This is a genomic window from Anabaena sp. CA = ATCC 33047 (genome assembly GCF_963870205.1).
In the GTDB taxonomy this organism is placed as follows: domain Bacteria; phylum Cyanobacteriota; class Cyanobacteriia; order Cyanobacteriales; family Nostocaceae; genus Trichormus.
This window is the reverse complement of the sequence record NZ_CAWMSA010000046.1, coordinates 1-57,671: the sequence shown is the minus strand read 5'-3', so window position 1 is coordinate 57,671 and position 57,671 is coordinate 1. Positions and strand designations below refer to the sequence as shown.

45 protein-coding genes and 1 tRNA gene are annotated in these 57,671 nt (G+C 40.2%); 12 read left to right on the top strand and 34 right to left on the bottom strand.

All coding sequences use genetic code 11. The features are described 5' to 3' along the window. Positions 1–325: 325 nt before the first annotated feature. Positions 326–1,006, bottom strand: coding sequence for an HAD family hydrolase (locus tag AACS98_RS15205; RefSeq protein WP_066381292.1), 681 nt, complete (start codon positions 1,004–1,006; stop codon positions 326–328). A gap of 141 nt (positions 1,007–1,147) precedes the next feature. On the opposite strand from AACS98_RS15205, the gene AACS98_RS15200 reads away from it, so the two are divergent. Then, positions 1,148–1,918, top strand: a complete 771-nt coding sequence (locus AACS98_RS15200) for a glucosamine-6-phosphate deaminase (protein ID WP_066381291.1) — start codon at positions 1,148–1,150, stop codon at positions 1,916–1,918. Positions 1,919–2,677: 759 nt separating this feature from the next. Then, positions 2,678–3,661: an alpha/beta hydrolase family protein gene (locus tag AACS98_RS15195; RefSeq protein ID WP_066381286.1), complete on the top strand. Its 984-nt coding sequence runs from the start codon at positions 2,678–2,680 to the stop codon at positions 3,659–3,661. A gap of 231 nt (positions 3,662–3,892) precedes the next feature. Here AACS98_RS15195 and AACS98_RS15190 read toward each other — a convergent pair whose 3' ends face one another. The 9 genes from AACS98_RS15190 to AACS98_RS15150 form a co-directional block, all read right to left on the bottom strand. Beyond that, positions 3,893–4,216 carry a hypothetical protein gene (locus AACS98_RS15190; protein ID WP_066381284.1) on the bottom strand — a complete coding sequence of 108 codons (324 nt, stop codon included), beginning with the start codon at positions 4,214–4,216 and terminating at the stop codon, positions 3,893–3,895. 686 nt (positions 4,217–4,902) lie between these two features. After that, on the bottom strand, positions 4,903–6,561 hold the full coding sequence (locus AACS98_RS15185) for a serine/threonine-protein kinase (RefSeq protein ID WP_066381281.1): 1,659 nt from the start codon (positions 6,559–6,561) through the stop codon (positions 4,903–4,905). Positions 6,562–6,813: 252 nt separating this feature from the next. Further along, positions 6,814–7,311, bottom strand: coding sequence for a putative signal transducing protein (locus AACS98_RS15180; RefSeq protein ID WP_066381280.1), 498 nt, complete (start codon positions 7,309–7,311; stop codon positions 6,814–6,816). A 117-nt stretch (positions 7,312–7,428) separates the two neighbouring features. After that, positions 7,429–8,604, bottom strand: coding sequence for a formate-dependent phosphoribosylglycinamide formyltransferase (gene purT, locus AACS98_RS15175; protein ID WP_066381278.1), 1,176 nt, complete (start codon positions 8,602–8,604; stop codon positions 7,429–7,431). Positions 8,605–8,652: 48 nt separating this feature from the next. Further along, complete coding sequence (locus AACS98_RS15170; RefSeq protein WP_197480075.1) at positions 8,653–9,150, bottom strand: pentapeptide repeat-containing protein; 498 nt, start codon at positions 9,148–9,150, stop codon at positions 8,653–8,655. Between the two features lie 124 nt (positions 9,151–9,274). Next, positions 9,275–9,661, bottom strand: coding sequence for a hypothetical protein (locus AACS98_RS15165; RefSeq protein ID WP_156481548.1), 387 nt, complete (start codon positions 9,659–9,661; stop codon positions 9,275–9,277). Between the two features lie 7 nt (positions 9,662–9,668). Further along, positions 9,669–11,609, bottom strand: a complete 1,941-nt coding sequence (locus AACS98_RS15160) for an ABC-F family ATP-binding cassette domain-containing protein (RefSeq protein ID WP_066381274.1) — start codon at positions 11,607–11,609, stop codon at positions 9,669–9,671. Positions 11,610–11,861: 252 nt separating this feature from the next. Next, entirely contained in the window at positions 11,862–12,284 is a 423-nt protein-coding gene (locus AACS98_RS15155) for a DUF1824 family protein (RefSeq protein WP_066381272.1), read from the bottom strand. Between the two features lie 75 nt (positions 12,285–12,359). Continuing rightward, positions 12,360–13,202, bottom strand: coding sequence for a prohibitin family protein (locus AACS98_RS15150; RefSeq protein ID WP_066381270.1), 843 nt, complete (start codon positions 13,200–13,202; stop codon positions 12,360–12,362). A gap of 142 nt (positions 13,203–13,344) precedes the next feature. On the opposite strand from AACS98_RS15150, the gene AACS98_RS15145 reads away from it, so the two are divergent. Both AACS98_RS15145 and ccmS read left to right on the top strand, forming a co-directional pair. Then, on the top strand, positions 13,345–15,153 hold the full coding sequence (locus tag AACS98_RS15145) for an ABC transporter ATP-binding protein (protein ID WP_066381269.1): 1,809 nt from the start codon (positions 13,345–13,347) through the stop codon (positions 15,151–15,153). A 125-nt stretch (positions 15,154–15,278) separates the two neighbouring features. Further along, complete coding sequence (gene ccmS / locus AACS98_RS15140; RefSeq protein ID WP_066381267.1) at positions 15,279–15,710, top strand: beta-carboxysome assembly chaperone CcmS; 432 nt, start codon at positions 15,279–15,281, stop codon at positions 15,708–15,710. Between the two features lie 358 nt (positions 15,711–16,068). Here ccmS and AACS98_RS15135 read toward each other — a convergent pair whose 3' ends face one another. The 5 genes from AACS98_RS15135 to AACS98_RS15115 form a co-directional block, all read right to left on the bottom strand. After that, positions 16,069–16,257, bottom strand: a complete 189-nt coding sequence (locus tag AACS98_RS15135) for a hypothetical protein (protein WP_066381262.1) — start codon at positions 16,255–16,257, stop codon at positions 16,069–16,071. 745 nt (positions 16,258–17,002) lie between these two features. After that, positions 17,003–17,467, bottom strand: coding sequence for a type II toxin-antitoxin system VapC family toxin (locus AACS98_RS15130; protein WP_066381260.1), 465 nt, complete (start codon positions 17,465–17,467; stop codon positions 17,003–17,005). Next, positions 17,454–17,690 (bottom strand): hypothetical protein, encoded by a 237-nt coding sequence (locus AACS98_RS15125; protein WP_066381258.1) that lies wholly within the window; start codon positions 17,688–17,690, stop codon positions 17,454–17,456. Before AACS98_RS15125 ends, AACS98_RS15130 begins: the two co-directional genes overlap by 14 nt. Before the next feature lie 15 nt (positions 17,691–17,705). Further along, positions 17,706–18,920 (bottom strand): DUF790 family protein, encoded by a 1,215-nt coding sequence (locus AACS98_RS15120; protein ID WP_066381256.1) that lies wholly within the window; start codon positions 18,918–18,920, stop codon positions 17,706–17,708. Then, positions 18,850–20,406: a DEAD/DEAH box helicase family protein gene (locus AACS98_RS15115; protein WP_066381254.1), complete on the bottom strand. Its 1,557-nt coding sequence runs from the start codon at positions 20,404–20,406 to the stop codon at positions 18,850–18,852. The genes AACS98_RS15120 and AACS98_RS15115 overlap by 71 nt, the downstream gene beginning before the upstream one ends. Positions 20,407–20,499: 93 nt before the next feature. On the opposite strand from AACS98_RS15115, the gene AACS98_RS15110 reads away from it, so the two are divergent. Together AACS98_RS15110 and AACS98_RS15105 are read left to right on the top strand one after the other, a co-directional pair. Then, positions 20,500–21,210: a YqiA/YcfP family alpha/beta fold hydrolase gene (locus AACS98_RS15110; protein ID WP_066381246.1), complete on the top strand. Its 711-nt coding sequence runs from the start codon at positions 20,500–20,502 to the stop codon at positions 21,208–21,210. A gap of 25 nt (positions 21,211–21,235) precedes the next feature. After that, positions 21,236–22,381 (top strand): histidinol-phosphate transaminase, encoded by a 1,146-nt coding sequence (locus AACS98_RS15105; protein WP_198161142.1) that lies wholly within the window; start codon positions 21,236–21,238, stop codon positions 22,379–22,381. A 43-nt stretch (positions 22,382–22,424) separates the two neighbouring features. On the opposite strand, the gene AACS98_RS15100 is transcribed toward AACS98_RS15105, so the two are convergent. After that, complete coding sequence (locus AACS98_RS15100) at positions 22,425–22,973, bottom strand: hypothetical protein (protein WP_066381242.1); 549 nt, start codon at positions 22,971–22,973, stop codon at positions 22,425–22,427. A 1,050-nt stretch (positions 22,974–24,023) separates the two neighbouring features. Continuing rightward, positions 24,024–24,641: a GNAT family N-acetyltransferase gene (locus tag AACS98_RS15095; RefSeq protein WP_066381392.1), complete on the bottom strand. Its 618-nt coding sequence runs from the start codon at positions 24,639–24,641 to the stop codon at positions 24,024–24,026. A 914-nt stretch (positions 24,642–25,555) separates the two neighbouring features. On the opposite strand from AACS98_RS15095, the gene AACS98_RS15090 reads away from it, so the two are divergent. The 4 genes from AACS98_RS15090 (at position 25,556) to AACS98_RS15075 (ending at position 31,085) form a co-directional block, all read left to right on the top strand. After that, entirely contained in the window at positions 25,556–29,053 is a 3,498-nt protein-coding gene (locus tag AACS98_RS15090; RefSeq protein ID WP_066381241.1) for a response regulator, read from the top strand. 66 nt (positions 29,054–29,119) lie between these two features. Further along, positions 29,120–30,418, top strand: a complete 1,299-nt coding sequence (locus AACS98_RS15085; protein WP_156481549.1) for a hypothetical protein — start codon at positions 29,120–29,122, stop codon at positions 30,416–30,418. 50 nt (positions 30,419–30,468) lie between these two features. Continuing rightward, positions 30,469–30,539, top strand: a tRNA-Gly gene (locus AACS98_RS15080). Positions 30,540–30,713: 174 nt separating this feature from the next. After that, a complete protein-coding gene (locus AACS98_RS15075; RefSeq protein ID WP_066381238.1) occupies positions 30,714–31,085 on the top strand; it encodes a hypothetical protein in 372 nt (123 codons plus the stop codon). A 137-nt stretch (positions 31,086–31,222) separates the two neighbouring features. Here AACS98_RS15075 and AACS98_RS15070 read toward each other — a convergent pair whose 3' ends face one another. The 17 genes from AACS98_RS15070 to AACS98_RS14990 form a co-directional block, all read right to left on the bottom strand. Next, positions 31,223–33,313, bottom strand: a complete 2,091-nt coding sequence (locus AACS98_RS15070) for a serine/threonine-protein kinase (RefSeq protein WP_066381237.1) — start codon at positions 33,311–33,313, stop codon at positions 31,223–31,225. A 191-nt stretch (positions 33,314–33,504) separates the two neighbouring features. Then, on the bottom strand, positions 33,505–35,268 hold the full coding sequence (locus AACS98_RS15065) for a PP2C family protein-serine/threonine phosphatase (protein WP_066381235.1): 1,764 nt from the start codon (positions 35,266–35,268) through the stop codon (positions 33,505–33,507). A 4-nt stretch (positions 35,269–35,272) separates the two neighbouring features. Then, entirely contained in the window at positions 35,273–35,779 is a 507-nt protein-coding gene (locus AACS98_RS15060; RefSeq protein WP_066381233.1) for an FHA domain-containing protein, read from the bottom strand. Positions 35,780–36,129: 350 nt separating this feature from the next. Then, a complete protein-coding gene (locus AACS98_RS15055) occupies positions 36,130–37,524 on the bottom strand; it encodes a vWA domain-containing protein (RefSeq protein WP_066381231.1) in 1,395 nt (464 codons plus the stop codon). A gap of 137 nt (positions 37,525–37,661) precedes the next feature. Then, complete coding sequence (locus AACS98_RS15050; protein ID WP_066381230.1) at positions 37,662–38,042, bottom strand: hypothetical protein; 381 nt, start codon at positions 38,040–38,042, stop codon at positions 37,662–37,664. A 47-nt stretch (positions 38,043–38,089) separates the two neighbouring features. Continuing rightward, positions 38,090–38,905: a hypothetical protein gene (locus AACS98_RS15045; protein WP_157087523.1), complete on the bottom strand. Its 816-nt coding sequence runs from the start codon at positions 38,903–38,905 to the stop codon at positions 38,090–38,092. Between the two features lie 50 nt (positions 38,906–38,955). Beyond that, a complete protein-coding gene (locus AACS98_RS15040) occupies positions 38,956–39,918 on the bottom strand; it encodes an ARC6/PARC6 family protein (RefSeq protein WP_066381228.1) in 963 nt (320 codons plus the stop codon). 13 nt (positions 39,919–39,931) lie between these two features. Beyond that, positions 39,932–40,834 carry a hypothetical protein gene (locus tag AACS98_RS15035; protein WP_066381226.1) on the bottom strand — a complete coding sequence of 301 codons (903 nt, stop codon included), beginning with the start codon at positions 40,832–40,834 and terminating at the stop codon, positions 39,932–39,934. 20 nt (positions 40,835–40,854) lie between these two features. Continuing rightward, a complete protein-coding gene (locus AACS98_RS15030; RefSeq protein ID WP_232317159.1) occupies positions 40,855–42,120 on the bottom strand; it encodes a vWA domain-containing protein in 1,266 nt (421 codons plus the stop codon). Beyond that, the gene (locus tag AACS98_RS15025; RefSeq protein ID WP_066381222.1) at positions 42,083–43,168 is read right to left on the bottom strand and encodes a hypothetical protein; all 1,086 of its coding nucleotides are present in this window, start codon (positions 43,166–43,168) and stop codon (positions 42,083–42,085) included. The genes AACS98_RS15030 and AACS98_RS15025 overlap by 38 nt, the downstream gene beginning before the upstream one ends. A 17-nt stretch (positions 43,169–43,185) precedes the next feature. Then, positions 43,186–45,252 (bottom strand): hypothetical protein, encoded by a 2,067-nt coding sequence (locus AACS98_RS15020; protein WP_066381220.1) that lies wholly within the window; start codon positions 45,250–45,252, stop codon positions 43,186–43,188. Between the two features lie 4 nt (positions 45,253–45,256). Continuing rightward, the gene (locus AACS98_RS15015; RefSeq protein ID WP_066381219.1) at positions 45,257–46,138 is read right to left on the bottom strand and encodes a TRAFAC clade GTPase domain-containing protein; all 882 of its coding nucleotides are present in this window, start codon (positions 46,136–46,138) and stop codon (positions 45,257–45,259) included. Continuing rightward, the gene (locus AACS98_RS15010; protein WP_066381218.1) at positions 46,131–46,952 is read right to left on the bottom strand and encodes a TRAFAC clade GTPase domain-containing protein; all 822 of its coding nucleotides are present in this window, start codon (positions 46,950–46,952) and stop codon (positions 46,131–46,133) included. Before AACS98_RS15010 ends, AACS98_RS15015 begins: the two co-directional genes overlap by 8 nt. A gap of 16 nt (positions 46,953–46,968) precedes the next feature. Continuing rightward, positions 46,969–47,712 (bottom strand): hypothetical protein, encoded by a 744-nt coding sequence (locus tag AACS98_RS15005; protein ID WP_066381217.1) that lies wholly within the window; start codon positions 47,710–47,712, stop codon positions 46,969–46,971. Between the two features lie 404 nt (positions 47,713–48,116). Continuing rightward, a complete protein-coding gene (locus tag AACS98_RS15000; RefSeq protein ID WP_066381216.1) occupies positions 48,117–48,989 on the bottom strand; it encodes a hypothetical protein in 873 nt (290 codons plus the stop codon). 906 nt (positions 48,990–49,895) lie between these two features. Then, positions 49,896–50,753: a hypothetical protein gene (locus AACS98_RS14995; RefSeq protein ID WP_066381210.1), complete on the bottom strand. Its 858-nt coding sequence runs from the start codon at positions 50,751–50,753 to the stop codon at positions 49,896–49,898. Positions 50,754–50,821: 68 nt separating this feature from the next. Continuing rightward, the gene (locus AACS98_RS14990) at positions 50,822–51,400 is read right to left on the bottom strand and encodes a DUF1517 domain-containing protein (RefSeq protein ID WP_066381208.1); all 579 of its coding nucleotides are present in this window, start codon (positions 51,398–51,400) and stop codon (positions 50,822–50,824) included. 516 nt (positions 51,401–51,916) lie between these two features. Between AACS98_RS14990 and AACS98_RS14985 the strand changes: the two genes are divergently transcribed. Both AACS98_RS14985 and AACS98_RS14980 read left to right on the top strand, forming a co-directional pair. Then, entirely contained in the window at positions 51,917–56,452 is a 4,536-nt protein-coding gene (locus tag AACS98_RS14985) for a PAS domain S-box protein (RefSeq protein ID WP_066381206.1), read from the top strand. 12 nt (positions 56,453–56,464) lie between these two features. After that, entirely contained in the window at positions 56,465–57,550 is a 1,086-nt protein-coding gene (locus AACS98_RS14980; RefSeq protein WP_066381204.1) for a hybrid sensor histidine kinase/response regulator, read from the top strand. Positions 57,551–57,671 lie beyond the last annotated feature (121 nt).

Below are 57,671 nucleotides of genomic sequence, written 5' to 3'. Positions count from 1 at the left end.
TGCATCGCCTGACTTTAATTGCAATCAAGCAACTGGTGCAAGATGTAAGTTATGCAGATATATTTAAGTTAAAGTTAAATATATTTCTATGAATATTTATTAAGATACACATTCAGTCTCGACTTTATTTTATGGTGTGTTTTCCTAGACGTATAAAATCCAAAAATTAAATATTTTGTTGTTCTATCAATAATTTATTAATTGTTTTGCTACTAATTGGCATTTTTTAACCCTAGATTGAGTTTCCCCGCCCTTAATCAGGACAGGGATTCTGGGTAAAAATCAGCAAATTTGTTCAAATTTATCACTAAATCTGGTGCGAGGATTATGAACTAATCACACTCACATCTGCCTCTATCAATGAATTCAAGAATGTCCATAACTGCAAATCAGTAAAATCTGGGATAACCATAAATGCCCCAATATCTCGCAAAACCTGGGGATTATGTGTAGAAGCAATGCCAATGGTACGAATACCAGCAGCTACAGCCGCACGAATTCCAGAAGGAGAATCTTCTAAAGCTATTGCTTGTGCTGCTGAAATTCCTAATTTACTTAAGGCTACTTGATAGGGTTCTGGGTCAGGTTTACCTGCTGTACAGTCATCTGCTAATATAACTTGTTCAAAATTTTCTGTGATTTGCAAAACCTCCAGCATAAACTCTGCATTTAATCTGGGGGCATTAGTTACTAAAGCACGTTTTAACTGATGTGTTTCTGTCCAGGCTATGAGTTCAGAAAAGCCGCTTAATGGTTGCAGATGGGAAGCTAGTTGGCGAAACATTGCCTCTTTTTCGTCTGCGAATTCTTGTCCTGCTGCTGCTGATAACTCTGGTAGGATATCTTTAATAATTTCTGGGTTTAATCGTCCACTTATTCGAGATTTGTAGAATGTTTCATCTATGTCTATGCTGTATCTCCACAGCATTTTTTGCCAAGCTTGGTAGTGGATCGGGTCAGTATTGACAATAGTTCCGTCTAAATCAAACAGAATTGCAGCTAGCATGACTTTTGGTTAAATGTAAATAATTGTTAACTTAATTTACATACTTTACATCGTTTTTGGTTATTAGTCATCGTTGCTAGCATGAAAAAGGGGGTAGGAAATGGGGAAACAGTTCTTTATGACCACTTTCTGTGAAAGCAAATGGTAGCCGCTACAAGATTTTTTCACGTCGATCATCTGCGGGTTCAGATTTATCAATCTGAGGCTGATATGGCTGAGGATGTTGCAGCTATTGCCCGTCAGTATTTACATTCTGTTTTGCAACAACAAGATACAGCTGCTGTTTTATTGGCAACAGGTAATTCCCAACTCAAATTTTTGGATGCTTTGATTGCTTTGGGTGGTTTAGATTGGTCACGAATTACTTTGTTCCATTTAGATGAATATTTGGGAATTAGTGCTGATCATCCTGCTAGTTTTCGGCGATATATGCGCGAACGTGTAGAACAACGAGTCTATCCACGGAGATTTCACTATATCGCTGGTGATACATTGGAACCGTTAACAGAATGCGATCGCTATACTCAACTATTGCAAGCACAACCCCTAGACTTATGCTGTCTAGGTGTAGGCGAAAATGGTCACTTGGCTTTTAATGATCCAGCAGTAGCCAATTTTCAAGATTCTTACAGCGTCAAATTGGTGAAACTAGATACAGCCAATCGCCAACAACAAGTCAATACAGGTCAATTCCCAAACCTTGATAGTGTTCCGCAGTACGCTTTTACTGTGACTTTGCCGTTGATTTGTTCAGCCAAAAAAATCCTTTGTCTAGCACCAGAATCACGCAAGGCACAGGTAGTTAAAACTATGTTACAAGGGACAATTAATACAGATTGTCCGGCTTCAATTCTGCGTCAACAACCACAAGCAAATTTGTTTTTAGACCAGAATTCTGCTAGCTTGCTGTAAAACAAATTCAAAACTCAGAATTCTGGGAGCAATTTTTACTAATCCCCAATTTCCAATCCCCCATCCCTACTTTTTTAAAACTAGACAAGCAAGCTTCAAGATGTTCACAGTCTTCACATTGTAATTCTTTGCCCGGATTTGGACATCCACAAGGAGGATTCACAAAGCATTCAGCCGGATTTTTCGGGGGTAAATGTTTTTTAAATATCAATTGTAAAGTTGCTTCTTGTAGACAAAAAATACAATCTCGCACCATAATCATGCTCCTTCTTAGGTGGAAATACTATGCTACTGACCACCTAATCCATGCTGACACTTTATCTTCTACTATAAAGACTCGCTTTTGCGAATTTGCACTTTCAGCTACAAGGACTTTCAATGTTATTGTCTGTACATTATTGATCAAGTAGTTGCCATAACCAACAACTTTTCCTAAATGCCCAGTTTGTTGATTAAGGACATAATCTCCTATGGAGAACATAGCAGCACTGTAATAATTTTAAGATATAAAATCCCTATCAATTAAATTTTCTCCGAGCAAATAAATAAATACTTCATACTGGGAGAGCGATTTATTTTTAACTTGAGAAATATATTTGTATCCAGCAAAATCTTACCTAGGATATAAGCGTAGTTTTATATTTTGTAGTAAACGATTTATGGAGGTTAAAAATTCAGCTAAAACGGCGGTAATTACTGTTTATAGATGTAATATGGGGTTATTTACTTAATTCTTACAGTTATAGTCGGAAGCAGTATATGACAGTTCGTGCATTCTTTGAGGCTGCCAGTGTTGAAAGTGACCAATCTCCTTATGATGTAATTCACCTGAAGATTTTTTATCCGGCAAAAATGTCGGGAAATCACCTAGAAAAAGCTGAAGGAATTGTACCTGTGAATCCCGAACAGGCTCCCTTTCCTGTAGTGATTTTCTTTAATGGCGTTAACTGTGATGCACAACTATATCAATGGTTAGCCGTTAAATTGGCTGAACGCGGTTTGGTGGTAGTTCTATTTAACTGGATTGCACAAAATATACCTGGGGTAACTTCTCTGACTCCAGGTGTAGATATTGCTAAGTGGCAACCCAAAACCTACGGAACTGCACCCACAGCTTCGGCTTTACCAACATTGCTAGCTAAACTAGAAGCCTTACAGCAACAGGGTATTTTGGCTGGGATGCTGGATTTGCAACGGATAATTTTAGGTGGACATTCGGCGGGTGGTAGAGTAGCTATTGAAAATGCTCACCCGAATTTTTTCCCGCAAGTGATCGCGTCTTTTGCCTACGGCGCACATACGGCTGGTGCAGTCATGTCGGGATATGAACCGGGTACTATTTTAGCCTTACCAGACTCTTTACCGATGTTACTGATGGGCGGAACTTGTGATGGGGTGATTACCAATAGCAGCGATCGCTATGGTATCACTGCCGGAGATGCTACTACCCCCGTGATTCGGACATTCCGAGAAGCGATCGCAGGAGGACGCAATGATAGCTATCTGCTACTACTCGAAGGAGCTAATCACTTCTCAATGGTTGATAATTTCGATTCTACTACCGCTAGACCTTTTCTTGATTTTCCCCCTACCCAATCACCAGAAAACATTCGTTTACTGATGGCAAACATCATCGGTTTGTTTATTGATACTTATGTTCGCCAAAAATCAGAGGCATCACACGAGTTACAACAATTGCTCAATACTACCAATCCTTTGATCCATTCCTGGGAACGTAAGTAATTTTTCATTGTTTGTATTATTTGATAAAAAACAGGACTTACGCAACTGGCATATTAGTAGGGTGCGTCAGAGTAGATGATTCTGTAATAATTAACAGATTTTTGACATCTGACGCACCCTACAAGAAAGTTTCATGCTCACACTTGTGTAAGTCCTAAAAAAATACCTGCTCTGATTTAAGATGCAGGTAGATTAGGTATGCTCTGAACTGGAAAAATATTACCTAGGTTCTTATTGTTTGACTGCTAGTTCTTGTTTCTTTTTCATAATTTCCAAATATTCGCTACGGGTGCCATCAATGCGGTAGTGGTCGCAGATTTGACAAAGTTTCAGGAGATCCAAGCGGCTGAATAGTTTTTGGTGTTTAATGCCGTTATCATTTCTCCAACGCCAGAAAGTTGTGCGATCAATGCGGCGATCGCTTTCCGGCCATCTTCGTCGTGAGAGAAAATCTACTACTTCTTCTTCATAAAATGAGTAGCCTTTTGGTAACTTAATCAGTTCTTCTTTTAAATGACTGAGCGGTATGAGTGGATCTAGTTCACATAGTCTCATGCCAGAAAGCCCTTATAGTTTTTTGCAAGTTAAATTACACAGAAGGCTTCATACAAAACGGTATCATCAACTTGCAGTTATATCAAAATACTGTGTCGTTGATAACGAATTAAGTTATGAGGTAACAGATGAATTTATCTAGAAAAACTCCTGACCTCAATACCTACCATTACTAGCGACAAACAGTATATATTGATATGTTTTAATTAAATCCCATGAATATAATTATACTCAAATATATCTTAAATGCAACCATTGTCTAGTTGAATTCTGCCATATTGGCACAAGAAAAAATTACATAATAATTAGCAATATTTCTACTAAAATATTCATCCTAAAATTAGGTGATTAATTTATCATTAATCCCAAAAAATAATTCTGTCCGACCAAAATTATCCGTCTATAGGTATAGTCAGTAGTTACTAAATTTACCTAATTTTGCCAATTTGATTGTTAATACAGCAGTTTTCTTGAGCATGAGGTACAAACAGAACTGACGCAACTGGCACATTAGTAGGGTGCGTCAGATGTCAAAAATCTGTTAATTGTTACAGAATAATCTGCTCTGACGCACCCTACGAGAAAGTTTGATGATCTCACTGGCGTAAGTCCTCACAAATTCACAGGTTTTCAGCCGATAGGGTGAGTTGTCATTAAATTGTCAACTAGACATAACTCCCTACTTCCTACTCTCCATTCCCCACTCCGGCTTCTGTTTTTGGTAATGGTTCTTTTGCGGGCTGGCTATTAGCAGAGGAATTTTGCTTTCCTTCCAAGGTTGGCACGACTATAGAAGAAGAATCAGTATTTTTTGGCTCTGTAGGTGGTAAGACGGGAATAACTACAGAATTGGCAGGTTTCTCAACTGGGCGTGAAGTAGAATTTTGATTGGCAGAGGGTGGAGAGACTGGAGTGGTGTCTGGGGAATTTGCCGGGTTCGCCTTGCGAGTTGAGCGAATATCTCGCAGCTTGTCTACTAGCGATGGCGTGGTAGAAGTGCTAGGGGTGGCTTGGGGTGGTTGAGAATTGGAACGTGATGATTCTGTAGAAGTTGGGGGTGGTGATTGTTCTGGGGAACTGCTGTTAGTAGTGGTAGGCTCAGGTTGTGGTTCAGTGCGGCGTTTGCGTCGTCTAAATGTGGAGACGGGTGTAGTATCCCTGGAACTGGCAGAGGAAGACCTTTGTGTGTTATTTTCTGGCTCTTGGGGAGATGAGATAGTAGTATTATTAGTGGGATTCGTCTCGATTGGACGCTCTTCAAACAAAGGCTTTGAGGGTGACTCTGGTTGTTGACTACCACCAGAAAATATGTTAGTGATGCTAAAACCTGCTGTAGCAGCAACAAGAGCTACACCAATACCTAAAACTACCTTAGAAGCAGCCAACTTCTGAACCATCAATGTGGGGTTTTTCAATGGTGATGGTTTTTGAATGGGAGTAGGCTTCTTGACAGGAGGTAAATTTTCTTGCTGGTAAACAGATAAATCGATGGTGGGGACTGCTTGAGTGGGGATGATTTGCGGGGGAACGTTCATCCCACTACCTGGTAGCAATTGTAGCCATTCAGCCACGGTAGCGGGACGAAAGCGAGGCTCTACAGCCATACCGCGCATAACTGCTTGATTGACTGCGGCGGTGAGATGGGGTTGCAGTTCACGGGGGGCTGGCATTTGTTCGCGATCGCGCAATAATGCTGGTATGGGAACTTGTCCCGTTAACAGCGCGTACAAGGTGGCTGCTAAACCATAAACATCTGTGGCGGGTGTACGCAGTGCTTGCTTTAAATACTGTTCAATGGGGGCATAACCCTCAGAGACTAAGCCTGTGTGAGTTTGTCTTTCACCGCTATTAAATTCACGGGCAATACCAAAATCTATCAGTACGACTTCTTGAGTACCTTGACGGAGAATAATATTATCTGGTTTCACATCTCGGTGCAGCAAACCATTGCTGTGAATGACTTGCAATGCTGCCCCAATTTGCCGAATGTAATGAATAGCGGTTTCTTCTGGTAAAGGTATCCCTGGTAAAACAAACGCTTCGCCCAAGGTTTCCCCCGGAATATATTCCATTACCATATAAGGAAGCCCATCTTCCACAAAAAAGTCACTGACTCGGACAATATTAGGATGAACACAAGTAGCTAACCTTCTGGCTTCATCTTGAAATTGACGCTCGAATTTCTCAAAATCAGGATGTTGTTGCAATTTTTCGTTAATGGTTTTCATCACTACTTCCTGTTGTAAATAGTGATGAATCGCTTTAAAGGTAATGCCAAAGCCACCGCGTCCAATTTCTTGGATGAGGGTGTATTTTCCCTCCTGCAAAATTTTGCCTGCTACCATAAAGAGTTTTAAGTCCTGAGTCCTGATTTCTGGGTGAAAATATAGGTAATGGTGTGATTGTCGGGTGAATGCGAAAGCAGGAAATCTTCCCTGATAGATTGTATCCGTTAGGCAGCCACAGCAGCGCATGGCTAGGCTATTGTGTACTTGGGCAAGATTAAAGTTTTGCAGATCCCGTCTAAGTCAATGCCTCCTGTGGTTGACAGTAGATTTTTCTTTTTCATCATACAGTAGAGGCCAAATAATGCCTATCTAAAATAAGATATGCCAAAGTATATAAAGATTTAGTAAATCGAGTAGCAAAGCAATCATAACTTTGATTCGTCTATTTGGACTGATGGGGCGGCGAGAAACAAATAAACGAAGCAAAAGCCATAAAGAATAAAATTGGATGGGCAGCAAGAGTAAAATTAACCCAATTACACCTGTGATGAATGCTCTATCGGCTGTTGCGTCTGCCCAAGATATTTTTTCAAAATCATCATCAGCTGCTTCATCATCAAGCAAGTCGTCTGCTGTTGCTGCTGCTGCCATTTGAGATGAGACTAAAACCTCTTTGGCTTGTTCTAAATCTGCTTGATTAACTTGTAATTGCAGCCAGCCAACAGCTACCGTGAGATGCCATGCTGTGTTGAGAGTAGATTCATTCGCTAAGTAGCATTTAATGCCTGCTGATTCTAATAGCTGTTTTGCTAAGTTGGCATCAACATAGTTGCTATAAGTAGCTACCGTGACAAAATTATTAACCATGCCATGATTAAAATTCAAAATTTAAAGTCATTAGTCATTAGTCATTAGTGATTAGTCATTGGTCATTGGTCATTAGTTTTTCTCCCCCTACTCCCCTGCTCCCCTGCTCCCTATTCCCTACTCCCTGACAATTTGCACTTTCTTAGCTGCGCTTGTCGCCTTTTCTCTGGCTTGCTGCACATTATCAGCTTTGGCTAAGGCTACTCCCATGCGGCGATAGGGATGGGCGGTTGGTTTCCCAAACAATCTAATATCTACGTCTTTCTCGGATAAGGCTTCAGCTACACCTGTAAAGCTCATCGAGTCTGATTTTTCTGAGGCTAAAATGACTGCACTGGCTGAAGCTCCTAACTGTTCTATATGGGGGATGGGTAAGCCTAAAATTGCTCGCAAATGTAACTCAAATTCGTTGAGGTTTTGGGAGATTAATGTCACCATTCCTGTGTCGTGGGGACGGGGAGATAATTCGGAGAAAATTACCTCATCTTTGGTAATGAAAAACTCTACTCCAAAAATCCCGGCTCCCCCTAACGCATCGGTGACTTTTTTGGCGATTTCTTGGGCTTGTATTATTTTATTGTCGGAAATTTCTGCGGGTTGCCAAGATTCTTGATAATCGCCTCTTTCTTGGCGGTGTCCAATCGGAGGACAGAAAATTGTCGGGGCGTTCCATTGTTTAATTGTCAAAAGAGTAATTTCGATTTCAAAGTTAATAAATTCTTCAATTATTACCTTTTGACTGTCGCCTCTAGAATTAGCGATCGCATAATTCCAAGCCTTTTCTACTTCCTCTCTCGATAGCACTACAGATTGCCCTTTCCCAGAGGAAGACATCACGGGTTTCACCACATTTGGAAACCCAATCTTATCCGCCACTGCAATTAATTCTTCTAGCGTCACTGCATAGCCATATTTAGCAGTTCTAATCCCCAATTCTTGATGTGCTAGTTCCCTAATTCTGTCCCGATTCATCGTGTAATTAGTCGCTGCTGCTGTGGGAATTACTGTTATTCCTCTTTGTTCAAATTCCAGCAGTTTTTCGGTTCTAATTGCCTCTATTTCGGGTATGATAAAATCAGGTTTATGCTTCGTGACTACCGCTTCTAAATCTTCCGCACTCAGCATTGATATCACTTCACAACAATCGGCAACTTGCATAGCTGGAGCATTCGCGTAACGGTCTACAGCTATGACAAAGTTACCCAGGCGTTGTGCAGCAATAACGAATTCTTTGCCGAGTTCTCCCGAACCCAGCAACATCAGTTTTTGGGGCAATTTAATTGCATTATTCATCACTTGTCCCAGCAGATTTTAATTCAGCAGTCTGATAATTTTGAGGTTTTAATTATCATCTGCCAAATAGTTAAGCCTTGCGCCCCGTAGTTGTAAATCTTTACGTTGCTGCTTAGTTAAGCCATTACCTAAACCAAGCTGACAATCTTCTACTAAGGCATCTAACCAAATAGTCTCATTGAGAGTTGCGCCTCTTAAATCGGCTTTTCTCAAGTCAGCATTTGTGAAGTTAACAAAAATCAAGTCAGCATTTAATAAACTACTGCCTTGCAAGTTAGCTCCTGATAAATTACCCCGAATAAGTTTCACGTCATCTAACACTAAGTTAGACAAATCTGCTCCCGACAAATTGGGAAATTTCATTTGACTGGGATCATCTAGGAATCGCATCACACAGTTAATATTAGCGTCATTGAGACGGATTTTGCTTAAGAACTGATAACGAGCTATCCCTAATTCTTGGAGAATTTTTAGACGCTGTGATGGATTCTGTTCTAAAAAATGAATGGCATGAGAGCGGATGTCTTGAGTATGAGGATTGATCATGATCATTTGTTGGCACTCTATCTAACTATCGGATGCACGGCTAAAGTTATCAATAGCCCGATGAACAGCAATAACCTGAAAACCCAGTCAAATCTTCCACTCAGTCAAAGAGTAACATCTGACTTTAGTGACTAAAGCAAACTTTTGGTAAATTAAGTCGCAGAATTTTTAAAGAATCGGCTTGTTGTGATAACTCCCAGAAATAATTAAGACATAAATGGGGCAGTTTCCGGCTTGGTGTTGGAGTTGAATTATCCCAAGCTTTACATCCTAACTCAGAAGCATCGCCAGAAGATGCTACAACATGATTATTTTGTCTGCTTCCACCTAGTAGTTGACGGGTAAATTTTCGGTATTGATGACTGATTTCGCCACCTATTGGCGGTATGATGCTCGATTTCCCCTCATCTGTACGCTCGATACTCCCATCCCGATAGACTGGGCAAGTTGTATCAGACTGGGCATCACTCCATGCCGAGATTAGTCCTAAATTTTGCATTAGAGCGATCATACTACTCTCACCCATTCCCTGAAGAATCTATTTCAGCTAATTCTAACCATCGCTCAGTCGCCGCATCAATTGCTTGTGTGAGCGTTTGCACTTGGTCGTAGAGTTGCTGCACTTGGGTATAATTACCGGGAGCGACGTTAGCTAGTGCTGTTTCGGCGGCGGCTTTTTCGGCTTCTAGTTGCGCGATTTTGCCTTCTAGCTGCTCAAATTCCCGCGTTTCCCAGTTAGACAACCTACGGCGTTTTTTAGGTTCTACATTTTTAGTTTGCGCTGTAACTTTTAATTCTTGAGAATTTTTTGTCTTTTCTTTAGTGTTGCTCCCTGATGCTTGTGCTTCTTCCGCTTTCTTGTAGTCGAGATACACTGAGTAATTACCTGGGTATTGTCGCAGGTTGCCACCAGCTTCTAAAGCAAATATTGTATCTACTGTGCGGTCTAAGAAGTAGCGATCGTGAGACACTACAATCACACAACCACTAAAATCTTCTAGGTAGTCTTCTAATACTGCCAACGTCTGCACATCCAAATCATTGGTTGGTTCGTCTAAAATTAACACATTCGGCGCACTCATGAGGATTCGCAGCAGAAATAACCGCCGTTTCTCACCACCAGAGAGTTTATGTATGGGGGCGTACTGTTGATTTCCGGGAAAGAGAAATCTTTCTAACATTTGGGAGGCGGTAATTTGATTACCATCGGCGATTTTGACAAATTCCCCTTCTTCTTTAATGTAGTCAATCACGCGCTGATTTTCATTTAAGGCGGTGAGTAATTCTTCGGAATGTTGATCAAAATAGCCGATGTGAATGGTAGAACCGATTTCTACACTACCTGCATCTGGCTCTACTCTGCCAGTGATCATATTCATTAATGTGGATTTACCAGCACCATTACCGCCGATGATTCCTACTCGGTCTTCGGGACTAAATTCATAGCTAAAATCATGAATTAGGGTACGTCCATTATAGGATTTACCAATATTATTTAACTCAATAACTTTTTTGCCTATGCGACGACTCACGGTAGAAATATCTACTTTACCTTGAGTTTGTTTAAATTCTGTTTCCCGCATGGCTTGAATGCGTTGAATCCGGGCTTTTTGTTTGGTACTTCTGGCTTTTGGCCCCCGTTTCAACCATTCTAATTCTCTACGTAATACACCCTGATGTTTGCGTTGGCTGCTAATTGCTGATTCTTCGGCTAAGGCTTTCTTTTCTAGATAGTAGGAATAATTGCCTGAGTAGGTGTAAATATCGCCCCGATCAATTTCAATGATGCGATTGGTGACTTGATCTAAAAAGTAGCGATCGTGAGTGATTAATAATAATGCACCACGATAGCGATTGAGGTAACTTTGCAACCATTCTACAGATAAAGCATCGAGATGGTTGGTTGGCTCATCCATGAGTAAGACATCAGGTTCGGTGAGTAAAGCGGTTGCTAAGGCAATGCGTTTACGATAACCTCCTGATAATGTGCCTATGGGCGCATCAAAATCAGCAATTCCTAATTGGCTGAGGATAATTTTGGCGTTAGTTTCTAATTCCCATGCGCCAATTGCGTCCATGCGCTGCATCACCACAGCCAAGCGTGACATCAACTGGTTATCTTCGGGATAATGTGCTAGTTTATCAGAAATTTCTTCATACTCCCGCACCAGAGCCATTTTTTCGCCACTGTCAGCAAAAATTTGCTCTAATACTGTGCGGTTTTCGTCTAAGTCTGGTTGTTGGGGTAAGTAAATGATTTTAGCACCAGAGTTGCTGATAATTTGACCGCTATCAACTGGTTCTAGTCCAGCAATCATTTTTAATAAGGTTGATTTACCAGAGCCATTTGTACCAATTAAGCCCACTTTGTCAGTCGCATCTAAACTAAAGCTAGCATCTTTTAAAATTTCTTTGATTCCAAAGTCTTTTTTAACTGATTGTAAGGTGATGATGCTCATATAATTTTAAAAGAGTCAGTTTAATTTACTGCTGATTGACTTAGTGTTTTTTCTCAAAAGATGGCGGCGTGAACAGAGATTAAGCAGCAGTTCACGCAACAGAAAAGTTGCGGTGCGGAGGTTTTAGCAAATTTCGGTAGGCACTCCAGGCGCAAAGCAGAGGTTTATGTTCAGTGTTGGGGATTTACCCAGCATTTTGTATGAGTTAAGATGAGGTGCATTTATCTATTTTAACGCACCTCATTGTTTTTCTTAATTCTCCACAAATAAATCCAGGGGTAGATGCCCATACATTTCGTTTATCCCTCCTTCGTCATAAGACTGAAAAGATACTAATACGCCCCGATGATGTCCTGCATAAGAGTCGAGATAACATAAGCCATTTTTGCCATTTAATTTGATGTAAACTGGCCCTTCGACTACGGGTAAGTCTGTTGGTACTTCATAACCAAAAGCATGGGTGTAGGTTCTCATGGCTAGTAATGCTTCTTCGGCTGTATCGGCGCAAATGCCGAGGATTTGATAATGAGATAGTTTGGTGAGTAAAATCAATGACTGACGCACTAATTCTATTTCTGATGGTTTGAGAATTGGGGCGATATCTAAGCAGTTGAATTTATTGAGAATTTTTCTGGCTTCTGTAGTGGTAATGTTAGGGTGGTTGGGCATGGGCATACTTTTTTTCATTGTGTTTTTAGGTGTGTTTGTGTGTACGAGGTAGAGAGTTGTGTGTGATTAGGGAAATTATAGTCAGTTTTGGGTATTTCCGAGATTGAAGATGAAGGGAACATTATTGGAAGATTCGCTACCCATGACTAATACTCGTGGCATTTGTGCGCCGCCTGTTTTCCAAGCTTCTATGGCTTCTTTTTGGAGAACTAATTGTCCACCTTGGGCTTTGAGGGTTTCGGCGAGGAGTCTTTGCGCTTCGGCTTTACCTTTGGCGCGATTAATTTCTGCTTGGGCTTCTTGTTCTGCTTCTCGTGCTACATAGACGGCTCTTTGGGCGCGTTGTTCGGCAATTTGTTTTTCTTCGACGGCTCTAGCAAATTCAGGGGAAAAGGTCAAATCAATTACGCTGGTATCTAAGACAATTATTCCATATTTATCCAGGCGATCGCCTAAGGCATTGTCAAAGTCTTCTTTAAGTTCACTGCGTTTAGTTATTGCTTCTTCTACTGTGCGTTTGGCGGCAGCAATTTTGAATGCTTCCTGGGTTTGGGGAGCAATGATTTTAGAGACAATATTTTCTAAAGTTCCCTGCTTTCTTCTCACTTCAACTACCTGGCTGGGATCAAGTCTAAAGTTAATCGCAAACCTAGCGGTTAAATTCTGCAAGTCTTTCGTGGAACTCTCGGCAGGGACTTCAAATTTCTGCACCGTTAAATCATACACATCTATTACAGAAATAAACGGCGGCTTCAAGTGAATCCCCTCGATTAAAGCTCCATCTCTGGCTTTTCCTAAAATGCTAATGACTCCTGCTTGTCCTGGGTTGATAATGATAAAAGAATTGAGCAAAATTATCACAATTATAGCTAACAAAATGCCGATAATTGTGGTTGGTAAATTGCCTAGTTGTTGATTTTTCAATTTTTTGTCTCCTTTGGCATGGTGAGGCAGTCCCTGTATGATGGTAACTGGTTGTCTGATAACTGATGCACAATCAAAATTAGAAAAGTGAGATGCTCCTCCCTCTCGTGGTAATATCAGATTCTCGCAACGGTCAACGGCTGTGGCTATAGCATCTAAATCTCATCGGGTATTAAAAAGGCGTAGACGTTCCGCACATCCTCTGCTGCGCCTGTTTGATTATGGATATCAGTATCGTCAACAAATTTGGTTGGCGACTGGTTGCTCAATTTTGAATAAAATTTTTGACTTGGCTCCGCCAGCTTTAATTGGCATTGCTGTAGATGTGGTAGTTAAGCAGCAGGATTCTATCATTGCTCAGTTAGGAGTGAAAGATATATTTGGGCAATTTTTAATTGTTTCCCTGCTCACAGTCATCACTTGGATACTTGAGTCATTTTTTGAGTATCGTTATAAGTTATTCTGGCGTAACTTGGCACAGAATATACAGCATAACCTACGTTTGGACGCATACAAACACCTACAGGAGTTGGAGTTAGCTTATTTTGAAGAACGTAGCACAGGGGGTTTAATGTCGATCCTCAGTGATGATGTTAATCAACTTGAGCGTTTTTTGGATGTGGGAGCTAATGATATTATCCAAGTGATCACAACTATTGTAGTCATTGGCGGTGCATTCTTGGTTTTGGCTCCTAGTGTAGCTTGGATGGCTATCTTGCCGATGCCATTTATTCTTTTGGGTTCGGTGGCTTTTCAAAAGTTGTTAGCACCGCGTTACGCCGATGTGCGGGAAAAGGTGGGTTTACTCAATGGACGGTTATCTAATAATCTCAGTGGAATTACCACGATTAAAAGTTTCACCGCCGAAGAGTACGAAGTCAAGCGGTTAGAGCAAGACAGTTTAGCTTATCGTCAAAGTAACACGAATGCGATCGCTCTGTCTGCGGCTTTTATTCCCCTGATTCGGATGCTTATTCTAGCAGGGTTTACGTCATTATTGGTCTTTGGTGGCTTGGAAACTGTCGCCGGGAGAATGGCTGTTGGTGCTTATAGTTCTTTGGTATTTTTGGTACAGTTACTACTCTGGCCTTTAACTAGATTAGGCGAAACTTTTGACCTGTATCAACGGGCAATGGCTTCTACTCATCGAGTGATGGACTTGTTAGATACTCCGATTACAACTCACTCAGGAAATATCTCTCTGCCGATAGATGCGGTAAGGGGGGAAGTAGAGTTTAAAAATGTGACTTTTGCCTACAGAGATAGATTACCCGTGATGAAACATCTATCTTTAAAAATTCCTGCCGGGAATACTATCGCTATCGTCGGTTCTACTGGTTCGGGTAAAAGCACTTTAGTCAAGCTATTACTGCGCTTGTATGAAGTCCATGCTGGTAAAATTATTCTGGATGGCATTGATTTACAAGATTTAAAGTTACAAGATTTACGCCGCAGTATTGGTTTAGTCAGCCAAGATGTGTTTTTATTTCATGGCACGGTGGCGGAAAATATCGCCTATGGTAGTTTTGACGCTACGGAGGAGGAGATTATTAACGCCGCCAAGATAGCAGAAGCGCACGAATTTATTAGCCGCTTACCCCAAGGTTATGAAACTATTGTGGGGGAAAGAGGACAAAAGTTGTCTGGGGGGCAAAGACAAAGAATTGCTATTGCACGGGCGGTGTTGAAAAATCCGCCGATTTTGATTTTAGATGAAGCGACCTCGGCGGTGGATAATGAAACTGAGGCAGCTATTCAGCGATCGCTCGAACGGATTACAGTAGATAGGACGACAATTGCGATCGCTCATCGGTTGTCTACAATTCGCAATGCCGATTGTATTTATGTCATGGAACATGGACAATTAATTGAGTCAGGAACTCATGAGGAGTTGTTAGAGCAAGGTGGGGTTTATGCTAGTCTCTGGCGGGTGCAGAGTGGGTTAAGATGAGTTTCGCGCACGAGGCAACAGAGGCGCACAGAGATGAGGGAACAGGGGGAGAAAAACTAATGACTAATGACTAATGACTAATAACTAATGACTAATGACTAATGACTAATAACTAATAACTATTTATGATTTTTAGTAATACTCAACCGGAATCAGGGGATAATAAGTGGCGTGGTCAGTTGGATAGATTTGTTAAGGAAAATCACCAAGAATTGGCTGCGCTGGCTTGGGGGTTGTGGTTAGCAAATGGAGATAGTCAAGGCACTATCGGCATTGATTTACAGCCTACACCACATTTTGTTTATTGTCCTCAAGAGGCGATAGAAAAATTAAATAATAATGTGGAAAATCGGTTGCAAGAAATTTTAGGAATTATTAAACATCATCAGCCGGAAGTAGAAGTTTTAATAATTGGTATTGGTAAGGGCGAAATTAAGTTAATTCAGTTTGCACCAGAACCGCCGCCATCAGTTTGTTTTGAGCAAATTGGGAAAGATGTTGATGGGTTGTTGGATTTGTTAGAACAGCGCATGAGTGAACAGATAACTCTTGTTTAATGGTAAAACACTCACCTTCTGCCTCCTGTCTCCATAATTAAAAACCCCGGCTTTTCCCAAACCGAGGCTTCACTATATGCTAACTAGCTGTTTTTATCACCGTTTTTACCTGATATATAGGATTTACGCAACTGTCACATTACAGATGTCTTGTAGGGTACGTCAGACTGTTTAAATACTGTCAATAAACGTATTGTTTATATCTGACGCACCCTAATAATATGCTAGTTGCGTAAGTCCTGATATATTTGTAGTTGACATCTACGCTTTTGCTCTCTATCGGTAGAAGTAGATTGTTGAGAAAAAGCGTTATCAAACCTCTAGCTATGGGCATATAGATATTTTCCCTAACTTGATATTAATCTTGTTTGGGCTTGTCAGCCTCGATAATTGCCTGTTCTAAAAAAAATTTGGCATCCTCAATCTGTCCACCTTCCAGGCAACCATAAACTATTCTGCACCATTCTAGTAAGATATCAAATTGACTTTGCTGATTATGGGGAATGAAGGATTTTGAAACTCTTGGGTAAAGGCGTAAATTGTTCATTTCACTATCTCATCTGGAGATTTACTGCTATTTTTCCATCTTTCACAAACCCTATATTCCATTTACACAGCCCTGAGATAGATAAAGGAATTACTTAAGGTTTTCTTAAATTTTAAGATAAATCCAGATAAATTTAAATATCGCTAAAATTTTTTTAAGTATATACTTACTGTGTAAGAGGGACAAACAGATAGTTGAGCGATCGCACCCCTACAGTTAGACAGGCGACGCTGATTATTCTAGAATATAAGTGAAGCTATCTCTTCTTTATGAGACGCTACGCGATGGAATGATTGCCACCTTCTCTTAACAAATAAAATTCATTGCCTTCTCATATCAAGTCTGGTTAATTACTTTTAGCTATCCTCATTTGGGAGTTGCTGGAAGTGGAAGAAACAGAAAGCGAGTAAACTAAGCCTAAGAGAATGTTTGTCAAGTCATATCTTGCACCATTCTCAACAAGCGTAAGGCGATGCACTGCCAACAACCTAAAACTAAGGGTTTGAGCAAGTTGCAAGCAATGCCCACCCTACAAAAATTATCATCAAGGAACAGGTGCAAGATGTGTGTCAAGCTTCACAGTATACGTGAAACCCCTCTCCAAACCTCTCCCCTGGAAATGTAGAGACGTTGCATGCAACGTCTCTACAAATTCCCCCATTCCCTTGTAGGGAAGGGGGGCTAGGGGGGTTAGGTTTTTTAAATTTTAATGTTAGCAATAATACTTGCCTAACATCCTCTAAGGTCAAATCAAATCGTTAGATGCTTGCAACGGCAAAACAGTAATTAACTCAGAAAATCTGGCAAAATCACCTGTATTGTGAGTGAGTAACTGAGGAATACCATAAACTAACATCGTGGCGACAATATTAGCATCATGAACTTGCTTACCACCAATGGAAATTTCCTCCATGAGTGTCAGTAACCTTTCTGTCACCACTAAGCTATCTTCAACTAAGCGAAAATAATTAGCAAAATACCTGACATCTGCCACTAAGGACTCAATAGGAATTCTCCCGGTTAAGTCGCTTTGTCTTGTCATCGCCGCTAAATATTCTCTCAAAGTTTGGCGACTAATACATAATTCAATACCTTGTTCTGCAAGTGATTGAAGTCGTTCTGTTGCTTGTAGATGAAATGGCGATAAGGCTAAATTTGCATAAACCAAAATATTCGTATCAATGAAAACAGTGTTATTAATCGTTTCCATAAAGGTCTTCTCTACGGAAAGTCAGGTTTTCTGAGACTAATCCTACAGGATAAGCGGAAAATTTGAGAGGTGGACGCTTTGGTTTATTCTCTGCTGTCTCAGTTAAAGACTGTTCATCAATGACAATTACTACCTGATGTTCACCCTCAGCAATATCTATTGGTAATTGCGCCGTCATCTTACCATCTTTTGACACTGTGGCGATTGTTTCTATACTTTTCATGTCATTTATCCTAGTTCAATCTATCACTGCTAACACAGACTTTGGTAATAATTTATCTTTAAACCAAACGATTCTCGCGGGGACATTATCTAACTTAACTCCGGCTTTTTCTAAATTCAATCTTTCCGAAATCGCCAAAATTAAATTATCACAACCAGAACGTCGCACCTGAGAAAATTTCTTTTGTAAATATTCTGGTCGCCAATAACCGACTATTTCTAATAAAAATTCGCGTCCATCAGGATGCACTAACCGAAAATCGGGTATCATCACACTCCCTGGAATGGGAATTAAATCTACTTCTCTCTCTAAAATCCATTCTGTTTTTAAGGCATCCCATTTATCAGCGAAGGATGCTTCTAACATACTATCGTAAGGTTTTCCTTTGGAATAGTGCGATACTAAACCACATTCAGAATTCAGGGTAAATCTGCCAGTTTTCCAAGTATTTGTATAGACATCACGAGTTTGTAATGTGGCGGCAAGACTCCATTTGGTAACATGAAGTAAGGCGGGTATGAGTTTGGCGATCGCCAGCCCATAACGTGTGCTAGGATTAAACAAACTCGTCGGCCCATCGACGGTAATTGTAAAGCCGTGATCAGCGTCACCTTCAATATAAGCCATTAATTGAAATAACTTTAAATAGCGAAATAACAGCTTATATTCCCCCGGAACATTGCGATGAGCATTTAAAACTAATTGACTGGCTTTATAAAATATTCCCTGCACTTGCGACAAGTTATATCTATTAATTATATCTACCCCTGTAGGCGTGTCAAAATTAGTTAATATTTTATTTTCAGCTAAGTCAGCATAAAGTCCATCACGCACTTGTTCAGGTAAAACTTCTCTTTCTAATTCCTGCGTTAATTCATCCGCAAGTTTTACCAATGTGATTTGAGTAGATTCCCGACTAGGTGCAGATTTTGCAGCTAGCGCAAACACTCTTTCTCTTAACATTGGCGGTTCTAGGGGACTAACAACTTCAAATGTACAGAAATTACTTTTAATAATGTAAGCTAAACCCCGTTTGACTCGATAATCTGTCGCATCACCTTCTAAATCTAAAAGTTGACGCTCAAGTTCACCCTGAGTTTTCCCTAGTGTTGACTGAAAACAATTAATTAACTCATTGACTAACTCTAAATTCTTATCATCAATCTTCAGTCTTTTGGGAATTATTTCTTCTCCGTTTTGGCGATGACTTAGTAGTTCTGTAGGTAACATTTCCCTGATTATTTTTATCTGATGACTTATCGACTTGATAATTAATTTCTAATTGTTCGGCAGCTTTGGCAACTTTTCCTTGTCCGCTACCATAAACCACTTTTAAATTCGGTTTTTTATCTTCTCCCCGTCGTCGTGCAGAAGTGTTTTCTTCGCTGGTGTCTTCTGCTATCACTTCGTAAAGAATCGCTTGTTTATCTTGAATATTTCCCTTCCTTAAAACTCTCCCCAAACGTTGAATATATTCTCTTGTAGAACCAGTCCCAGATAAAATGATAGCGATAGAAGCCGCAGGAACATCTACACCTTCATTCAAGACGTGGGAAGCAACTAAAGTATTATATTCACCTGCCCGAAATTTAGTTAATATTTCGTGGCGTTCTTTGACTGGTGTTTGATGGGTGATTGCGGGGATTAATAAGTCTTGAGAAATTTTATAAACTGTGGTATTATCGGCAGTAAATATTAATATGCGTTCTGGGTAATGTTTGGCGAGTAAACTAGCTAAAATTCGCAATTTACCATCAGTACCAAGAGCAATTTCCTTGGCTTGACGGTGTGCTAACATGGCTCTGCGTCCAAATTGCGATCGCGCACTCATTTGTACAAACATCTGCCAACCTTGGATACTTCCCAAAGAAATCTTTGATTGGCGTAAAAAATCATTGCGAATTTGAATTAACTCGTTGTATTTTTCGCGTTCATGAGGTGACAACTTCACCTTGATTTGCACGATTTCATGTTCAGCTAAAGCCTTACCCGCCAAATCTTCAGCACGTTTACGATAAACTTCTGCACCGATAAGAATATTTAAATCTGCGTGTTTGCCATCTGTGCGTTCTGGAGTCGCTGATAATCCTAAACGATAGGGTGCGATCGCATATTCCGCAATCACCCGGTTAAAATCCGTCGGCAAATGATGACACTCATCAAAAATAATTAAAGCATACTTATTCCCCAAAGTCTCAGCGTGAATCGCCGCACTATCATAAGTTGCCACCAAAATCGGCGACTTATCCCGCGAACCACCCCCCAGCAAACCCACCTCCGCATCAGGAAACGCCGAGACTAAATGAGCGTACCACTGGTGCATTAAATCCAACGTCGGCACCACAATTAAAGTCGTGCGTGGTGTTGCTTGCATCGCCATCTGCGCCAAATAAGTCTTACCCGCCGCCGTTGGTAACACTACCACCCCTTGTCTTCCCGCCAGCTTCCAAGCGGCTAACGCCTCAGTTTGATGCGCGTAGGGTTGCATTTCCAAACTCGCCACCAAATCAACCGGGAAAAATTCCTTCGCCTCATCAACAAAATCCACATCTTCCGCTTGTAAAGCTTCCACTACAGCCCGGTATCTCATCGCCGGAATCCGGAATTTTTCTACTCGATCATCCCATGTAGCGTAATCCATCCAAGCCTTACCGCGTGGTGGTGGATGTAAAATTAATGTGCCGCGATCAAAAGTTAATCTAGGAGTACGAACCATTACAAGGATTGGGGATTGGGGATTGGGGACTGGGAAAAAGAGTTATATTTCTAGCCTAGCCGTAATATTTTTATCTATATAAATCATCACACAATGCCTATACATTACATTTACCTGCATGGCTTTGCTTCTAGTCCTAAGTCTGCTAAAGCCCAAGACATAAGCGATCGCTTTACTAAAATTAACATCCCAATCACCATTCCCGATCTCAATGCTGGCGACTTTTCCCAGTTGACAATTACTCGTCAAATTCAGCAGGTAGCAGCAGCATTCCCTGACGATTCTACACCAGTCACCCTGATTGGTTCTAGCTTGGGTGGGTTGACTGCGGCACATTTAGGACAGCAATATCAACAAGTAGAACGCTTAATCTTATTAGCTCCAGCCTTTGGTTTTTTGTCTCATTGGTTGCCTAAGTTGGGAAAGGAAGCTGTACAACGTTGGCAACAACAACAGTATTACATGGTTTACCACTATGGAGTCGGGCGATCGCTACCTTTAAGTTACAATTTCGTCACCGATGCAACTAAATACTCAGAAGACTTATTACAACGTCCCATACCCACCTTAATCTTGCATGGTAAACAAGATGAAGTCATCCCCATGATCGCCAGTCGGGATTTTCAGCGATCGCGTCCTTGGGTAAATTTAATTGAACTTGACAGTGATCACGCCCTAAGTAATGTTACCCAAGAAATTTGGCAAGCAATTCACCATTTCTGTCAGTTACCCGAAAGCGGTACAATAATAAACCCTCACCTTTTCCCAGGAAACAAGCCAGAAAAGCTAATGACTAATGACTAATGACTAATAACTAATAACTAAACCTATGCTTCCTTATATACGTTCAGATTTAGCCCAAATCAACGCTTACAAACCCCACCCTAGCAGCGATACAGCCGCAGCAGTTCCAGCACAGTTAGATCGCCTAGACACTAATGAAAGTCCCTATGATTTACCATCAGAGTTAAAACAAAAGCTAGCTTGGACTTATCAACAAGTCATCGAAACCAATCGTTACCCCGATGGTGGACATGAGTCATTAAAAAATGCGATCGCCGAATATGTCAATGAGTCGGCTGGTGTTTCATCCCTAGTGAGTGCTGACAATATCTCTGTCGGTAACGGTTCTGATGAACTGATTCGTTCTATATTAATAGCTACCTGTTTACAAGGGGAAGGCTCAATTTTGGTAGCTAATCCCACTTTTTCCATGTATGGGATTTTGGCGCAAACTTTAGGCATTCCGGTAGTTACAGTTTCCAGAAATCCCGATAATTTTGAAATTAACTTAACCGAGGCTCAGTCTGCCATAGCACAAACTCAAAATCCTCCGATTCGGGTGGTGTTCGTTGTGCATCCTAATTCCCCCACAGCTAACCCTTTAACTTCTGATGAGTTGACTTGGTTAAGCAGTCTCAGTCAAGAGATTTTGGTAGTCATTGACGAAGCTTACTTTGAATTTAGTCAAAACACCTTAGTTAGTGAATTAGCACAACGTCCCAATTGGGTGATTCTACGCACCTTTTCTAAAGCGTTTCGGTTAGCCGCTATGCGGGTTGGGTATTGTGTAGCTCATCCTCAAGCGATCGCTATTTTAGAAAAAGTCCGCCTACCCTATAATCTACCTAGTTTCTCCATCGCCTCCGCATTAGTAGCTTTACAAAATCGTCAACTGTTGCTCAATTCCATTCCCGAAACCTTAAAGGAACGCAGCAAACTGATTACAGCGTTATCCCAGCACCCAGGATTACAAGTTGCTGAAAGTTCGGCTAACTTTATTTTCCTGCGTCTCAAAGCTAATGATTCTGACTCACCAGACAATACTTTAACAAATCTGCATCAACAACTCAAAAGCCAAGGCACTCTTGTACGAAAAATTAGCGGCGGATTAAGAATTACTATTGGTACACCTGAAGAAAATCTACGCACGCTCAACCGCATACAAGCAGAGTTAACAACACTTACCAGTTAGACTCAAAACCCTATTCCCTATTGCCTGTTTTCACGCCTGAATTTCACCATCTACTATCTACATTGCTACCCCAACGGCGCACTATCCCCACCGTTTGGGGTAGCACCCCCACCAACAAAGCAAAGGCAACATCCGGTATATTAGCCAGCATTTCTGGGGGAAAATATTGATCAAATTGATCCAAAATCTTCTGTACCCGTTGCTGAGGAATGGGATTTTCTGTAATTTGTTTAATTAATCTAATCCATTGCCGCCTGATTAAGTAAGCTTTTTGGCGTTCTTCATAAGTTTCAGGTGTGAGTAAAGACAGATTTCCTATAGGAATTACCCATTCACAATCACAATCATAGTCTCCACCAACTGATGCTCCAGGCCCAGCAAATTCTGCATGATAGCGTTTGAAAAGTATTAAACCATTCCGCCTACGACTATTAACCGTAAAAACTCTTCCACTATGCAATAGTGCCAAAAAGTCCGAGCCATAAGATTGCTCAGTCCCATCTGGTACGACAAATCTGTTAACGCAATTTGTGTCAGAAAAATAAGTAGATACCATAGTTAATTGATAGCGGCGGAGTTTTTCGCTATCCATGTTTGCTCAAATTTGGAAATAATTTTAGTAGATTTGCTAATCTCAGGTTCACAATTGCTATGACACCCACGGCAGTTTTTGACTTTTCTTAGTAACAATAATTTTTAGGAAAGTTTAACTAAGAGACAAATCAGCAACCGTGAGTGCAGCATCGAATAATCACATTCTATGTGATTTAACTGGATTTGTCTGCAAATTAGGTTCAAATTTTATTAAAGTTTCTATAAAGATGAATCTCGTTAATGCTAACTAACTATGAGTTAATTTCTTTTAAAAGTAAATTTACTGATGTCAGCTTTCCAGGTTAGCTGTTATGGTTTGAAACTATTCAGCAAAATAATATTATAGCTTTTTTACATATCAAGGCTAAATGAATCTAATATCTTTCCATAAACTTTTTTAAGTCGCATCAAAATTATTTGCCAAGAATTGAGGATCAAACCCTCAACAATAGGAAAATTTCCCCAACTCTAAAGCCTATTCAGGTGAGGTGACAGTGCTAGCTGTTGTTGTCAGTTCATCAAGTAGAAGAAAACTATATGCAGCAATTTGCTGTAGGATTAAGCAGATTCTTCACAGGGTTTGAGGCATTAGACAGGAGGGAGAAGAATATTTTGGATTATGAATTCTCTATGTTCTTATTAAGCTACTAGCTGCTGTACATATTGCATACTGTCAGCATTACCCATCTGATTTAGCTAAATTATTAAAATAATATGTAGATTTTTCTAGAAAAACTGTTTAAGTAATTTCTCGGATGAGGATAAACAGGACTTACGCCACTGGCAGATTAGTAGGGTATGTCAGCCATCAAGAATCAGTTTATTGACAGCATTTAACCAGTCTGACGCACCCTATGAGACATAATATTTAATTTGACTTAAAAACTGCATAAGTAATTTCTCGGATGAGGATAAAGGGGCATATTTTTATGTAGCTTTGATAGTTTCCATAAATAATCTCTATCTTGCCAATTTTCCTTGACAAGACCCAGTTAGCTGGTTGAGTATAGCGATCGCTCAAACTGAATTTACAGTTTGTTAAAAAACTTTAAAAAATTCCATCTTGAGTTAGATGTTTATGTAATAAAATCTGCCGAGACTGTTTCAGCCAAAACAGATTCCAATTAGATTCGACTTGGTGTACCTGATAACCCAGCTTGAAATATAGCTGCCGTGCTTGATAATTATTTTCTAAAACGTGAAGATATAAGTCATGGAACCCCCAATTTTGCGAGACTTGTTCACAGCTAACAAGTAATCTTGAGGCTATGCCATGCCGACGGTATTGGGGGTGAACTGCTAAATTCGAGAGATAGATAAAATTTTTGCCAATTTGTTTCCAGGAATCATGGAAACGCACACCTATTTCTACAGTACCCACTAATTGTGGAGTACCATTGGCAGTGGTGTTGATAGCAACCAAACACAGGTGATGAGGTGCTGAAGACGATAAACGATATTTTATATCTTCGTAAATACCCAAACGTAGCAGAGGAAAAGCCCACCCCCACAAACCATGATGGGAATGAAAGCTTTCGGTAATAATTTCCGCAATAGCAGTTAAATCAGCAGCTGTAGCAGTACGAACTTGGAGTTGGTAGCCACTCGACTCAGAAGCAGCTGTGACTTGTTGATGGTGGGATGGGTCAGAAAACCAGTTTGTCAAGGTTAGTTTAAGATTAAAATTTTTCAAGGAAAATCTGCTCAATTATCCTAAAATAAATCTAAAAACTATGGGAGAATCACAATTAGATTCAATAATTTAACTCATGAAGACCGTAGTAACTGAGGCAATTGCTGACTTAGGATAGCTAAGATTGAGAACTGCACAGGTTACAAGCCTCAGCCTCAAAGCTGGAAGATGATGTTCATTTTTTCATTATAAGATCGCCTGATGACCACAATAAAACACAATCAGACCACAGAACTAAATATCTGGCTCTAATATCTAAAAAAATGCCTGTTTTCAGAAAAGCAGACTATACACGCCGAATCTCGTCAGTAATTATACGGATTAAAATAAAAAAAAACATCTATCCTTAATATCCCTAGTGTTGGCTTTGATTCAGCCGGATGCTAACATTATTGGTCTGAATAATATTTTTGAGCGTTAACCAGGCAAAAGATATTGGTCTAACAATATACCAAGCTTGAAAATTAATGTTGATGAAACGGCCGAGTATACCATGACTTGTATAAAGAAAATTTACGGAAAAGTGTTAGTACAACAGCAACAACGGGAAAACTTAGTATGCAGCCTCATCTAGTATTGAGAACTAGGGGCGATCGCTGCATGATGGGATTAAACAATTATGGGCGGAGGTGAAACTAGATTTGGTAAGTATCAAATCAATCAGAGAAAGACGAAAAATCAAACCAATTGCACTGCACTCAGGCAAATAGCAGTCCTGACAAGCCAGGGTTTTATAAATTACTGTCAATAAATGCTCCTCCACTCAGCCGTTTTGTAGCCATATAGCCTTATGGGTGGCAACAAATCTGTTTCCCAATCACACAGCAACATTCCTATCTGATCAGATTAACCTTTATCCCACTGCCGTTACAGCAGGAAAGCGGTGCATGAAATCCCAAGTAAACAGTAAGCCGAAAATTTTGGTTGTTGATGATGAACCCGACAACCTTGACTTGCTTTACCGCACCTTCTATCGCGACTATAAAGTGCTGAGGGCAACATCAGGCCCTGCGGCTTTAGACTTGCTGGCGCAAGAGGGAGAGGTTGCAGTCATTATCTCTGATCAGCGAATGCCGATCATGAGTGGTACGGAATTTTTAAGCCTGACAGCGACGCAATACCCAGATATAATTCGGATTATCTTAACAGGCTACACTGATGTCGAAGACTTAGTAGATGCCATCAATGCGGGTAAGGTATTCAAATATGTTACCAAACCTTGGGAAGCGGAAGAACTGAAAGCCGTAGTTCGTCAAGCCCTGGATACTCACAACGTCCTGAAAGCGCGGACTCGTGAACTCACCCGTACACTGCGTCAAGAGTCGCTGCTGAACACAGTCACAAATAAAATTCGCAGTGCTTTAGACTATCGGCAAATTTTACAAGCCATTGTAGATACAGTTGGTCACATGTTGGAGGTGGATGTTTGTTTATTACGTCCCTTCCAAGATGAGCAATTGGTAGACGAAGAATTTATTTACCAGAAACCTGCTCAAGCACAAACACAGGAGTATATCTCCCACCAGGAAGCAGACAAGCAATTAAATGATTTCTCAGGGCAAACACTTCTGGGTGATACAGTCTGGGAAACCCGCGAGGTGCAAATCATTTATGATGTAGTCGGTGATCAGCGCATTCATGGGGATACTGCCGAACTCCAAAAACGAGCCTCTGCTTTTGCCTCGGCTGACATCTGCTCTAGTTTAGTAGTACCTCTGATTTGGCAACAAAAATTGATGGCTGTGTTAGCACTGCATCAATGTCACCAAACGCGAGTTTGGGAACAAGATGAGGTGCAATTAGTGTTGATGGTAGCAGATCAAGCTGCCCTAGCCCTGTCACAAGCCTACGCCTACGAGCAAGTCCGGGCGTTAGCCAAACGAGAAGCTTTAATTAATACAATTACCACAGCGATTCGTTCCAGTCTCAATCCCCAAGATATCTTTGCAGCCATTACTCAACAACTCGGACAAGCTTTACAAGTTGATGGCTGTGTTTTGTCTTTATGGACAGAGGAAGATGAGTATGTCCAATGTGTGGGCTTGTATGATAGTTCTCAAAATTTAGATAATTCTCACGCGGTAATCACAGATCAAGACTTAACAGCATTACCGGCATCTCAAGTACCGATTCAGGAAAATCCGATTCTGCAAGAAATATTACAGACATGCAAGCCTGTGGTAATTGCTGATGTCAGCCATTCAGGCTTAGACATCCAAGGATTTGATTTACCCTGGCAAACCCCAGCGCGATCGCTCATGGTTGTTCCCTTAGTCGCCGATGGCAAATGTATCGGCAGTATCACCTTATGGGAAGGTAGTAAAACGAGAAAGTGGCTAGCATCTGAGATTGAGTTAACAACAGCCGTAGCCGCACAAGCCGCGATCGCAGTACAGCAGTCACGTTTATACCACAAAACCCGCGAGCAAGCCGAGCGACTATTACAACTAGATCAACAAAAAACCGAATTCTTTCAAAATATTTCCCATGAATTCCGCACCCCCATCACCTTAATTCAAGGGCCATTAGAATCAGCCGTGAGTACAGGGGAAGGATTATCTTATCAGCAAAGTGCGATCGCCCTGCGTAACTCTCGCCGTCTCCTCAGACTCGTCAACCAACTACTGGATCTGCAACGCCTCGACGCTGGTAGAATGCAACCCTGTTTCCGTCCCTGTGATCTAGTCGAATTTGTCAGTCAAATAGTTGAGTCATTTCGTCCCTACTGTGAGAAAAAAGCACTTAACCTGGTGACAGAATTCAGTGAATGCCCCAAAGTTTATTTAGACATGGAAAAATTTGACAAAGTGGTTTACAACCTATTGTCAAACGCCATGAAATTTACACCTGAAAGTGGTACAATCCGCGTCAAACTGCACCCAGAAAAAAACCATTGCATCTTACAAGTACAAGATACAGGCATTGGCATTGCTCAAGAGCAGATTCCTTACTTATTCGATAGATTCCGTCAAGCCGAAGGCTCAGAAAATCGCTCCTACGAAGGCAGTGGTTTAGGTTTAGCTTTAGTCAAAGAATTAGTAGAACTACACGGTGGTAAAGTCACCGTCGAATCCGTCTACCGTCAAGGCACCACTTTTAAGTTATCGCTGGCTGTTGGTACGACACATTTACCCCCACAGCAAGTATCAGAAACTTTGGTAGAACTCCATACCAACCGCGCTCATGTCGAATTGGCAGATTTAGAACTCGTAGAATCAACCATAGAACATACAGACAGGATTAATTTAATACCTACTGTAACTCAGGCAGAAGCAACAGAAAACTCTACAAACCACTGTAGCCAGTACACAATTTTGGTTGTAGATGACAACCCAGATTTGCGAAACTATGTATCTGATATTCTGCGTCGCCATGGCTATCAAGTGCAGACAGCGCGGAACGGTTATGAAGGGTTTGGGAAAGCACAAGCAATTACCCCTAACTTGATTGTCACTGACTTGATGATGCCGATGGTGACAGGATTAGAGATGATGCAGATGATCCGCAATGAGGAACATCTCAAAGGTACACCAATCATCTTACTCACAGCTAAAGTCGATGAAGAAACCCGCATCGAAGGTACAGAAAACGGAGCAGATGCTTATTTAGCTAAACCATTTAATGATCGGGAACTTCTAGCAGAGGTTCGCAATCTTCTAGCCTTGAAGGAAAACGAAAGGCGAGTATTGGAACTCAACACTTACTTAACAGAATCAGTTCTCAAGCGATTTTTGCCGCCAGCATTGGTGACAAAAGCGGCTGAGGGTGCTTTAACCTTGGATTTGCGCCCAGAACCACGCTTAATTACAGTTTTATTTAGTGACATTGTGGGTTTTACACAATTAGCTAATACCCTCAGATCCCGACGAGTCGCCGAATTGCTGAATGAATATTTAGAATCTATGACAAAAGCCGTATTTGACAATGGCGGCACCGTAGATAAATTTATGGGAGACGCTATTTTAGCTTTATACGGCGCACCAGAAGAACTCACACCCAATGAACAGGTGCGTCGAGCCGTGAATACAGCTAGAGCCATGCAGCGTTCTTTAGCTCAGTTAAACCAGCGATGGCAAGAGCAAGGTATATTTAATGCGGATAACAGTAATGGGGTGCAATTCCGGTGCGGTATCCACCAAGGTACGGCTGTGGTAGGAATGTTTGGCAGTGCTGAACGAGCCGATTATACTGCGATCGGCCCTAGTGTGAATATTGCAGCCAGATTACAAGCTGCTGCTGTTCCCGGTACTATTTTGGTTTCTGCGGCTGTCGCTGATTATTTACAGGATGAAGAAATCACTAAAGGTAGTCCACTCCAACTTAAGGGAATTGATGAAACAGTTTTGACCTTTGCAGTGTCATCAGAAGTGATAATAAAACGATAATACGAAAAGCCAGGATGCTGGTATGAGTAATTATTTTGAGTTGAAATTTTAAATTTTGAATTACTTATGACAACATCGGTGGCGGATAAAACTCCCATGTTATCTGATGTTCGACGGCAACATCATGATCCTCCTGGTTTGTGGATTGCTGTAGCTATAGGTTCAGTTTCTCTACATTTGCTGGTATTTTGGTTCATGCGATCGTCTAATGTGTTTACGCCTTGGTTTCCACAACAAAGCCAAGCCACTGTTCCCATTGAGTTAATAGACATTTCGCCTCAAGCATCAACCACCAAACCCCCAGCACCAGCAACTACACCAGCAGCACCACCACCCACATCTACAACTGAAGATGAGCAAAGTTTAAATATTGGTGATACTGTTGAGCCAGACAACAGTAGCGATACGTCTCAACCGAATACACAAATATTTGCTCAAGAAACATCTCCCCCAGCAGAAATCATCGCCACACCCACCCCAGAACCTACACCAACACCAACACCAGAACCAGAAACCACCGCCACACCCACCCCAGAACCTACACCAACACCAGAACCAGAAACCACCGCTACACCTACCCCAGAACCTACACCAACACCAACACCGACAAATCCATCAAGTGAACTTCCTTGGAATCGTCGTCAAGATATCGAACTGGGTAAGGGAACGCTATTACCATCAGAGATTCCATCTGTTACACCAGAACAAATCACCGAGTCAGAAGCAGTAGAAGAGAAAACACCACGCACTTTCAACGAAGAAACCGCAAATAGTTCTAATCCAGATACTTCAGCTAGTAATTCCACTGATGATTCTGATGCTGCTGGAGAGACTGACAATAGTTCTAGTGTAGATACTCCATCTACTCCCAATGAAGAAACGGCTAGTAATTCAACGGATAACAGTTCATTTAATCCTGAAACTCCGAATACTTCTGTGGCGGAAAATTCACCTACTTCCACAGTCGGCGCATCTATAGCAACCGTAGCTCCGATCGCGGAAACTGAAATACGCCAACTTATACAGCAGGGAAAAATCGGAGACAAAGACCTTCCTGATGTTTTTGCTGTATACCAGGGTAGCCGTACTAAAACTATAGACCCTAGTTATCTCCCTAGCAATGCTACACTTGAGCCAGCAAGGTTATTAGCTAGTTTAGTAGTTGATCAAAATGGTAACTTGCAACAAGCCGTAGTTTTAGAAATTCCAGCCAACTTACAAACTCAAACCGGCTTATACGAACAACTGATCAGCGAACTGTTTAAAAACGAAACCTGTAGCCCAGCACAAAATCGGGATGGTAGACCCATAGATTTGAGCAATTGTTATGTCTGGATCGAAATACAATCAGCAAATGCTAATTAGATACTTGAATTTCTGATAAAACTGTGCTACAGTAACATAGTTATGAATTTGCGGGCGTAGTTTAGTGGTAAAACTATAGCCTTCCAAGCTATTAATGCGGGTTCGATTCCCGCCGCCCGCTTAGTTAGTAAAAGCCTTGTGAGTTAAGGCTTACAAGTTTTGATAGGTAGAAAGCAATAAACTCTCTGAAACTTTCTGTTGTGCTTAACTGAACCCAAGAATAAAATTAAATTTTTCCTGATATGGTATTCACCGAAATACCTGCAAGTGCGATTCGTTCTGGAGAAAGAGGAAAATGAAGAAGTTCACTTGTTTCATCATTGTCGGGGCGGTATTGTCGATTAGTGCGCCGGCTTTTGCTGAAAGTCGTGCGGTTAATATCAGTATTGGTAGTATTGGTGGTTCTTTAGATAATGCGGCTTTGCGAACGATTCGCCAGGTTATCGGGTTTGCGATCGCCACTAGCACCGTCGATACATTTATTGTATATAGTCCTAGGGTTGGTTCTCCTATTCCCATCGAAGGAGGTTTATCTGCTTGTGCTGAAGCTGGTTACGGTATAAATAATACAAAATTTAATGCTTTTATCCAGCAGTTGCGTTCAATTAAACCCAAGCCAGGAACTTTCTATAATGTAGAACTTACCGCAAGCTGCAAACAGAGATGAGAATGTCATAGGCTGTTGGGTGTAAAGTGGCTGTGTCGAACAAATCTACTAAAGACAGTTCAAGATGTACACAATTAAGAACATAGGGATGAGCGATCGCGCTGTACAAGTTGCGTAATTCCTGATATTCTGGGAATCTAAATATTCAGCCCTATCAATTGGAAAGCTTGTAATATTTCTCCTGCTAATAAAGATTTTTGCTGCTGTTGGTAGAGTTCTACCGCTTTGCGATAAGTTGATACTAATTCCCGGCAATTTTCTACTTGATTGTCTTTATCTCTAATGTTAAGTAATACCCAACCTAAGTTATGATATGCCTCTGCATAACTGGGATTTTGCTGAATTGCTCTTTCTAAATAAAAACGTGCTTTTGTCCATTCCCCTAATTTTCCATATAAAGTCCCTAACCGGAATAACACAACTGGATGGTTAGTAAATCTTTGAGTATAGTATTCATAAACTTGAATAGCCTCTTGAATATTCTGTAAATGTTCTTGAGTAATTCCTAAATTAATTAACACCCATTCAGATAATTGTGATTTACAACTAGCTTGCTCAAAATAGGTAAGAGCATCATGCCATAATCCTTGTATAGCTTTTTTCCATCCTTGGAAACCCCAACCAAAAGCATGATCAGGTAATTGAGTAATCAACTCTTGTACACGGATTTCTACATCGCTAGCTTGTTTGGTAACAACTGCTTTATCTAACGCCACAATCAGATATGGATATATCCATTGTTGTAATCTTTTAGATTCTTGAGATGGCGTTGATTTTAACTTAAAAACTGCTTGTGTAGCTGCACGTATGGCTGGTTTCCATTGCTGTTTATTTACAGCTATCCATGCTTGTAAACCTAAAGCAAATGGGCAATTATTATCTAATGCAAGTGCTTTATTTACAACTTTCTCAGCCTGTTCCCAATTACCAGACTTGCCCAGCGACCATGCTAAATTAGCCTGTATCCAGACTTCTTCGGGAGCTAGGTTAACTGCTTTTTGCAAATTACTAACGGCTTCTGACCAATTTGATTTTCGACAATTGACTATTCCTAAAACTCCATACCCTCTACCATCATTTGGTTGTAGTTGTATTGCTTTCTTTGCAGCAATTTCTGCTTTGGTTGCATCAAGATGTATCTGCACTAATGCCAATTCAACGGCAGCTTCACCATGATTTGGTTCACTCTGTAAATACGTTTCTAATGCTGTAACTGCTTCTGCTAATTTACCATTTTTGACTAATTCCCTGGCTCTTTTATGTTGGGGAGAAATAAATTTACCATTTAAAGCCTCAATTAATTCGTCGGCTGTTTGAAAACGGTTTTCTACCCTAAATTGCATTCCTGTGAGAATCACTTTTTCCATTAACGGACTCAAGTTAGGGCAGTATTTTCGAGGTGGTGTGAGTGTAGTTGAACTGGCTCTGTCTGTTGCGGATACTGGTAATTGCCCAGTTAAGATTTCATACATTGATGCACATAAAGCATAGAAATCTGTTGCAGGCCAACGCTGACTGCTATAGCTATATTGTTCTAGCGGCGCATAACCGGGTGTGAGGATAACAGTCATGTCACGGGTTTGTCCGGCAATAAATTCTTTTGTAGTCCCAAAATCAATTAATACTGCTCTATCTTGGTGATCAATGAGAATGTTATCTGGTTTAATATCTCTGTGTAATAAATTATTGGCATGAACTACTTGTAATGCTTCTGCTATTTGGATGAAGTACCTTTTAACTCTGTCTTCTGGTAATTTTCCTTCATCTTTTAATATTTGATATAATGAGTTGCCGGGAATAAACTCCATCACCATATAGGCTGTATTATTTTCTGCAAACCAGTCATAAACTTTGACGATGTTTCTGTGAACACACTTTGATAAATAATCAGCTTCTATTTGAAATTTCTGTATTTGTTTTTGTCTCTCAGTTGGTGTGATGGAATGAGGCCAATATACTGTATTGCCTTGTCTTGCTGCTTTTTCTGGCCATAGTTCTTTGATGGCAACTTTAGCGGAATTCTGTAATTCAACTCCTTGATAGGTGATGCCAAATCCACCTTCACCTAAGAGTTTTTCTATGCAATATTTTCCTTGTTTGAGTAAAGTTCCACTAGGTAAATGATAGGTAGATACGCTGGAATTAGCCCCTAGAGGAGAACCACAGGCAATACAATTAGTTGCATTGTCATCATTTTCTGTGAGGCAAGTGGGACATTGAATAGTCATGTAATATCAATTCAAAATTCAAAATTCAAAATTCAAAATTCAAAATTCATTGATTTTTACGAAAATATTTAGATAATTAGGGTGTGTTAGCCGAAAGTACAGCACCATGATTCAGGATTTAATGCCATACTCTCAGCTAAAGCATCCTACAAATATCTGTGAATAATTCAATTTAAATTGTAGGAAAATATTTAGTTATATTGAGATATGCGACATTTCAACGCTACAAGGGTAGCGTTATCAGATGCACCCCGTTTAATTACCTGTTCAATGATTTGGTCTACAGCTAATTGTAAATCTGGCTGATGTTGAAAAATCTCCGCGAGTTCAGCTTTAGGAACTAAATCCCAAACTCCGTCAGAACACAGTAGTAATATATCTTCGTTGTTGAGATTAATTGATAATTCTGGCTGTGTGCGTCTTAAATCTTGAATATAGCCATCACTTAATCTAGATTTTGAACCGAGAAATTTTGTTAGTACGTTTCTGTCTGGATGTTCTGCGCTTTCTGCTTCTGTAATTTGACCACTAGCGACTAACATGGCTATGAGTGAATGGTCTTCGCTTAATTGGTTTATTTCGCCTTGGCGTAGGAGATATATCCGGCTATCGCCTACGTGAGCTATCATTAATTGTTGAGCGATCGCTAAAATTAAACTGAGTGTAGTTCCCCCATCTTTAACATGATTCGCTACCGACTCATTCGCTTTCTGAAATAATCCAATTAACCATTCATGGCGTTGATTAATGGTTTTGAAATCTGCGGGAATCGGCTCTTCTAACGCTATCTTCACAGCTAATTTACTCGCTAACTCTCCCTGAGACATTCCACCCATCCCATCAGCTACAACCGCTAATAGCATGGTTTCTAAATCACTTAACTGCTGCTGTCTAATTCCATAATTATCTTCATTATGCAGACGATTGGTTGAGAGTCCTACTGTTGAACGGTTGGCTATGTTCCACTGAATTTTAGGCGTACTAATTTCTTGACGAGTTTCCACTAATATGCTCAAGAGTTGAGATAAGGGAAATCTGGCTTCTGGAATTACAGACAGACAAATTTTTAGCAGTTGATAAACTTTAGGAATGGGACTAATTTTTACCTCCACAATTTGTTCTGATGACGGAGGTTGTTGGTGAATGCAGTGATAGAGTAGTGCGCCTACTGTATAACTACTCATTGATTCATGAATAGGATTCTTACCATAAGCTAGTTCGGGGGCGCAATAATCACCCAATAAACCAGAAGTTAGTATTTCGCCGCTAGGGTATGCACTAGACAAGTCAAAAAACTGGATAGGTGTCCCCAATTGAATTAACTGGGGAATAATGGCAACAAAACACCAGTTTCTTTGATAGACATACCGCAAAAATTGACAAACTTGACCAGTGATAAATAAAGATTCTTCTAGAGATTGACCTGTTTTTAACCAAGTGTCTAATGTTTTTGCTTCATCTGGAAGGTAGCTGAGTAAGATGAGTTTGCTAGTAGTGGCTGATGAGATGATTTCCTGTTCTGGATAATATTCTTCTTCTAAATAATTGGCATTATCTGTTGGCAGATTTTCAGTATTCACATCTAAAACTGCATCTTCTTCTGTCTCGTGGTTTTGCTGTTCTTCTGGCTGTAAGTTTGGTGAGTGAGGATTGATAATTACTGCCTCTGATGTGGTGTAAGCTAGGAGTTCGGCCATCATTTTATAATCGCCTAGTGTTTCTCTTAGCTGTAATTCTCGGCTGAGTCTACCTGTAATTGCGCCTACACGCAATAAACCTAAATGGTTGGATTCTGTATCAGCACTAATTGGGGAAATATTAACTTTAAAGTAGTAGATATCGGCTGTATATTGACCGAGGTAGGAGAGAACTTTTACTTGATAGTTTGCTATAGGAAAGCTGCTATTTTCCTGAATTACTAAAGTATTGGTGGTTTCGGTGGGTTGAAAAGTCATAATTTTAAGCACTTTGGAAGAGAAAGCGAACTTTGCCAAAAGCAATTTCATCACCATGATTTAAGGTTTCTGGGATGGTGATTCTAGCTCCAAAGCGAGTTTGACCTAAAGGTTTGATGAAAACGCCATTTGTTGAACCTAAATCTTTAACTTTCCACATTCCTTGTTCTTGATAAATTTCTGCGTGGTTGCGTGATACTGTTTCACCTCCAAAAAATGCTTCTAAGTCAACATCAACTGGCCCCATATCTGGGTCGAATACCCCCACAATGGCATTACTTTCTATGATAAATTCTGGTACTGGTGAACCGGATTGTTTGGCAGTTAGTCTAGCGGTTGTGCTGGTTGGAATTGGGGCGGGAGTTGGTGGTATTTCTGGTTGGATAATGGTAGGTGCGGGTGTTATGGGAGTGGTTGGTGCTGTTAATGTTTGTAGTTCTGAACCACAAGCACCGCAGAATTCTGCATTGTCTGGGTTTTGGTCGTAGCCGCAGGTTGAACAGGTATTCATTTTTTAAGTCCTGAGTTTGGAGGTGAGATTTTGACGTTGCTAGTTAGTCTCTTGTAGGGTGCGTCAGTAGAGATAATCTGGTAAATATGACCGAATTTCCCACATCTGACTCACCCTAATCATCTGCTAGTGCTTTAATGCTGGGAAAATAAGGACTAAAGTCCTTACTACGAACTTGTTCTGACTTGATTGGGTTTTAAGTCTCTTGTAGGGTGCGTCAGTAGAGATAATCTGGTAAATATGACCGAATTTCCCACATCTGACTCACCCTAATCATCTGCTAGTGCTTTAATGCTGGGAAAATAAGGACTAAAGTCCTTACTACGAACTTGTTCTGACTTCATTGGGTTTTAAGTTCCTGTGAGTTTACGCATTTCTGTTTCTGAGAGTTGATCATTGATATCGTTGGACATTTTGACGGTTTTTCCTTTGGCTCCCATTTTGACGGTTTTACGGGTTCCGGCGGAAATTTTGCGGGTTTTGCGTAGTTCTTCCTGTGCGCCGTTTAAGGAGTCTGTCATGGCTTGGTTGCCGATTCTGATTGTCATGCGTCGCGCTGTTTCTAATATTTCTTCTGCGCGTTGGGGATCACTGTCTGCTATTTTTGTGGCTTGGTTGACAAGATTGGCAATGTTGCACTGTTGCACGTAGTTCATTACTTCTTGATCAACTTGTGCTGTACTACTTTGTCCGGCGACAAATTGCACTATGACGTTTTGTGGGGGTAATTCACCTCGTTGTTTTTGTCCTGGGATGTCGTAGGTTAAACCGAGTTGGGCAATGCGAACACGGGAGGCTGGTCTGCTGTCCATGCTGAATTCTAAGATGAAGATGGTTTCATCGTTAGCGATCGCATTTCCGATGGGATAAGGATCTTGTCCAAGGGGAAATTCTGCTTGGGTGGGATAAGCGCGAACTATGCGGGTAAGTTCTACGCCTTTTACTGTTTTGACTGTTAAGGCGAGGTTGGTAATCACTTCTTGCTGTGCTTGGCTGTATTCATCGATGATTTTGTTGGGTAAATCTAGTATGGAAACTTGAGTACCGACGGCGTTACCGGGAACTATGTAAAATAAGCTGCCCCCGGTGGAGTCACTTAAATGAGTTAGTAAGTCTTCGTTAAAGTCTTCGCCTACGCCTAAAGCGGTGATGGGGATGTTATTGGTGGCGAAGTTTGAGGCGATCGCCCGACATTGATCTTCGTCAAAGGTTTGTCCATCTGTAAATAGGAGTGTGCGCCGGACTGTCATTTGTTGATTACTCAGCATATCTAATGCACGGCGCAAGCCTAAACCCATGCGCGTACCACCGGAAAAACTGCGGAGTCGGGCGATCGCATCTTCTAATTGACTGGCTTGGGTGGCACTGGTTAAACCGATAATTTGCGAGGCTGAGTCATCGAACTGGACAATAGAGATGCGATCGCTTGTACTGAGTCTACCGGAATGCACCAGTGCTAATAATGACTCAATCACTATATCGATTTTGGATTTACCGCCTGTTACCTGTGTATATTCTTTCCCGTCTTGGTTGTAGGTAATACCAGTAGGTTTAGTATCGCCAGCCACGACTTCATACATTGAACCACTGGTATCAATCACAAATGCAAAGGTAGTTGGCGGACGAGTTACAGCTACATCTTTTATAGGCCGCAGTTTCAACATTAGAAATAGTTTCTGTCCTGCTGTCTCTGCTGGCATAAATTCCCGATGGGGACTGATGGCTACATTTAATACATTTTCCATTGTGATTTTCTGTTTTTATAGTGCTTTTAACTCAGGGAGAAGAAAAGAACGCAGATGAACGCAGATGAACGCAGATAAAAGCGGATGATTTTGTATTCTATTCGGTTGCAATTGGCTAGAGGATTGACTGTTTTTGTTTAAAAGTTTAATGGTGGTAGCATTCCTAATATGGGTTCTATATTGAATAAGTCTGGACTGATAACCGCAGGGAGTTCTTGAAAGCCTGGCTCATTTAATTTGTCTATATTTGACTCGATTAATAAAGGTAAATTCAGGGTGAGTGAACTATCTCGATAACCTTCTTTAATGTCTTCTATCCAAGTTTGGATGATTTGATAAAGATGATTATCTTTAATGGCGCAGAGGCTTTTATTTTGTAGAGATATTCGCAAATTTTCACGGATTTCTGAAGTAAAAACCTGTTCCGGCATATTTTCCTGAGTAGGGTTTAAATCTAAGCTGTACATATATTGTTCATCTAAGCCTTTTACCCGTAATGAAAAAGTATATTTAACCATAATTTTTTGCTCTGCGTTTTCATAGTCTAAATAGATTGAGCATAGATTTACGGCTTATCTATTTGCGCCCATATTCTCGTGTGCTTAGAATCTGACTTATTATCTACAAAAGCTTCTACTCTACGAATGACTATCTGTTGACCTGATTTAAGAGGTTTATCCAGTTTATCGGCTAACTTAAAATTAGGTGGTTGTGGTAGATTTGTCCGCACATTTGTTTTAGTTTTAATAGTGACTACTGAACCAGGAGAAGGTACGACAGAAGGAGTGATAGTCACTGGTTGACGTTTTGAAGGAATTAGTGGCTCTCCATAAGTAAAAATCTCTGATGTATTATTAATAGAACCAAGCCAAATCCAACCTATTGATTTAGAATCAGTTGATGTATTATTATTAATTGATGGAGATGGGTTTGATTGATTAGGTGTAAATTTTGTAATATAGTTTTGTTGGTTTATAGATGTTTTTGGCGATTGTAAACTCATCTCTAAGCTAAAGCTAGTAGAACCTTTTGGTGCAGAAACTTGTAAAGTGTATTTACCCGAAGTAGGAAGAGTGACACTATTTAAAATCTGATTATCTGGTGTATAGAGCCAAGTACAAATATCTTCAGCAGTTTTGTAATAAAACTCTTGTCCAGCATTAGCTTTAAAAGTATATCCAATAGATTTATTGGCACTGGCTTGAGCAGATTCTTTGAGTATCTGATCATTGAGTGAAATCTCTTTAACATTGTTAGCATTTAGAACAACTGTAGGTTTTTCTGGACAGCCTGTTAATGTCTGCGGGACAGTCTTTGATACTTGAGATTCTGCGGCACACCCATAAGTAATAAGAAAACAGAAAGAGACAATTTTTTTCATAACACTACAAATATACATTTTAATAGTTTTAATTATTTTGGAATAAACACCTAACTAATTTTTCTGTATCCTGAAATTTTCCAATTACTATTTTCTTTTTCAAAAAAATATACAAAAACACCTTGATAAGAACCAGAACTGTCTTGATCAACTCCTTTACTTGTATGAAGATATAATTCCTCATCAACTTTAACTTTTATATAAGGTTTATCATCATTGTTGGAAAAATCTATAATATTTGTAACCTTAGATTTATTATAAGTATAATATGAATCATATTTTATTAACCAAGCTATTGGCCCGTCAGAACTAATTAAGTTTGCATAAAGTGGCCCTGTTGTTAAATCACTGACTAAATTAGTATCATAAGGTGGGCCAAAAATCCGAGGTTTAGCTGCATACCATTGCTGAACTAACTCTAGTGCTTCTTCTTGAGTAATATCATGTGTAGGTTTAGTATTGTTGTTGCTGGGTTGTTCATTATCGGCTTGTGATTGATTCCTATTGATTACTGATGGATTAATCTTCCTTCTAGACTCCTCTTGAGGTTTGACAGTTGAGCGAGGCTGGATAGAATTAGTAGATGATAATGAAACATTAGAATTTGCAGCAACTTGGGGAATATCTAAAGACATTTGCAAGTCAAAACTTTTTGTACCTTGTGGTGCTGATACTTGGATGATATACTTTCCAGTTTTTTCTAAGTTTCTGCTAGTAAGAATTTCATTATCTGGTGCGAATACCCAAATACAAACATCCGCATCGGTGGCATAACTCAGTTTTTGTCCTGATTCAGCTTGGAATTGATAACCAATAGCTTTGTTAGCCTTAGCCTGTCCTGATTTAGTGACTATTTGCTCATTTAATGAAACTTCCTCAACTTCATTCTCACGCAGGGAAATACTAGGTTTTTCTGGACAACCATTAGCTTCCGCAACAGGAGAAGATGACTTCTCTAAATTTTGGCATCCCAACAGGGTTAATAATGTAGAGTATATAATTAGTTTTTTCATTATTGTTTGGATGTTAAATATTAAGTTTGTTGTGTTTAATTTTAATTACCTTCCAATCTTGATTAAGATTATCCCATATCATGTAAAATTTGAGAGATACAGGAATTTTACGCCCATTTTTCATCCTATATTTACTTGACATACTAACTATCGCTGATTCATCATTATATTTTTCTACGTCAATTTGATTAATATCTACAAAATCTACTTTTTGCCACCAATCAATATAAGAGTTATATCCGTCTGGATGAAGTTGTTTATTTTCTTTAACAGCAGGAGGGTAAATATTCCAAGCATCTTGATACTGATGATTGTTAATTTGGGCATAATAATTTTCTATGGCTTTCTTTGGTGATAGTCTGGAAAGGTTATCAGATTGAGAAGTTAGGGGTGTTACAGAAGGTGATGGGGTAGATAATATAGGTGTAGGCTTTATGGAAGAAATTGAAGCAGATTTTCTGGTTGAGTTGATAGCAAGCTGGTTTGATACTAAAGAGGTAGATTGAGAAACTTCTGTGATAGTTTCTAAATTCATGGCTAAATCAAATGTTGTATTACCTCTGGGTGCAGAAATTTGAATGGTGTATTTTCCCGTCATGGGTAATACAACGTCATTTAATATCTGATTATCTGGGGTATAAATCCAAATACAAATATTTTGATTAGTTGTATAAGAAAGTTTTTGACCAGATTGGGCTTCAAAACTATAGCCAATTGATTTATTGCTGCTGGCTATTCCTGATTGGGTGATAGTTTGATTAGTGAGAGAAATTGGTTTAACGTTACTGTTTTCAAGGGTAGATTGTGCTGTGTCAGGACATTCGGATGAGGTTATATTCGTTTGGTTACTGTTTTGAGAACAAGCAGTAATTAGGAAGAAGATTAAAGTAGTTAGAGAGTATATTCTAGTTTTCATAAAGTTCTCCTGACTCGCTTTTAATCCCCTAGTGCTTCTTGCTTCAAATGTTTCCCCCAGTAGTAAAAGGGGAGTACACCACCGAATGCGATCGCACTCAGGATACAGACAACCATGATTGTTCGCACTGTTAAGGGAAGCGATCGCCCGAATACTGTAATCATGTAAGGTTTTGCTGATGACTTAACTGTTTGGTTGGCTTTATCAGTCACCACAACCTGCACATTATGTTTAGAACCCCTGTCTGCATTAGGTTGGGTGTAGGTGATTTCGTACTCTCCTAACAAAGCATTGAGGAATAGTTGTAAATTTTGGGCGATCGCTTCTGCATCTCCAGAAAACTCCGCAATTCCCCCAGTTAACCTAGCGATTTCCGCCAAACGCTTTTGATCTACAAATTCCGCTTCTGGAACTTTCTTTGCACCTACACCAATATCACCACGGGTAGCTGGTTTTCCCAAGTTGTATTTTCGTCCTAATTGTTGTGGTGTTAAGCCATACCCCAAGGTATGCACGGTAATATTACTATTTCTCTTAAGTAGAGTAGTTAAAGTTTCAAAATCCTCTTTTTCATTTGTGGCATTGTGATAACCATCAGATAGCAAAATAATCGACAGTCTAGGTTGAGGTTGGGGAGAATTTTCCGGTACATAAAAACGGGTGTCTTCAGCATTAGCTAAAAACCTCATGGCTTTTCGCAACGGTTCATAAAGATTAGTAGAAGCACAGGGAGTTACATTAGCGAGGTAATCAAGATAGTTTTTTAACTTAAAATCATTCGCTGCAAAAAATTTATTGAGAGTTTCTTGATTAACAGCATATCCTCGGCAATTAGTCCCAGGTTCACCAAAAGGAACAATAGAAATTTGGGTATTTCCTCCACGTTCCCCTAATACCTTAGTAACTTGTCGAATAGCGTTAATAGCACCTGTAATTTTTTTCGTTCCGCGACTGTCTCGCATATTCATACTGCCACTAAAATCGATTAAAACTATAATCCAAGCTGGTGGCGGTATGCTTTCTTCTGGACTTTTCCAATCTTTAGTTTTAAATGGCAGTTCTTTATTATCGACAATTAATTTAAAATTTGTGTCTTGTAGACCCATCACAGGTTTATCTTCTATACTTTTAACTTTAATGCGAATAGTTACTTGGTCATCCTTAACGCTAGGATTACCAACAATCTCTACTTTTTTAGCCTGTCCCCAACTCGGTAAAGCCACAGCAGCCATCATCAGGATTGATAAGCTAAGATTGCGGGTCAAGGAAACGATTATAGTAGACAAATCTATACATTTTTTCTTCATTCTTGCCATCCATCTTGACTGTATGAAACGTCAAAACATAGTTATGTCTTAAACGCACGTTACGCCGAGAAACTAAACGTTCACCATTCACCTCAATTGTGTTGAAATAATTGAAGTCTGGAGTTAAAAAAGCTTCACGTTTTTTCAGAACTATATCGGCAACGTGTAGCGGCAAACCGGGAATATAGATATGTGCTTCTTTTTCAGCAGAACCTATTTTAATTATGCCATTACTTGGTAACTGAATAGATAAACCTTCTTCAATTTCTTCATTTTCATCATCGTTAACAAACGTCAGTAGAGATTTATCAATATATGGGTTGGATTTATGAACACCTTCTAATTGAGGAATCGCATCTTGGTAATTAAAGCCTGTGAATTCAAATCCTGTGCCAGCCCTCAAAGCAGCCATATAACTGGGGGAATTGGTGAAACTAAACACTAAACCCAGTAATAAACCCAAGAGAGAAAACCCTAAAGGATCTTCTGCACTTTTAAAAGCTGCTGGTATTTCACTCAAAGATGTGCGAATAAATTCAAAAATCACAGCCGCAACTAAACTAGCAGCACTAGCACCAATAACACTGGTAAGAAATCTTTGTTTAAAACGTTTAGGTTCACCTGCTTCTAAACTGTGCCAACGCCAGCTTAACCCTTCAGCAATACCCACAGAACAACCAATCAACAGCCAACCCAAAGTCCTAACAATTGGAGTGGGGACGCTAATGAATGGTAAAAATAAAATTTGGGAAATTAACCCAGCAATTAACCCAGCCAAAATTCCTAAACCAATGGCTATGAGTAGGGGAGTTTTAGCGATGCGGAAGTTAATTTTAATTCTGGTGGGGTTACTGATAAATATTTCATTCATCACCATCCCAAATGCTAGAGAAATCGCGATGCAGGGAAATAAGATAATTTCTGGAAATGAGGTTAATAAACCTATATCAGTCAGGAAGAATTGACCGATATTCCAGCCTATTAAGGCGGATGTTATGCCAGCTAATATGTACAGGTAAAATCTCATCTTTTAATTTAATTTGTTTAATTTAGTTGAAAGTGTTTTCTCAAATCTTTGAGTAATGATGTAGCGGTTTGATTGCCTATTTCTATATATGCGGTAGCAGAATCACTACCTACCCTGTCTTCCTGATATTTATGTATAGCTTTAGCTAAGTTTCTCCTTTGTGGATTGGATAGTTCGTTAATTGGGTAATTCAGTTCTGAAAGCTTGAAAGTGTTTTTAATTTCAGTAATAACCTGAGTTTTGCTAATTTTCTTGTTATTTTTATTGCTATCTTCAAAAATGGTATCAACAATTGTATTAAGTGCTTTCTTTGTTTTATCAAACTTTTCATCTGCAATTGCTTCTTCTATTACATCGTCTTCTTTTATAGGTTTATCACTAGAAGAAGGTTTTATATTTGATGTTGTATGTTGCCTATATGATGATGACTGCGAAACACTTTTAGGTAAAATAAACCCAAGAAATAACCCACTACCAAAAAGAAATATTGATAGAATAATGACTGTTCTAATTGGCACAATATACCCCCGACATAGAAAATCAATAAGTAAATAACTAAGAGTTTCAAACCAACTAAGCTCTTTTTTTATTTTTACACCTAAAACGGGTGGAGCAAACAACATTGCTCTATGTTCAGAAAAAGCAGTAACAAATATATTTTTAGGTACTAAACCATAGCTTACTTGATAGAAATAAGCGGCTAAGACATATTCTTCTAAATGCAAAAATAACTCGGCTAATGGCTTGTAATAAGATTTAGTTGATTTCTGAGTATAATATGTTTTATAATATGATATTAATTCTTGCCAAACCTGTAGATAAAAATTAAATGAACTTCCCTCTATTCTCGCTCTATTGTTAGATTGAATCGTATCGGAAATCAATTTTAAATCTTTTAATATTTCTACAATAAAATCTTTATGCACAGGAAACCAAGCACTTCCTTTTGACTTGATTAAGCAATAAACAGCTTCAGGTGTAATATTTTGGTTGAGCAATTCAGGAAGAATAAATTTAAGCCCTTCAAGAAGTTTATTTTGAGGAAAATCTTTACGAATAGCGGCTTGAAATTCTAACGAGATAGTTTGATTATCATCTGGTTTATTCTTACCGCCTTTCACATTCAACCAACCTAAAAACTCTGGTAAAGTTTCTGGAATTACCATTGCTCTGAGCGTCATCAGTCGCACCATTTGCGGACTATAAATTTTTTGGCTAATTGCTATTGCTGCTCCTTGCCCATCAAAGAGAGAATGCCAATATTTTGAGGTAATATCTTTATGCTCAACAGCCTCAGCAATTATTCGCACAGCTTCAGGTTTGACTTGAGAACTATTCATTAAACTCCGAAGTGCTGACTTCAGGGCTTCTTCGTCTACAACTACTGGTACAGACACTTGGGGAACATGAGCGATCGCCCTGAGCAAAATTTGATAAGCGCGATCGCTTGCTGGTTGAATCACCTGAAAACGATGGGGTTGCTCTAACGCCTCCACATTAAACGCCCATGCAACAGGCTGAATTTGATGATGAAGGTTGTATTTTCTAATTGCTAAAGCGTTGATAGTTTCTAATTCATATCGCTGTTCAGGTGGTAAGAGCGTCGGTTGAGGTTGGTGTAAGGGTAAATTTTTAGCTTCTTGTGTCACGTCAGGCAGAGCAAAAGAACCATCAAAGAAGTAAAATTGTCCAACACTTCTATAATCAAACGGGTTAAATGTAGGTCTACGTTGATTTTCCCAACCAGCTATTAGTAGTTTTAGATTATTTTCTCCCTCACACAAAAAATAACGATACACGGAGAGACTACGCCCTTTTTCATCCCGTCCCCGTGTGACTACAGCCAATACAGACCAAGCATCGTTTCCTGTTCCCACCACCCGACCAATCAGTGCTGGTTGCTCAGTAGCTGCTCCCTCTGTAACAGCAAATTCCCGATTAGCAATTGAACGCTCAACAACTTCAGGAATACGCTCAAGAGTGCGATTCATATACTGTCCGGTAAATCCCAAGGACACCCAACCACCATCAGCAGTCCTTTCGGCTCTAATACCTGTGCTGAACTCGTGAATTTCAATACTCATCTGCTTAACCCTTATCTAATTCTTTGTGGCGATCGCCTGTACACAGCCAATAAATCGGAGCTACTAAACCAAATGGTCGCCAGCGTTTTGGCTCTTTAATTACTGCTGTCACACCACCACGATCACGCTTAAGTAACTGCACATTCGGCTCCGGGAAATTATTCCCCAACATTCCAAACGCCGAAGTAGTAAAGTATTCCACGCTACCGCTTCCTATCTGCTGCCAAGCCTGTAATTTTCTGTGAACTTGAGGGAAACGAGCCTCAGCCAGAAACCCCGGTCTATGGCGATTTATCCATAACTCCGGTTGTTCACACTTGGTTAATACAAAAGCGATTCTTCGCTTGTCCAATTCCAAATCAGTACGGTCAAGCAAAGTTAAAAATTTATCTAACCCATTAGCATATTCCCCATCTTTCCCCCGACTACTACCATCAGCCAAGAACATTATCCCCGTCGCTAGGGAACAATCCTCTAAATATTCCTGTAGTTGCGGATTTCCGGCTTGATACAACAAGTCACTGAAAAACTCCCCTGAGTAGTCTTTGCTGCTAATATTCAGATTGACTAATTGAGAACCGATATTAGCTTTCAGGGTAATTCTCAAGGTGTAATCGTTGATATCTGCTGTATTAGCAGTCAAATCCGTAGGTTCTAACTGTAACCCTTGTTCTAGAATATTCTGCGCTTTACTAATCAGTTCTTCTCCAGCTTCGCCAACAGGTATGACTGTCTGTACAGGGCTAGTAGGGTCAGCATTAGGCCATCTTGCCAATGATGCCATATATGCAGTTTTTCCCGAACCGCGATCGCCAATCACCCGCAACACCGCATTTCTCTGCTGAGATTCCAAACTAGCTGTTTTTGTCTTGAACCAATTAAGCATCGTCTCTCATCCTCTTGCCTGTACTTAGCCAATAGAGAGGGGAAATCATCCCATAAGGTCGCCACCGATTACCCTCTCGCAAAACCGAACGGACACCATCAGTCCCCGATTCCATCACCCGATTTGGTCTAGGATTATTCCGACCCAAAACACCAAAGGTTGATATAGCGTAAAATCGTAAATTTTGAGCCGGAATTTTCTCTTTTAAAATCGACTTAGTTTTAGGTAAGTGAATATCAAATAAATCTGCTTCCGGGTCTAGACGACCTGGCCATAATTCACCCCGTTCACACTTACTCATAGCTACAGCCAAACGTAAATTATTAGCCCTATCGTGAGTATCCATTAATTGAATAAACCGTTGCAAAACTCGACTATAAAATTTATCAGTGCCTTTTTTCCATTCCGTCAGCAGAATTAAACAGCCATTGACATCTTTACTTAAGCATTCCTCTATAAACTCCTCATGCAGTGGATTTGATGAACCTGTTTCTAATTCTTCAAATATTTCTCCGGGATAATCTCGCACCACTAAGTTTATTTGTTGTTTTGAGAAATTTCTTTTAATTTCAATATTGAATGAGTAAACAGGCAATTCATAGATATTTCTCACATGAGAACTGGTAGGTTCTAAAGATGCTCCTTCTAAAATAATATTTTCAGCTTTATCTACTAGCTTGCGAGTCTCATCATTAATCGGTTGAATATGAAAATTATTTTTTTTCCATGCAGCTTTTGCTGGCTGATAAGCTAACGCCGCTAGATAAGTAGTTTTACCCGATCCAATTGGGCCAATAACGCAAATGTTCCCCATATCTATGATTTTTCGATTATTTAGCCAAATAACTCCCCAGATATATCCAAGGCAATTCTAAAAGTGAACGATGGTAAATTGAAGTAATAAAACAGCGCACTGATAAGCCGGAAATTTTCTGATTAATTTGCGCTAATTGAGATTGAATTGGTTTAAAATATCGTTGCAAAATATAACTATGGCGTTGTTGCCAATTCATTTGATTTTTATAAGGACTGTAAGCCAGTTTTGCTGCTTCCTGTGGCAAATCACAAAACAAGTCAGCTTTATTTAAACAAATAGCAATATGTCTTAATTTTGGACAGTCTCGACTGAAAAACTCCACCCAACGCTCAAACCGATGACACCATTGCTGTTGACTAGGAAATTGCTCTAGTTCTACACCCGGCTGAAAGTTCATTCCTCGATGGGGAGGAAGTATCAATAAAACACCTTCACTATTGCGGATATTTTCTAACAGCTTCTGCCATTCAGTAAAATTATCTACTTGCCAACTTTTACGCCAGACTTCTCCCGGTGTATCAATCCAATCGACAAATACTTGTTTATTACCCGTGGGTAGTCGCACTTGCATCTCTAAATCACGTTGATAAATCACATCTGTAGCTTTAGTTCCCTGCAACTTGTCATCCAGTAACAAGGAACTGAGATTTTCGTAATCTGGAGTGATTACGTTTACGTACTCATGTTTAGGGTTAGCCAACTCCATTGCTAAGTGTGTCTTACCAACCGAGCGATCGCCTATATAGATAACTCCCACATTAATGTACCTATGACTACATTTATCATACCTTAATAGGTTATTAATTTATCTAAACGCTTCTTTTTTTTAGTTAAATTTACTGAAGAAATGAAGTAACATAACATAATCAGCAATAAAAATTAAAATGCGATCGCTGCTAATCATAGATGAGCGATCGCACTTGTTATATAGCAGTTAGTAGGGTGCGTCAGAATGAATATTGTCTTGGTATAGCTAGAGTTTCTCGTACTGACGCACCCTACATTATCTGACGCACCCTAAATTTTGGATGTTTTTGTTATCTGGAAGTCCCTTAAAGAAGTTTTCCCCCTTTTTTAAAAGGGTTAAGGGAGAAACTGAATAAAATCTGATACTTAAGAGACATCCTCTAATGACTAATGACTAATAACTAAGCCTAAATTTTACCTCATAAACAGACAATTCCGTTGTCGTGATGAAAGAGAATTTGCTAATGTATTCAACTGTTGTTTATAAAAAATCGATTTACAATAATGTGGATTTTTAGGAAATTTAGAAGTATAGGAAAAAATAATGACGAATCTTTCCGAATTTAAAGGTACTTTACCACGATGGAAAATGCTACCTGTATCTGCAAAAATTACAGTACCAGCATTACCTATGCTTGACTTCCATTCACAGGCAGGAATAATTGATTGCATAACTTTATCTGAAACAGTGCTATGTCTGTATCTGATTAACCTCTTTGCTAACTCACTGCCATTTCTAGGAATATATTGAAAAGGCCCCCCATCTTCATTGACATCATTTAAATAAATAAAAATTTTCAGCATGTGCCTATCTTCGTGATCTATATGCCATCGCCTTGATTTGATTTGCATGCCATTCACCAAATCTCTCCGAAAAGAAGGCCCCATATAGAAAACTGGCAACCCTAGATGCTTTTCTGCAATATTGATCAGTTTTTCTTCCAAACCCCACAAAAAAATATCTAAATAGTTATTAATTTGAGTAGGTGTAGCTTCAATATAATATTGATTTTTTCTTTGAGGACTTACCCTTAATAGTTCTGGTATCAAACTATGAGATGCCTGAAGCAATTTAGGCGTAGAAGCAAGATTTAGTTTATCTAGAGATGATAAAAACACCCCTTGATTTTTAAGAGAATTCACACAAGTTAAATCATCTGAAGACAGAACAGGTAAATGAGTCGCATACTTTTGTTTTGCTATTTGATAATTCCACTCTAATGGAATGCGAATAAATGGCAAGTAAAAAACTTCTCTTAAACTCAAGTTAAGTATACGACGTAGCATTTGTTATGTCCGTAAAAATTATACAACGATGGCTTAAAAAAGTTCAGATAGTGTTTTAAAAGCCCTCAATGGTTAAACAATTATGCGAATCGCAGAACTATAATCCGGACACTCCAATATAAATTCAACTCTCGGAATTTGTAGCGAGAGTCTTATAGTTGTAAATTCATCTCTGACACCATTAAATCCACCAATGAGGGAGCATCCCAAATGTGTAAATTTATTTTTACCCAATGTCAAAGGCTGGGAAGAAACGAACCACGAAGGACGCAAAGATCACGAAGGTAAGAAAGTTCAGAGAGTTTTTGGTGTTGCTGCGGTTATTTTTGCAAAATTGGGATGCTCCCACCAATGAAGTGTACAAAACATCACTTTGATAGCAGATTTAAGTCTGTCTGTTATAAGTATTTCAAGTTGCTATTTTTTTTGATTAATTTATACCAAGGGTGCTGTTAGCTAAACTTCTCAACATATTTACTGTATGATTTTTTTACAAATAAAATAGGAAAATATCTGATAAAATCGAATAATTTGGGAATTAATCTACTATTAACTACTGAGAAATAACTATAAAAATTAATATTCCAGGACTCTATTTAATTGTCCTCATTGTTGCTTCTAGTACGGATAAATCAATTTTCGCCCGTCAGCATTTTCAACCTTGTAAAAGGGAACAGGGAACAGGGAACAAGAAAAGAGAAAACATCAGCATCAAAAACTTATCATCAGTAATTAGCCGGACATGATATTACGCAACTGGCATATTAGTAGGGTGCGTCAGATATCAAACATACGTTTATTGACAGCATTGAAACAGTCTGACGCACCCTACAAGACTACAAGACTGGGAAGCGAAAAATGTTCAATTCCCAGTCCCCAGTCACCAGTCCCCAGTCCCTAGCTTAACTAACGCCGTCTGCCAAAACCACTTGAGCGACGGACGGGAGAACGACCACTACCAAAACTACTACCGCTAGGTTGGCGTTTATTTGTAGTAGATTTACCAGAAGAGCGCAGGGTACTGCTACCAAAACCAGAACCAGAAGGACGGTTTGTAGTAGTACGTGTTGTAGAGGTACTGGAATTACCAGATGACCTTCTAATTGTGCCTGTAGTTCTAAAAGCAGTCCGATTTTTGACAGCTGCGGGTGCTGAATTATAGCGAGTCCGGTAACTCTCAACAGCTTGGTTATAGCTGCTGCCATAACCACCGTAGCCTGTTAGTACAGTACCAGGTTGATAAACAGGCGGTACGTAATACTGAGGTCTAAATAATAAGCTACCCAATGCTTGACCCGCTAACGCTCCTGCAAAGGGTGTCCAGAAGTTACTTTCTTGGCGAACTACAACCGTTTGCGGTTGCCCTGTCTGGGGATTAGTTCTAGTTTCTGTGACGTTGTGGACGTACTCAATTTTAAAATCTTCAGTTAAATACAAAACTGGCTGTCCGTTATCAACCTTCAGATAGGTTTTTTTACCTTCTTTGATTTCTTCGTCAGTCAGCCTTGCCATTTGTAACTTTTCGGTGCTAAATGTAGGGGGTGTACTGTTGAGTAAAAATAAAGTGTACTCCCCAGAACCATCATCATAAGTGGCTTGTTGGACTGAATACTGACCATCACTGAGCTTAGTAGCAGTGGAAGTTGGGCGAGAATTGCCGTTATTAGAGGTAGTTTGAGTTTCTCCGCCACAGGCGACAGTTGTTAAGCACAAACTCACCACTAACACAAAGGATGTAAATTTACGTAATATGGACATGATCATGGCATTATAAGCTTATCTCCGAGCTTAACAAGTTCTCACAGGGAGCAGTGTACGGACAACCCCATCAGTTACAACGGTATCAATTCTGGATAATATTGCAATAGCTGATCGTTTGTCAGTTCATCACCGAACCGTGCGGGTGAGAAATGTACTTGAATAGCCCTAAGTTTATGATTGTAATGTAGATTAATTAAGGCTTTTAACCCTTGCTTCAACGCCTGAATATTCGCTAAGTCAGTTTCTAAATCTGGAACTTCTCCTTCAAAAGCTACGGTAATCATCACTATGATGTTACGTGTCGGCGGCAGGGATAAGGGCTGATTAACATCAGAATTGATCTCTAAATCAGCACCATATCTTTCGGCAGAATCGCTAAATAATTCATTGACATAATCTCCCGCTTCGCCTTCATTCCAGAAGACATCGCCTTCATTAGCAGCAGAAAGCCAGTATTCATCAGAGCGTAGGAGAGTTTCGCACAGGTCTACTAATCCCTCTCCCATGACTTGCAAATCACCCTCAGCATCAATTGCTTCTCTGGCGATGCGATTCAATTCTCCCAAAATTGGGGCGACATCAGACCCCCCTAAATGTAGAAACAGGCGACAGACTACATAGCGAGTCTTACCCATCATTCTGTTGAACATATCTTTTCTGCCATACAACTGTAAGTCAAGTACATTGTACAATTTGAGCAATCATGACCCGCCAGAATGTGGTTGTACGCGTTGGCTGTAGCCTACCGTGATCTGAAGGCGACGAATTCAAAAGTAATGCCAATAGTTTGATAAAAAAACATCGTGGCCTGTGCATCGCCCTACTAGCGTGGCAAGGCTAAAATGATGCACAAATATAGTTCTTGTGGTGTAAGCTCTCTAGCCTGCACCGTACGGGCTTCTAGCCCGTACCACAAGAGAGTTTTAATGCAACATTTAAGGCTTGCCACGCCACTACTAACTGTTGCCTGTTGCCTGTTCCCTGTTGCCTGTTCCCTATTCCTTCCTGTTGCCTGTTCCCTGTTGCCTATTCCCTGAAATTAAACCCACTCTAGTATAAATTTTCTCTAAAGATAAATGATTGATGTAATATTTATGTCTATTTTGGTTTATAAAAGTTAATGAGTTGGCAATATCACCAGCTATTTTCTTCATTTTGTTGTCATAATGGATACGAATCTATCTGTCGATATTGCTGAGGCAGAAAGGGATAATGTGGATGTTCTGCTGACAGCAGCGATGATCCGTCATCCTTTAGTGGTTACTGCTGATATGCCAGCAATAGAGGCATTGCGGTTAATGAGTAAAACTAGAATCGGTAGCTTGCTATCGACTGATGGGCATCAGTCTGGGCTAGGATTCGCAGTTCCAGCCAGTTGTGTATTAGTGATGGAAAATAGCCAACTGGTAGGTATTTTGACACAGCAGGATGTAGTTCGCTTAAGTGCGGAGGGATACAATTGGGCTGAAGTCAGTACGGGTGAGGTAATGACTCATCCTGTAATTACCTTACAGTATTCTGAGTTTGAGAATCTCTCTGGCTCATTCAACTTATTTTGTCAATATCAAATTCGACATTTACCTGTAGTTGATGATACAGGAAGAATAAAAGGTTTATTGACCTATGAGAATGTGATCAAGGCGTTGAGGTGTCTAGAGAAAAGGAAATTACAGCGATCGCAATTAGAGGAGAAGAGCCAAGTCAGTTTGAGAAATAGTGAGCAGTTTTATGCAGCTATCATCGCCAATGCTCCAGCCGGGATATTTTATACAGATAGCCAAGGTAACTGTCAGTACGTCAATCAAAAATGGCAAGAAATAGCAGGATTGACTATGGCGGAGGCATTAGGTACAAAGTGGTCACAAGCTTTGCATCCGCAAGACCGCGATCGCGTCTTTCATGAATGGTACGACAGCGTTAGTCAGCAACAGCCATTTTTCACAGAATGCCGCTATCAAACTCCACAGGGTAAAATCACTTGTGTGGTGGTGCGTGCCACACCTACAGTAGATAGCAATGGTAATTATAGCGGTTATGTAGGAACGATTACAGATATTACCGAACAGCAAGCCGCCCTCCGGGAACGTAAACGCATCGCCGGACAATTGGAAATGCACAACCGCATTCTTGCCAGAATTGCCAGAGGGGAAGCATTGGCGGATATTCTCCAGACCTTGATTGCAGGTATGGCACAAGGATTTGATGGTGCTTTATTTTGTGTCATGCTCCTAGACAAAGAAAGTCGGTTGCACCATGCGGCATCCCTGAATTTACCACCAGATTACATCAGTATCGGTGATGGCTTGCTGATTGGTGAGGGTGTTGGCTCCTGTGGTACGGCTGCTTATCGCCGACAAGTAGTCATTGTCTCCGATATTGCCAATGATCCGCTTTGGCAACAAATGAAGGAAACACCCCTGAGTTATGGCTTGCGGGCTTGCTGGTCTGCGCCGATTATTGCTAGTAATGGTCAGGTGTTGGGTACGTTTGCGGTATATTATCGCCAAGTGAAAACACCCACAGCATCTGATATCAAAACAATTACCCTTGCCGCCCACATTGCCGGGATTGCCATTGAACGCCAACGTTCGGTGATTGCTTTGCAAAAAAGCGAGAGTTTTCTGCGTGCCATCTATGAAGATGTGGAACAAGCGATTTTTGCCTTAGAAATCGATAGTCTGGGGCAATATCGCTATGTAGTTTGGAATCCTGTGGCAGAAAGATTTTTTGGCATTAGCCTTTTAGAAGTACAAGGCAAAACTCCAATCGAAGTGTTTGGTAACTCCTTTGGGGAATCACAAGCAAGACACTACGAAACTTGTGTCAACTTGGGTGAAACTTATTATTACGAAGAATACATTACTAATCCCCAAACCAATCGCAGCTATTGGGTACTGGTGACACTCAAACCCTTACGGGATGAAACTGGGCGCATTTATCGCTTGATTGGTACTGGTGCTGATATCACTAGGCGCAAACGTGCCGAAGAATCTTTACGCACCCTAGTTGAAGGTACTGCCACGGTGACGGGTACAGAGTTTTTCTCGGCTTTGGTGCGCTATACGGCACAAGCTCTAGATGCCCCCTACGTTTTAGTTTCAGAATTGATTGGCGATCGCCTACACACTTTAGGATTTTTTGCCAATAACGCATTACAACCCCCAATCAGCTATGTTGTAGCTGATACACCTTGTGAGATGGCACTGGCACAGGGTATATATTACTGTCCTCATCAAGTTTATCAAGAATTCCCCGAAGATTTTCATCTGCAAGGAATACAGCCAGAAAGCTACTTAGGTGTAGCACTACGAGAGAACAATGGTGTAGTCATAGGCAACCTCTGCATTCTTGATACCCGTCCTTTAGAAGAACCAGAACGCATCGAAGCAACTTTACGGGTTTTTGCAGCGCGTGCGTCTGCCGAATTAGCACGTCAACGTGCTACACAAGCTCTGCAAAAACTCAACGAACAACTAGAAACCAAAGTCATACAACGAACGGCAGCACTCAAAGAAAGTGAAGCTCGCTTCCGCGCTACCTTTGAGCAAGCAAATGTCGGGATGATTGAAGCGAATTTACAGGGCAGATTCACCCGCATGAATCAAAAATTTGGCGAGATTGTGGGTTACTCCGCCGCAGAATTGCTGGGCAGAAGCTTTACTACGATTACCCATCCTGAAGATATTGCTGTGGGTGAACAACAAATGCAGTTGCTGTTATCTGGGGAAGTTCAGACTTTTGCCCGCGAACAACGGTATATTCACAAACAAGGCAAGTCTGTCTGGGCTTACTTAACTATTTCCTTGGTGCTGTCGCTTTCTGGCGAACCAGAATATTTAATCGGTGTGATTCAAGATATTAGCGATCGCAAACACGCAGAGGAAATTTTGCAAAAACAAGCACAGCGTGAAAGACTACTGAGGAATATTACTCAACATATCCGCCAATCTCTGGATTTAGAATCAATTTTATCGGCAGCCGTCAACGAAATTAGGCAAACTTTCCAGGCAGACAGAGCTTTAATTTTTCGGCTGATGACTAATGGCTGTGGGATGGTGCTGGAAGAATCTGTAGTTCCAGAATATCCCATGATAGACAGTATGTTATGGCAAGATGAATGCTTCCCAGAACAATGTTATGAGTTTTACCGTCAGGGTAATGTCCGCATCGTCACGGATACTCAAGATGATGATTGGGGAAATTGTCTCAAGGAGTTCATGCAGGAAGCAAGGATAAAATCCAAAATTGTCGCTCCTATTGTCCAAAAAGTCGAAAATAAACGTCCCAGAGTTTGGGGACTAATTAGCATTCATGCTTGTGCTGCACAACGTCAATGGCAACCAGATGAAGCTAATCTACTTCAGCAAATCGCCAGTCAATTATCGGTAGCCATTCAGCAAGCGGATTTGTATCAACAGGTACAAACTGAACTGAGCGATCGCAAACGAGCCGAAACAGCTTTGTCTAATTTGAATGAACAACTGCTGCACACTAACCACCAATTAGCCCGTGCTACTCGTCTCAAAGATGAATTTTTAGCTAGTATGAGTCACGAGTTGCGTACACCCCTCAACGCTATCCTGGGAATGTCGGAAGGTTTGCTAGATGGTGTATTTGGTAGTTTAACCCAAAAGCAGCAACGCGCTTTGACTACTATCGAGCGTAGCGGTAAACATTTGCTCGAACTAATTAACGACATCTTGGACTTAGCCAAAATCGAAGCCGGTAAACTCAAACTAGAAATAGCTGCCGTTGCTGTCAGTTATTTGTGTGAGTCTAGTTTGGCTTTTGTCAAACAAATGGCATCTCAGAAACAAATTCAACTCACCTTGAATATTCAAAATACTGTCACAGAAATTGCTGTAGATGAACGACGGATCAGGCAAGTGTTAATTAACCTGCTCAATAATGCTGTAAAATTTACCCCCGAAGGTGGCTCTGTAATTTTAGCTGTGAGACGAGAGAGCATGGAAAACTCTCATCCTTCAGCAAATACCCCTTCGCCAACCTCACAATCATCTACCTGGATCAGTTTTTCGGTAATCGATACAGGTATTGGCATTGCTCCAGAAGATATGGGTAAGTTGTTCCAATCCTTTGTGCAGATTGACAGCCGCCTGAATCGTCAGTATACCGGCACAGGATTAGGACTAGCTTTAGTACGCCAAATCGCAGAATTACATGGCGGAAATGTCACTGTCAGTAGTGAGGTAGGCAAAGGTAGTTGCTTTACCGTGCGTTTACCTGATACATCGCAAAAATTTATATTGCCTCCGCTAACAGCAGATGTACAATCATCAGAGTTAATACCATCACTCGTTGATTTACCCACAGAATCACCCTTAATTCTGTTAGCAGAAGATAATCAGGCTAATATTGAAACTATTTCTAGCTATCTGGAAAGTCGAGGGTATCGGCTGATACTGGCTAGTGATGGAGAAACGGCTGTGGAATTGGCTAGAACACAACGCCCCAGCTTGATTTTGATGGATATTCAAATGCCTGGAATCGATGGGTTAGAAGCTACCCGTCGTATCCGTGAACACCAGGAATTAGCTCAGGTTCCCATTGTGGCTTTGACTGCCTTAGCTATGCCAGGCGATCGCGAAAAATGCCTCGAAGCAGGGGCCAATGAGTACGTCAACAAACCTGTCAAACTCCGAGAGCTAACAAGTATCATTCAACACTTATTATCAACTTAATTTCTCTACTCAATGGATAAGCAACCATTCATTTTAGTCGTTGACGATGAACCAGATAATTTTGATGTAATTGAAACCTTGCTTTTTCATGAAGGTTATAATTTAAACTATGCGGCTAATGGTCAACGAGCAATTGAGCGTTTAGCAAAGTTTCAACCTGATGTGATTTTATTGGATGTAATGATGCCAGATGTAGATGGCATTGAAGTATGCAAACGCATCAAATCTAACCCTCAGTGGCGGCATATTCCGATTATCATGGTGACAGCCTTAACGGCAAAAGAAGATGTAGCCAAGTGTCTAGCCGCAGGTGCAGATGACTTTATCAGTAAACCTGTTAATGGTTTAGAGTTACGTGCTAGGGTGCATTCAATGTTGCGAATTAAGCAGCAACATGATCAGTTACAGGCTTTGCTTCAGTTCCGAGAAGATATGGTCAACATGATGTTGCATGATATGCGAAATCCCCTGACCTCTATTATCCTAGCCACGGAAATCTTGAAATTACCTGATTTTCCAGCCGCAAAGCAGCAAAACAAGATTGAGCAGATTGTCTCTAGTGTACAGCAGTTGCAATCTTTGATTGACCATCAGTTGCTCATGGCTAAGTTAGAATCAGGCAAAATGGTTTTAAACTTGACAAAGAACAACGTTTGTGATATATGTCTGTCAGTATTAGCCAGCTTTGAGGCGATCGCATCACAAAAAAATCTACAACTGATCAGTCAATTATCTGCGTCTGAAATTCAGATTAATTTAGATGCTGCCATCTTTCGCAGAGTTTTAGATAACTTAGTTTCCAACGCCATCAAGTTTTCTCCGAAAAACAGCCAAGTTGTCTTGAGGGCAAATCAATCGGGTGCAGGTGGAGTGACAATTCAAGTTGCTGATTTTGGTTCAGGAGTACGTGACGACCTCAAACAAAGTATATTTGAAAAATACGAAGTCGGAAAACAAATACCAGAAGTATCTCAATTAGGTTTAGGTTTAGCCTTTTGCAAAATGGCAATTGAAGCCCACGGTGGTACAATCACCGTAGAAAATAATCAACCCCAAGGGGCGGTATTTAAAGTCTTTTTACCAGGGAGTAGGGAGTAGGGAGTAGGGGAAGCAGGGGGCAGGGGGCAGGGGGCAGGGGGCAGGAGGAGAAAAACTAATGACTAATGACTAATGACTAATGACTAATGACTAATGACTAATGACTAATGACTAATGACTA

Coding starts and splice junctions, on each gene's coding strand:
- AACS98_RS15205 (WP_066381292.1), bottom strand. CDS start 1,006: ATGCTAGCTGCAATTCTGTTTGATTTAGACGGAACTATTGTCAATACT.
- AACS98_RS15200 (WP_066381291.1), top strand. CDS start 1,148: ATGGTAGCCGCTACAAGATTTTTTCACGTCGATCATCTGCGGGTTCAG.
- AACS98_RS15195 (WP_066381286.1), top strand. CDS start 2,678: ATGACAGTTCGTGCATTCTTTGAGGCTGCCAGTGTTGAAAGTGACCAA.
- AACS98_RS15190 (WP_066381284.1), bottom strand. CDS start 4,216: ATGAGACTATGTGAACTAGATCCACTCATACCGCTCAGTCATTTAAAA.
- AACS98_RS15185 (WP_066381281.1), bottom strand. CDS start 6,561: ATGGTAGCAGGCAAAATTTTGCAGGAGGGAAAATACACCCTCATCCAA.
- AACS98_RS15180 (WP_066381280.1), bottom strand. CDS start 7,311: ATGGTTAATAATTTTGTCACGGTAGCTACTTATAGCAACTATGTTGAT.
- purT (WP_066381278.1), bottom strand. CDS start 8,604: ATGAATAATGCAATTAAATTGCCCCAAAAACTGATGTTGCTGGGTTCG.
- AACS98_RS15170 (WP_197480075.1), bottom strand. CDS start 9,150: ATGATCAATCCTCATACTCAAGACATCCGCTCTCATGCCATTCATTTT.
- AACS98_RS15165 (WP_156481548.1), bottom strand. CDS start 9,661: ATGATCGCTCTAATGCAAAATTTAGGACTAATCTCGGCATGGAGTGAT.
- AACS98_RS15160 (WP_066381274.1), bottom strand. CDS start 11,609: ATGAGCATCATCACCTTACAATCAGTTAAAAAAGACTTTGGAATCAAA.
- AACS98_RS15155 (WP_066381272.1), bottom strand. CDS start 12,284: ATGCCCATGCCCAACCACCCTAACATTACCACTACAGAAGCCAGAAAA.
- ccmS (WP_066381267.1), top strand. CDS start 15,279: ATGATTTTTAGTAATACTCAACCGGAATCAGGGGATAATAAGTGGCGT.
- AACS98_RS15135 (WP_066381262.1), bottom strand. CDS start 16,257: ATGAACAATTTACGCCTTTACCCAAGAGTTTCAAAATCCTTCATTCCC.
- AACS98_RS15130 (WP_066381260.1), bottom strand. CDS start 17,467: ATGGAAACGATTAATAACACTGTTTTCATTGATACGAATATTTTGGTT.
- AACS98_RS15125 (WP_066381258.1), bottom strand. CDS start 17,690: ATGAAAAGTATAGAAACAATCGCCACAGTGTCAAAAGATGGTAAGATG.
- AACS98_RS15120 (WP_066381256.1), bottom strand. CDS start 18,920: ATGTTACCTACAGAACTACTAAGTCATCGCCAAAACGGAGAAGAAATA.
- AACS98_RS15115 (WP_066381254.1), bottom strand. CDS start 20,406: ATGGTTCGTACTCCTAGATTAACTTTTGATCGCGGCACATTAATTTTA.
- AACS98_RS15110 (WP_066381246.1), top strand. CDS start 20,500: ATGCCTATACATTACATTTACCTGCATGGCTTTGCTTCTAGTCCTAAG.
- AACS98_RS15105 (WP_198161142.1), top strand. CDS start 21,236: ATGCTTCCTTATATACGTTCAGATTTAGCCCAAATCAACGCTTACAAA.
- AACS98_RS15100 (WP_066381242.1), bottom strand. CDS start 22,973: ATGGATAGCGAAAAACTCCGCCGCTATCAATTAACTATGGTATCTACT.
- AACS98_RS15090 (WP_066381241.1), top strand. CDS start 25,556: ATGAAATCCCAAGTAAACAGTAAGCCGAAAATTTTGGTTGTTGATGAT.
- AACS98_RS15085 (WP_156481549.1), top strand. CDS start 29,120: ATGACAACATCGGTGGCGGATAAAACTCCCATGTTATCTGATGTTCGA.
- AACS98_RS15075 (WP_066381238.1), top strand. CDS start 30,714: ATGAAGAAGTTCACTTGTTTCATCATTGTCGGGGCGGTATTGTCGATT.
- AACS98_RS15070 (WP_066381237.1), bottom strand. CDS start 33,313: ATGACTATTCAATGTCCCACTTGCCTCACAGAAAATGATGACAATGCA.
- AACS98_RS15065 (WP_066381235.1), bottom strand. CDS start 35,268: ATGACTTTTCAACCCACCGAAACCACCAATACTTTAGTAATTCAGGAA.
- AACS98_RS15060 (WP_066381233.1), bottom strand. CDS start 35,779: ATGAATACCTGTTCAACCTGCGGCTACGACCAAAACCCAGACAATGCA.
- AACS98_RS15055 (WP_066381231.1), bottom strand. CDS start 37,524: ATGGAAAATGTATTAAATGTAGCCATCAGTCCCCATCGGGAATTTATG.
- AACS98_RS15050 (WP_066381230.1), bottom strand. CDS start 38,042: ATGGTTAAATATACTTTTTCATTACGGGTAAAAGGCTTAGATGAACAA.
- AACS98_RS15045 (WP_157087523.1), bottom strand. CDS start 38,905: ATGAAAAAAATTGTCTCTTTCTGTTTTCTTATTACTTATGGGTGTGCC.
- AACS98_RS15040 (WP_066381228.1), bottom strand. CDS start 39,918: ATGAAAAAACTAATTATATACTCTACATTATTAACCCTGTTGGGATGC.
- AACS98_RS15035 (WP_066381226.1), bottom strand. CDS start 40,834: ATGAAAACTAGAATATACTCTCTAACTACTTTAATCTTCTTCCTAATT.
- AACS98_RS15025 (WP_066381222.1), bottom strand. CDS start 43,168: ATGAGATTTTACCTGTACATATTAGCTGGCATAACATCCGCCTTAATA.
- AACS98_RS15020 (WP_066381220.1), bottom strand. CDS start 45,252: ATGAGTATTGAAATTCACGAGTTCAGCACAGGTATTAGAGCCGAAAGG.
- AACS98_RS15015 (WP_066381219.1), bottom strand. CDS start 46,138: ATGCTTAATTGGTTCAAGACAAAAACAGCTAGTTTGGAATCTCAGCAG.
- AACS98_RS15010 (WP_066381218.1), bottom strand. CDS start 46,952: ATGGGGAACATTTGCGTTATTGGCCCAATTGGATCGGGTAAAACTACT.
- AACS98_RS15000 (WP_066381216.1), bottom strand. CDS start 48,989: ATGCTACGTCGTATACTTAACTTGAGTTTAAGAGAAGTTTTTTACTTG.
- AACS98_RS14995 (WP_066381210.1), bottom strand. CDS start 50,753: ATGATCATGTCCATATTACGTAAATTTACATCCTTTGTGTTAGTGGTG.
- AACS98_RS14990 (WP_066381208.1), bottom strand. CDS start 51,400: ATGTTCAACAGAATGATGGGTAAGACTCGCTATGTAGTCTGTCGCCTG.
- AACS98_RS14985 (WP_066381206.1), top strand. CDS start 51,917: ATGGATACGAATCTATCTGTCGATATTGCTGAGGCAGAAAGGGATAAT.
- AACS98_RS14980 (WP_066381204.1), top strand. CDS start 56,465: ATGGATAAGCAACCATTCATTTTAGTCGTTGACGATGAACCAGATAAT.